The sequence below is a fragment of the Priestia sp. TRM10 genome (genome assembly GCF_057808375.1).
In genome coordinates this window covers 1-57671 of record NZ_JBJZOT010000012.1, presented here as the reverse complement: position 1 = coordinate 57671, position 57671 = coordinate 1, and the positions used below count along the sequence as shown (strand labels likewise).

Annotated in this window: 54 protein-coding genes, 6 pseudogenes and 1 other annotated feature (1 of these 61 running past the window's edge); of the genes and pseudogenes, 29 read left to right on the top strand and 31 right to left on the bottom strand. The window is 36.1% G+C overall.

Annotated features, from left to right (window positions below):
• Positions 1 to 584, top strand: the end of a protein-coding gene (locus ACK3CR_RS10935) for an MFS transporter (RefSeq protein WP_488975386.1). 694 nt of this gene lie to the left of the window's left edge; 584 of the gene's 1278 nt are visible here — the last part of the coding sequence; its start codon lies beyond the left edge, outside the window; its stop codon occupies positions 582 to 584.
• A gap of 606 nt (positions 585 to 1190) precedes the next feature.
• On the opposite strand, the gene ACK3CR_RS10930 is transcribed toward ACK3CR_RS10935, so the two are convergent.
• From ACK3CR_RS10930 to ACK3CR_RS10920, 3 genes are read right to left on the bottom strand one after another with little or no spacing between them, the layout of a single operon-like run.
• A complete protein-coding gene (locus ACK3CR_RS10930; protein ID WP_488975385.1) occupies positions 1191 to 1625 on the bottom strand; it encodes an ArsI/CadI family heavy metal resistance metalloenzyme in 435 nt (144 codons plus the stop codon).
• 49 nt (positions 1626 to 1674) lie between these two features.
• A complete protein-coding gene (locus ACK3CR_RS10925) occupies positions 1675 to 2004 on the bottom strand; it encodes an ArsR/SmtB family transcription factor (protein WP_488975384.1) in 330 nt (109 codons plus the stop codon).
• A 30-nt stretch (positions 2005 to 2034) separates the two neighbouring features.
• Positions 2035 to 2232 carry a hypothetical protein gene (locus ACK3CR_RS10920; protein WP_488975383.1) on the bottom strand — a complete coding sequence of 66 codons (198 nt, stop codon included), beginning with the start codon at positions 2230 to 2232 and terminating at the stop codon, positions 2035 to 2037.
• A gap of 177 nt (positions 2233 to 2409) precedes the next feature.
• On the opposite strand from ACK3CR_RS10920, the gene ACK3CR_RS10915 reads away from it, so the two are divergent.
• From ACK3CR_RS10915 to arsC, 3 genes are read left to right on the top strand one after another with little or no spacing between them, the layout of a single operon-like run.
• Positions 2410 to 2760 carry an ArsR/SmtB family transcription factor gene (locus tag ACK3CR_RS10915; RefSeq protein ID WP_488975382.1) on the top strand — a complete coding sequence of 117 codons (351 nt, stop codon included), beginning with the start codon at positions 2410 to 2412 and terminating at the stop codon, positions 2758 to 2760.
• Between the two features lie 12 nt (positions 2761 to 2772).
• A complete protein-coding gene (locus tag ACK3CR_RS10910) occupies positions 2773 to 4071 on the top strand; it encodes an arsenic transporter (RefSeq protein WP_488975381.1) in 1299 nt (432 codons plus the stop codon).
• Between the two features lie 22 nt (positions 4072 to 4093).
• Positions 4094 to 4516: an arsenate reductase (thioredoxin) gene (arsC, locus tag ACK3CR_RS10905; RefSeq protein WP_488975380.1), complete on the top strand. Its 423-nt coding sequence runs from the start codon at positions 4094 to 4096 to the stop codon at positions 4514 to 4516.
• An 845-nt stretch (positions 4517 to 5361) separates the two neighbouring features.
• On the opposite strand, the gene ACK3CR_RS10900 is transcribed toward arsC, so the two are convergent.
• Positions 5362 to 6108, bottom strand: a complete 747-nt coding sequence (locus ACK3CR_RS10900) for an SDR family NAD(P)-dependent oxidoreductase (protein ID WP_488975379.1) — start codon at positions 6106 to 6108, stop codon at positions 5362 to 5364.
• A gap of 168 nt (positions 6109 to 6276) precedes the next feature.
• Here ACK3CR_RS10900 and ACK3CR_RS10895 point away from each other — a divergent pair, with 168 nt between their 5' ends.
• The 8 genes from ACK3CR_RS10895 to ACK3CR_RS10860 all read left to right on the top strand — a co-directional run bounded on the left by ACK3CR_RS10895 (position 6277) and on the right by ACK3CR_RS10860 (position 13359).
• The gene (locus ACK3CR_RS10895) at positions 6277 to 6636 is read left to right on the top strand and encodes a winged helix-turn-helix transcriptional regulator (RefSeq protein ID WP_050614601.1); all 360 of its coding nucleotides are present in this window, start codon (positions 6277 to 6279) and stop codon (positions 6634 to 6636) included.
• A 399-nt stretch (positions 6637 to 7035) separates the two neighbouring features.
• Positions 7036 to 7860, top strand: a complete 825-nt coding sequence (locus ACK3CR_RS10890; RefSeq protein WP_488975378.1) for an STAS domain-containing protein — start codon at positions 7036 to 7038, stop codon at positions 7858 to 7860.
• A 1056-nt stretch (positions 7861 to 8916) separates the two neighbouring features.
• Positions 8917 to 9081: a sporulation histidine kinase inhibitor Sda gene (sda, locus tag ACK3CR_RS10885; RefSeq protein WP_410914548.1), complete on the top strand. Its 165-nt coding sequence runs from the start codon at positions 8917 to 8919 to the stop codon at positions 9079 to 9081.
• 310 nt (positions 9082 to 9391) lie between these two features.
• Positions 9392 to 10417 carry a DUF3231 family protein gene (locus ACK3CR_RS10880; RefSeq protein ID WP_488975377.1) on the top strand — a complete coding sequence of 342 codons (1026 nt, stop codon included), beginning with the start codon at positions 9392 to 9394 and terminating at the stop codon, positions 10415 to 10417.
• Between the two features lie 146 nt (positions 10418 to 10563).
• Positions 10564 to 11025, top strand: a complete 462-nt coding sequence (locus tag ACK3CR_RS10875) for a hypothetical protein (protein ID WP_488975376.1) — start codon at positions 10564 to 10566, stop codon at positions 11023 to 11025.
• Positions 11026 to 11164: 139 nt separating this feature from the next.
• Positions 11165 to 12214 carry a DUF3231 family protein gene (locus ACK3CR_RS10870; RefSeq protein WP_488975375.1) on the top strand — a complete coding sequence of 350 codons (1050 nt, stop codon included), beginning with the start codon at positions 11165 to 11167 and terminating at the stop codon, positions 12212 to 12214.
• A gap of 75 nt (positions 12215 to 12289) precedes the next feature.
• Entirely contained in the window at positions 12290 to 12760 is a 471-nt protein-coding gene (locus ACK3CR_RS10865) for a hypothetical protein (RefSeq protein ID WP_488975373.1), read from the top strand.
• A 143-nt stretch (positions 12761 to 12903) separates the two neighbouring features.
• Positions 12904 to 13359: a hypothetical protein gene (locus ACK3CR_RS10860; protein WP_488975446.1), complete on the top strand. Its 456-nt coding sequence runs from the start codon at positions 12904 to 12906 to the stop codon at positions 13357 to 13359.
• 156 nt (positions 13360 to 13515) lie between these two features.
• Here ACK3CR_RS10860 and ACK3CR_RS10855 read toward each other — a convergent pair.
• From ACK3CR_RS10855 to ACK3CR_RS10830, 6 genes and pseudogenes are all read right to left on the bottom strand, one after another.
• Positions 13516 to 13761 (bottom strand): annotated as a pseudogene (locus ACK3CR_RS10855) (IS3 family transposase); the annotation flags it as partial.
• A gap of 526 nt (positions 13762 to 14287) precedes the next feature.
• Positions 14288 to 15385, bottom strand: coding sequence for a GerAB/ArcD/ProY family transporter (locus ACK3CR_RS10850; RefSeq protein WP_488975372.1), 1098 nt, complete (start codon positions 15383 to 15385; stop codon positions 14288 to 14290).
• Positions 15386 to 15412: 27 nt separating this feature from the next.
• Positions 15413 to 15538 carry a hypothetical protein gene (locus ACK3CR_RS10845; RefSeq protein WP_488975371.1) on the bottom strand — a complete coding sequence of 42 codons (126 nt, stop codon included), beginning with the start codon at positions 15536 to 15538 and terminating at the stop codon, positions 15413 to 15415.
• 27 nt (positions 15539 to 15565) lie between these two features.
• Positions 15566 to 16663 (bottom strand): GerAB/ArcD/ProY family transporter, encoded by a 1098-nt coding sequence (locus ACK3CR_RS10840; protein ID WP_488975445.1) that lies wholly within the window; start codon positions 16661 to 16663, stop codon positions 15566 to 15568.
• A gap of 26 nt (positions 16664 to 16689) precedes the next feature.
• Complete coding sequence (locus ACK3CR_RS10835) at positions 16690 to 17919, bottom strand: Ger(x)C family spore germination protein (protein WP_488975370.1); 1230 nt, start codon at positions 17917 to 17919, stop codon at positions 16690 to 16692.
• Positions 17909 to 19531 (bottom strand): spore germination protein, encoded by a 1623-nt coding sequence (locus ACK3CR_RS10830; RefSeq protein ID WP_488975369.1) that lies wholly within the window; start codon positions 19529 to 19531, stop codon positions 17909 to 17911. Before ACK3CR_RS10830 ends, ACK3CR_RS10835 begins: the two co-directional genes overlap by 11 nt.
• Before the next feature lie 128 nt (positions 19532 to 19659).
• Here ACK3CR_RS10830 and ACK3CR_RS10825 point away from each other — a divergent pair, with 128 nt between their 5' ends.
• Together ACK3CR_RS10825 and ACK3CR_RS10820 are read left to right on the top strand one after the other, a co-directional pair.
• Positions 19660 to 19890, top strand: a complete 231-nt coding sequence (locus ACK3CR_RS10825; RefSeq protein ID WP_488975367.1) for a YczF family membrane protein — start codon at positions 19660 to 19662, stop codon at positions 19888 to 19890.
• A gap of 182 nt (positions 19891 to 20072) precedes the next feature.
• Complete coding sequence (locus ACK3CR_RS10820) at positions 20073 to 20867, top strand: DUF4046 domain-containing protein (RefSeq protein WP_488975366.1); 795 nt, start codon at positions 20073 to 20075, stop codon at positions 20865 to 20867.
• 30 nt (positions 20868 to 20897) lie between these two features.
• Here ACK3CR_RS10820 and ACK3CR_RS10815 read toward each other — a convergent pair.
• A pseudogene (locus ACK3CR_RS10815) lies at positions 20898 to 21131 on the bottom strand (IS6 family transposase); the annotation flags it as partial.
• 173 nt (positions 21132 to 21304) lie between these two features.
• On the opposite strand from ACK3CR_RS10815, the gene ACK3CR_RS10810 reads away from it, so the two are divergent.
• Together ACK3CR_RS10810 and ACK3CR_RS10805 are read left to right on the top strand one after the other, a co-directional pair.
• A complete protein-coding gene (locus tag ACK3CR_RS10810; protein WP_488975365.1) occupies positions 21305 to 21739 on the top strand; it encodes a GreA/GreB family elongation factor in 435 nt (144 codons plus the stop codon).
• Between the two features lie 92 nt (positions 21740 to 21831).
• Complete coding sequence (locus tag ACK3CR_RS10805) at positions 21832 to 22362, top strand: SMI1/KNR4 family protein (RefSeq protein ID WP_488975364.1); 531 nt, start codon at positions 21832 to 21834, stop codon at positions 22360 to 22362.
• A gap of 764 nt (positions 22363 to 23126) precedes the next feature.
• Here the strand turns inward: ACK3CR_RS10805 and ACK3CR_RS10800 are convergent.
• Both ACK3CR_RS10800 and ACK3CR_RS10795 read right to left on the bottom strand, forming a co-directional pair.
• Positions 23127 to 23771 carry a LysE family transporter gene (locus ACK3CR_RS10800; RefSeq protein ID WP_488975362.1) on the bottom strand — a complete coding sequence of 215 codons (645 nt, stop codon included), beginning with the start codon at positions 23769 to 23771 and terminating at the stop codon, positions 23127 to 23129.
• Positions 23764 to 25086, bottom strand: a complete 1323-nt coding sequence (locus ACK3CR_RS10795) for an APC family permease (RefSeq protein WP_488975361.1) — start codon at positions 25084 to 25086, stop codon at positions 23764 to 23766. The genes ACK3CR_RS10800 and ACK3CR_RS10795 overlap by 8 nt, the downstream gene beginning before the upstream one ends.
• Before the next feature lie 150 nt (positions 25087 to 25236).
• Here ACK3CR_RS10795 and ACK3CR_RS10790 point away from each other — a divergent pair, with 150 nt between their 5' ends.
• A complete protein-coding gene (locus ACK3CR_RS10790; RefSeq protein WP_488975360.1) occupies positions 25237 to 25698 on the top strand; it encodes an Lrp/AsnC family transcriptional regulator in 462 nt (153 codons plus the stop codon).
• A 137-nt stretch (positions 25699 to 25835) separates the two neighbouring features.
• Here the strand turns inward: ACK3CR_RS10790 and ACK3CR_RS10785 are convergent, their stop codons facing one another.
• From ACK3CR_RS10785 to ACK3CR_RS10755, 7 genes are all read right to left on the bottom strand, one after another.
• Positions 25836 to 26030, bottom strand: a complete 195-nt coding sequence (locus tag ACK3CR_RS10785; RefSeq protein WP_085119259.1) for a DUF6980 family protein — start codon at positions 26028 to 26030, stop codon at positions 25836 to 25838.
• 462 nt (positions 26031 to 26492) lie between these two features.
• Entirely contained in the window at positions 26493 to 26930 is a 438-nt protein-coding gene (locus ACK3CR_RS10780; protein WP_328125088.1) for an EVE domain-containing protein, read from the bottom strand.
• A 5-nt stretch (positions 26931 to 26935) separates the two neighbouring features.
• On the bottom strand, positions 26936 to 27328 hold the full coding sequence (locus tag ACK3CR_RS10775; RefSeq protein WP_328125087.1) for a rhodanese-like domain-containing protein: 393 nt from the start codon (positions 27326 to 27328) through the stop codon (positions 26936 to 26938).
• Positions 27329 to 27348: 20 nt separating this feature from the next.
• The gene (locus ACK3CR_RS10770) at positions 27349 to 27768 is read right to left on the bottom strand and encodes a MarR family winged helix-turn-helix transcriptional regulator (RefSeq protein ID WP_328125086.1); all 420 of its coding nucleotides are present in this window, start codon (positions 27766 to 27768) and stop codon (positions 27349 to 27351) included.
• 231 nt (positions 27769 to 27999) lie between these two features.
• Positions 28000 to 28818, bottom strand: coding sequence for a prenyltransferase/squalene oxidase repeat-containing protein (locus tag ACK3CR_RS10765; protein ID WP_488975359.1), 819 nt, complete (start codon positions 28816 to 28818; stop codon positions 28000 to 28002).
• Positions 28819 to 29041: 223 nt separating this feature from the next.
• The gene (locus ACK3CR_RS10760; RefSeq protein WP_488975358.1) at positions 29042 to 30298 is read right to left on the bottom strand and encodes an MFS transporter; all 1257 of its coding nucleotides are present in this window, start codon (positions 30296 to 30298) and stop codon (positions 29042 to 29044) included.
• An 85-nt stretch (positions 30299 to 30383) separates the two neighbouring features.
• Positions 30384 to 30637: a binding site (T-box leader), on the bottom strand.
• 166 nt (positions 30638 to 30803) lie between these two features.
• The gene (locus ACK3CR_RS10755; protein ID WP_040060095.1) at positions 30804 to 31061 is read right to left on the bottom strand and encodes a SunI/YnzG family protein; all 258 of its coding nucleotides are present in this window, start codon (positions 31059 to 31061) and stop codon (positions 30804 to 30806) included.
• Positions 31062 to 31534: 473 nt separating this feature from the next.
• Between ACK3CR_RS10755 and ACK3CR_RS10750 the strand changes: the two genes are divergently transcribed.
• Entirely contained in the window at positions 31535 to 31750 is a 216-nt protein-coding gene (locus ACK3CR_RS10750) for a hypothetical protein (protein ID WP_328125083.1), read from the top strand.
• A gap of 244 nt (positions 31751 to 31994) precedes the next feature.
• On the opposite strand, the gene ACK3CR_RS10745 is transcribed toward ACK3CR_RS10750, so the two are convergent.
• From ACK3CR_RS10745 to ACK3CR_RS10735, 3 genes are all read right to left on the bottom strand, one after another.
• Complete coding sequence (locus ACK3CR_RS10745; protein WP_488975357.1) at positions 31995 to 33356, bottom strand: MFS transporter; 1362 nt, start codon at positions 33354 to 33356, stop codon at positions 31995 to 31997.
• Positions 33357 to 33493: 137 nt separating this feature from the next.
• Positions 33494 to 34198 (bottom strand): RraA family protein, encoded by a 705-nt coding sequence (locus ACK3CR_RS10740; protein ID WP_488975356.1) that lies wholly within the window; start codon positions 34196 to 34198, stop codon positions 33494 to 33496.
• A gap of 73 nt (positions 34199 to 34271) precedes the next feature.
• Complete coding sequence (locus ACK3CR_RS10735) at positions 34272 to 35249, bottom strand: 2-hydroxyacid dehydrogenase (protein WP_488975355.1); 978 nt, start codon at positions 35247 to 35249, stop codon at positions 34272 to 34274.
• Positions 35250 to 35376: 127 nt separating this feature from the next.
• On the opposite strand from ACK3CR_RS10735, the gene ACK3CR_RS10730 reads away from it, so the two are divergent.
• Entirely contained in the window at positions 35377 to 36258 is an 882-nt protein-coding gene (locus ACK3CR_RS10730) for a LysR family transcriptional regulator (protein WP_488975354.1), read from the top strand.
• Positions 36259 to 37789: 1531 nt separating this feature from the next.
• Here ACK3CR_RS10730 and ltrA read toward each other — a convergent pair.
• From ltrA to ACK3CR_RS10700, 6 genes and pseudogenes are all read right to left on the bottom strand, one after another.
• Positions 37790 to 39280, bottom strand: a pseudogene (gene ltrA, locus ACK3CR_RS10725) (group II intron reverse transcriptase/maturase); the annotation flags it as partial.
• 317 nt (positions 39281 to 39597) lie between these two features.
• Positions 39598 to 40017, bottom strand: a complete 420-nt coding sequence (locus tag ACK3CR_RS10720; RefSeq protein WP_488975353.1) for a GNAT family N-acetyltransferase — start codon at positions 40015 to 40017, stop codon at positions 39598 to 39600.
• Between the two features lie 254 nt (positions 40018 to 40271).
• Positions 40272 to 40877, bottom strand: coding sequence for a class D sortase (locus tag ACK3CR_RS10715; RefSeq protein WP_488975352.1), 606 nt, complete (start codon positions 40875 to 40877; stop codon positions 40272 to 40274).
• A gap of 48 nt (positions 40878 to 40925) precedes the next feature.
• Positions 40926 to 41444 carry an LPXTG cell wall anchor domain-containing protein gene (locus ACK3CR_RS10710; protein ID WP_488975351.1) on the bottom strand — a complete coding sequence of 173 codons (519 nt, stop codon included), beginning with the start codon at positions 41442 to 41444 and terminating at the stop codon, positions 40926 to 40928.
• A 218-nt stretch (positions 41445 to 41662) separates the two neighbouring features.
• Positions 41663 to 42651, bottom strand: a pseudogene (locus tag ACK3CR_RS10705) (zinc-binding dehydrogenase).
• Positions 42652 to 43716: 1065 nt separating this feature from the next.
• The gene (locus ACK3CR_RS10700; protein WP_488975350.1) at positions 43717 to 44601 is read right to left on the bottom strand and encodes a helix-turn-helix transcriptional regulator; all 885 of its coding nucleotides are present in this window, start codon (positions 44599 to 44601) and stop codon (positions 43717 to 43719) included.
• Positions 44602 to 44802: 201 nt separating this feature from the next.
• Here ACK3CR_RS10700 and ACK3CR_RS10695 point away from each other — a divergent pair, with 201 nt between their 5' ends.
• The 7 genes and pseudogenes from ACK3CR_RS10695 to ACK3CR_RS10665 all read left to right on the top strand — a co-directional run bounded on the left by ACK3CR_RS10695 (position 44803) and on the right by ACK3CR_RS10665 (position 54181).
• Positions 44803 to 46761 carry a glycoside hydrolase family 127 protein gene (locus ACK3CR_RS10695; protein WP_488975349.1) on the top strand — a complete coding sequence of 653 codons (1959 nt, stop codon included), beginning with the start codon at positions 44803 to 44805 and terminating at the stop codon, positions 46759 to 46761.
• 52 nt (positions 46762 to 46813) lie between these two features.
• Positions 46814 to 47628 (top strand): annotated as a pseudogene (locus ACK3CR_RS10690) (FGGY-family carbohydrate kinase); the annotation flags it as partial.
• Between the two features lie 390 nt (positions 47629 to 48018).
• The gene (locus ACK3CR_RS10685; RefSeq protein ID WP_488975348.1) at positions 48019 to 49407 is read left to right on the top strand and encodes an MFS transporter; all 1389 of its coding nucleotides are present in this window, start codon (positions 48019 to 48021) and stop codon (positions 49405 to 49407) included.
• Positions 49408 to 49746: 339 nt separating this feature from the next.
• Positions 49747 to 49884 (top strand): annotated as a pseudogene (locus ACK3CR_RS10680) (hypothetical protein); the annotation flags it as partial.
• Positions 49832 to 50065 (top strand): hypothetical protein, encoded by a 234-nt coding sequence (locus ACK3CR_RS10675; RefSeq protein ID WP_488975347.1) that lies wholly within the window; start codon positions 49832 to 49834, stop codon positions 50063 to 50065. The pseudogene ACK3CR_RS10680 and the gene ACK3CR_RS10675, both read left to right, overlap by 53 nt.
• 440 nt (positions 50066 to 50505) lie before the next feature.
• The gene (locus ACK3CR_RS10670) at positions 50506 to 50727 is read left to right on the top strand and encodes a hypothetical protein (protein WP_488975346.1); all 222 of its coding nucleotides are present in this window, start codon (positions 50506 to 50508) and stop codon (positions 50725 to 50727) included.
• Positions 50728 to 51112: 385 nt separating this feature from the next.
• On the top strand, positions 51113 to 54181 hold the full coding sequence (locus ACK3CR_RS10665; protein ID WP_488975345.1) for a DUF5695 domain-containing protein: 3069 nt from the start codon (positions 51113 to 51115) through the stop codon (positions 54179 to 54181).
• 418 nt (positions 54182 to 54599) lie between these two features.
• Here ACK3CR_RS10665 and ACK3CR_RS10660 read toward each other — a convergent pair whose 3' ends face one another.
• Together ACK3CR_RS10660 and ACK3CR_RS10655 are read right to left on the bottom strand one after the other, a co-directional pair.
• Positions 54600 to 54797 carry an IDEAL domain-containing protein gene (locus ACK3CR_RS10660; RefSeq protein ID WP_488975344.1) on the bottom strand — a complete coding sequence of 66 codons (198 nt, stop codon included), beginning with the start codon at positions 54795 to 54797 and terminating at the stop codon, positions 54600 to 54602.
• Positions 54798 to 55048: 251 nt separating this feature from the next.
• A complete protein-coding gene (locus ACK3CR_RS10655; RefSeq protein WP_410912489.1) occupies positions 55049 to 55261 on the bottom strand; it encodes a helix-turn-helix transcriptional regulator in 213 nt (70 codons plus the stop codon).
• 163 nt (positions 55262 to 55424) lie between these two features.
• Between ACK3CR_RS10655 and ACK3CR_RS10650 the strand changes: the two genes are divergently transcribed.
• The 3 genes from ACK3CR_RS10650 to ACK3CR_RS10640 all read left to right on the top strand — a co-directional run bounded on the left by ACK3CR_RS10650 (position 55425) and on the right by ACK3CR_RS10640 (position 57441).
• Positions 55425 to 55601, top strand: a complete 177-nt coding sequence (locus ACK3CR_RS10650) for a hypothetical protein (RefSeq protein WP_488975343.1) — start codon at positions 55425 to 55427, stop codon at positions 55599 to 55601.
• A gap of 171 nt (positions 55602 to 55772) precedes the next feature.
• Complete coding sequence (locus tag ACK3CR_RS10645; RefSeq protein ID WP_488975342.1) at positions 55773 to 56888, top strand: FtsK/SpoIIIE domain-containing protein; 1116 nt, start codon at positions 55773 to 55775, stop codon at positions 56886 to 56888.
• A 10-nt stretch (positions 56889 to 56898) separates the two neighbouring features.
• A complete protein-coding gene (locus tag ACK3CR_RS10640) occupies positions 56899 to 57441 on the top strand; it encodes a replication-relaxation family protein (protein ID WP_488975341.1) in 543 nt (180 codons plus the stop codon).
• Positions 57442 to 57671: the final 230 nt, after the last annotated feature.

Sequence of the window (57671 nt, the reverse complement as noted above, 5' to 3'; positions counted from 1 at the left end):
CATTACAGCAAGCTATGAAAACCAAAACGTTTTGGCTATTATTAGTATGTATCGGTATTCCTGCTATGGTGAATACAGGAATCACTTTTCACCTCTTATCTATATTTGGAGAACAAAAACTTTCTCCTTCTGTGGCTGCTATGGTTCTTAGCTTAATGGCGATAGTGGGGTTTCCTGTATCTTTTGTTTCAGGGTTTATTTTGGAAAAAGTAAAAACCAATATTTTATTAGCTGTAATTTTCATTATAGAAATCATCTTTTTATTTCTTCTTTTAGTAACTAAGAACGTTCCATTAGCTATACTTTTCGGGATTATATGGGGAATAGCAAATGGTTTAGAGAGAATTACATTAAATATCATCTGGTCTAACTACTTTGGGAGGAAATATATAGGTAGTATTAATGGAATTGCTATGGCCGTTATGGTTATAGGGTCATCTTTAGGCCCATTACCTTTAGGGATAGGTTTTGATGTATTTCATAGCTATACCCTCATTCTTTTATTTTTAGCTATTTTTCCGGTTATCGGTGTCATGTGCGCTTTACTTGCGAAGAAACCCTTAAAACAAACGTATTCTGAATAAGCACTAAAACTCATATAAAGAAAAAGCGTAAATTTGTTGTTACTTAACAGATTTGCGCTTTTATTCCTTCTGATAACTTACGTTATGGTGATTAATTAATATTGAATTTCCTATGATAAAAAGAAATTCTTTGCCTAGCATTAACAAAGGGTTTTTACATATGGGGGAATACCTGAGCAGTATGGGCAGTTTTGTAGATTGATATACACACGTATGTTTATATATCTTACCTCTTGTTAAATGTACGACAAGGGTGGTTGTGGTAGGGGTGGGGATATTTTCCATTTGAAAATACAGTATAAAAACGAGATAGAAAGAAATCATTTTAGGTGAAAGGAAAGTAAATTATCGACAAGGGGATTTGTGGAAAATGTAGGGAATACTCCTACAAGCCTATAGTAGTTATTGTAATGAAAGTACACAGATATAGGCTCAAATTTTGCGATTATTTTCTGTTTTGCCTATCATACGTCACTAAATACAAAAATCAAGTCATATAATATAGGTTATGTTAACTAAAAAATTACATATTATAAAGCAAAACAGAGCTCCCAAACCAAGGAAGCTCTATTTTTTAAGATGTTATCCTCTTTTAATAAAAATATATTAACAACATGAGGTGTTAGAAGGCTCAGCTTTATTAGATTCTGCGGAATCTTCAACTTTGTGTACTTCACTGTCTGATTTAGTATAAAAGAACTCCCATTCGTTACCGTCAGGATCTGTTACCCAAAATTTATCTTGAACAGCATAACAACACGTTGTATCCATTTCTTCTCGCGCAAAGAAGCCTTCTTTCTCCAATCGTGTTTTATGCGCTGTAATTTCTTCCTGTGTTTCTACTTGAAAACCAAAATGATTGACTTGATTCCCTTCAACTTTGTTACGCACATTTAAGGTGAAATTTAATCCTGGTTCATCCAATAAGAATTTGGCGTAGTCATCTTTCACCTTCACAGGCCCTACTCCAAAAACTTTTTGATAAAACTCAATAGACGATTCTAAATGAGTAACATTAATCCCTACATGAACATATTTCATTTTTATTCCTCCTATTTAATCAACTTTTTTTGATGTATTGATTAAAAAATTAAGAACATGAACAACCGTCGGTATTTTCTTTTCGAAATAGGCAGCAAAGTTCTTCGGACAACACGTGATTGACCTCTTTATGATTTAAGTCATAATAACTCCATGTTCCTTTGGTTTCTTTTGTAATCAGATTAGCGTCTAATAAAATCTTCAAATGATAAGAGAGTTTCGATTGCGCCATCTCGAAGTGATCGGTTAAATCACATACACAGGTCTGCCCTCTTTGACAAAGCTCATACATAATCTCTAATCTCTTTTGGTCAGCAAGAGCTTTAAATTTCTTCTCATATTGCTCAAATGTTGGATTCATATCCTTTACTGTTTCCATTAGCATCCCTCTTTATCAACTTTTTTTGATTTAATGATTAAAACTTTGATACGCTTTTTCAAAGTTCCCATATGTAATCGGCCCTCTAGATATAGGGTTTTGATTAAAGAAACGATGAAAGATAAAATGCTTGGCTTCTTCTTTCTCTATCCGTTGTGTATTCATAATAAGTTGAAAATAAGATTGAAAGTACGCTACCGATAAGTTTCCAGAGTTATTGACGATCATCTTATAGCCCTCACCTTCTCTTAATCAAATTTTCTTGATGAATCTATAATACCTGAAAAATTAACCAAAAGCAAACATTAAATTAAGAAAATTTGATGAAATAAAAAAGAAGATTTTAGCTTGAATACATAAGCTTATAATTATATAATGATTTTGTTATAAGAAAGGGGTGTAGTGATGATCGTAAAAACCACTATTGATATGGAGAATGCTGCTCAAATCCTCAAGTTATTATCAGACAAGAGAAGATTGTCTATGATGAGGTTATTGCAGCATCATGAATGTTGTGTATGTGAATTAGTCGAAATTTATGGAGCGAGTCAGCCAGCCATTAGTCAGCATTTACGAAAACTCCGAGATTCTGGGGTTGTAAAGGAAAGAAGAAAAGGTCAATGGATCTTTTACTCGATTAACAAGGAAAGTGAATATTATGAATTTGTTTCTGTGATACTTGATAGATTGCCTAGTCAAGATCAAAAGTTAACGGATTTAGAAAATCAAGGGTTGCGCATTAATTGTTGTGAATAGGAGGTATAAACATTGCTATCTATTGTCCTTGCATCGTTGATTTTCCTCTTCACCTTAATTTTAGTCATTTGGCAACCTAAAAATTTATCCATTGGATGGTCAGCCTGTGGAGGAGCTGTTTTAGCTTTACTTGTAGGTGTAGTTGATTTTCAAGATGTTATAGATGTAACAGGAATCGTATGGAATGCTACTTTAACGTTTATTGCTGTTATTATTATTTCTTTAATTTTAGATGAAATAGGTTTCTTTGAATGGGCGGCCTTACATATGGCGAGAGCTGCTCGTGGAAATGGTGTTCGAATGTTTGTTTATGTTTCTCTTCTTGGAGCCGTCGTGGCTGCATTATTTGCGAATGATGGAGCCGCATTGATTCTAACACCCATTGTATTAGCTATGGTACGAGCATTAAAATTTGAAGATCATATGGTCTTTCCTTTTATTATGGCAAGTGGTTTTATTGCGGATACTACGTCATTACCCCTTGTTGTTAGTAACTTAGTCAATATAGTATCAGCTGACTTCTTCGGAATTAGTTTCTCTGAGTTTGCTTCACGCATGATCGTACCGGATTTATTTGCTCTGTTCGCTAGCATCATGGTGTTGTATCTCTACTTCCGTCGAAATATACCCAAGACATACAATGTAGCTGATTTACAAAAACCACGTGATGCCATTAAGGATGAGAAGATGTTCCGATTATCTGGAATTGTGCTTATGGTTTTAGTACTAGGCTACTTTATTGGAGAATTCTTTAATATACCGGTTTCTATTATTGCTGGTATTATTGCCATCTTATTCTTACTAATGGCTAGAAAGAGCTCAGCTGTACAAACGAAAAAGGTATTACAAGGAGCTCCGTGGGCCATTGTTTTCTTCTCTATTGGTATGTATGTAGTGGTCTATGGACTACGAAATGTTGGTTTAACAGAAGTATTAGCGAATGTCATTCAAGCAACGGCTGATCATGGATTGTTTGCAGCTACCATGGGTATGGGATTCATTGCAGCTATCCTATCATCCATTATGAATAACATGCCAACGGTCATGATTGATGCCTTAGCTATTGATGCTACTTCTGCAACAGGGACCATTAAAGAAGCCTTAATTTATGCGAATGTAATCGGTTCGGATTTAGGACCAAAAATTACGCCAATTGGTTCTCTAGCAACCCTTTTATGGCTTCATGTTCTTTCAACTAAAGGAGTCAAGATTTCTTGGGGAACCTACTTTAAAACCGGTATTATCTTAACCATTCCAACATTGTTTATTACACTCGTTGGTTTATATATTTGGTTACTTATTATTTCATAACACATCAAAGGAGATTTGACACATGTCTAAAAAAACACTTTATTTCTTATGTACAGGAAACTCCTGCCGTAGTCAAATGGCAGAAGGTTGGGCAAAAAAATATTTAGATTCTAATGAATGGAATGTATATAGCGCTGGCATTGAAGCGCATGGTCTTAATCCCAATGCGGTTAAAGCGATGAAAGAAGCTGATATCGATATTTCAGATCAAACCTCTGATATCATTGATCCTGAAATCCTAAACAATGCAGATTTAGTGGTGACTCTATGCGGAGATGCAGCTGATAAATGTCCGATGACACCTCCTCACGTAAAACGTGAACATTGGGGGTTCGATGATCCAGCAAAAGCAGAAGGAACAGATGAAGAGAAATGGGCCTTCTTCCAGCGTGTACGTGATGAAATTGCAGAACGTATTCAACGTTTCTCAGAAACAGGTAAATAATTAATAAAAAAGCAGCCTATTAATACCTAGGCTGCTTTTTTTATTATTCATAAATATGAAAACAACAGTCCGTAAAAGTACACTTTTACGGACGTCCTCTTTGCGAACTATCTGTTTATATTCACCTTTTATGGATTATAAAGTTAATTAATGGATGTTATCATTATAAGCCTTCGTATCAGGAAAAAAGACCCAAACCACTTTGTTAAATAGGTTTGTGCTTTTTTCTACTGTTAACATGTTTTATATAAAGTAGAATTAAATGCTTCCTACATATAAATATTTTGAAAGGAGTCATTTAATGAATCTTCCTCCTGGAGTAACAGGCTTCTATAGTTCAATAACTGATAAACCGCAGGAAATATTTAGTATACTAAATGTATTTTTTAGAAACCTAAGTATTAAATGTTTCTATATGAACTATGATAAGACGAATGATCTATTCCAAAAAATAGTGTACAAATGCATGCTTTAAACTAAGTCATCTTAATATTTCTCAATTTTAAATGAGAATTAGGCTTTTTATATGGGAATTTCCTTAACGTTAAGCTAAATAGAGCATAAAAAAATCGATTCCTTTACAACGTTTAGGAACCGATTTTTTAATTTGGTGTATTAAACTAAAGCCCCCGTTACTTTAAGTACATTTATCCACAAAGTAATCTTTTTTACAGGTCGTTTAGTGGTAGCCCCAGGAAAATGCGAATTTACAACGTTAATCAAATTCAAACATAAAAAAGTCGAATTCCCTGTCCTTTAAGGAAAACGACTTGTTTATACGACTTCTTCAAGTAAATCCCCATTAACCTTTTTTGGGGACTATTTGTAATCTCTGCGCAGTGAAATTATACCTGTGCTAGCCCGCCATCTACGAACAATTCAACACCCGTCAAGTAACTGCTTTCGTCTGAAGCAAGGAAAGATACAGCGTTTGCTACTTCTTCAGGTGTCCCAACTTTTCCAGCTGGAACAGTATTTCTGCTATTTTCCATTACTCCTTCAAGTGCATCACCAAAAAGCTCATCGTATGCAGGTGTAAGAATACTTCCTGGACTAACCACATTTACACGGATTTCAGTACCTTTTAGGTCAAGAATCCAATTGCGAACTAGTGCTCTTAATGCTGCTTTAGATGCTCCATATACACTAAACGCTGGGTTGCCAATTGATCCAGCAGTAGAGCCCGTTACAATAATAGAACCTACTTTGTCCGGGAATAGTGATAACGCTTTTTGAACAGTAAAGATGGTGCCTTTAACGTTAATGTCGAACGTTCTATCAACCTGCTCTTCAGTAATTTCACCTAATGGAAGGAAGTTGCCGGTGCCTGCATTAGCAAAAAGAATGTCCAACTTACCTTTTTCCTGCTTTATAATGTCATATAGTTTGTCTAAGTCTTCAAGCTTAGAAATATCACCTTGAACACCGGTTACGTTCTTGCCAATTTGGTTAACAGCTTTATCAAGTTCGTTTTGTCTACGTCCTGTGATATAAACATATGCACCTTCGTTTACAAATTTTTGTGCTGTAGCAAGACCAATCCCACTTGTTCCACCCGTTACAAGCGCTATTTTACCTTCAAATTTACCCATACTTAACACTCCTTTAGAATTAATTTTATTTTATGTCTAGTACCTTTAAGTACTTGAAGAACAACTTACAAGATATAGTATCCTTCAGTAAGCACATTATCGGAAGTACCCACTTTTTTGTGATATAGTAACTAAAAAGTAATAAATGTGGAATGGAGAGCTTTAGACATGAAAAAATTTAGCTGTGGGTTTGAAGTGACAAAGGAAGTTATTGGAGGAAAATGGAAAGGCCTTGTATTATACTTTTTAATGAATGGACCAAAGAGAACGAGTGAATTAAAGCGCATTATCCCAAATATAACTCAGAAAATGCTGATTCAAACACTTAGAGAGCTTGAAGCCAGTGGACTTGTGAGCAGAAAGATGTATAATCAAGTACCGCCGAAGGTTGAATATTCATCCACTGAACTTGGAGAATCTCTTAAACCTATATTGCAGGAGCTCTGTCAATGGGGAGGCCATTATGCGGAGCAAGAGTATGCAGAAGGTGAATATGAAATTGTACAACCAGAACAAGTTTCATATTAAAGATAATATAATTTCATAGAGATCTAAAGGTATTAGTCATCTTAATCAATACCTTCAGAATAAGGTTTAGGAATACTTGAACGCACTATCAAGATATAATATACATAATGTAATACAGCATTACCTAAAAGAAATTTCAATCATTTAAATTAAGGGATGATTTGGAATAGTATTCAATTGAAAATCCTGTTGTCAGAACCTTTTATTAGTATAGGAGCATATTAAAATTGGTAGTATTTTTTATACTTAAGTTACGTTGCCGAATTACAGAATTACCGTAAGGTTATTCCAACTCCCTCCACATAGTTGTCATATAATCTACCTTAATTATATTATAAAAATAAGGTCCTACATTATAGTTCATAAGTTGGATGATTTATTTTGAAAGGAGTATGTTAAATGAGGAATGGTAGTCATGATATTCAAGATATGATTCACTATGTTAAGGATAAGAGAGAAGTTTTTCAACAGAAGTTGTTATCAGAAGCCGTAAATGTAGCAGAGGTTATTCACGATATTCTAAGACAAGGTAATATTGATCTCTTAAAGAATGCTGAAAAATTAGTCGTTTATATCTTAGAAAACAACCACCAAGATATTGTTGCATTCGCAAAACAGGAAGGGGTTGCCTGGGCGCAGCATTCCCTTACTTTAGCATTTAAGCTTGAATGGGTTCAGGCGATAAGAAGAACATTATGGAAAACCATTTATGAATACCAATCTGAATTCAACTTACCTAGCATTAGGAAAGATTTTTTTGAGTTAGAGGAACAAATTAATAACAACATTGATCAGTTTCTAAACACCTTTTTCCTAAGATATTCTGACTTTAAAGACGAATTAATCTATAGGCAAAGAAAAAATGTGGAACATCTATCTGTACCAATTATCCCTATTAGTCCTACTGTTGCCATTCTCCCTTTAATAGGAATCATTGATTCGCATCGTATGGACATCATTGAAGAAAAAGTACTGAATGATATTGCAAGAACTCGTATTCATACGTTAATCATGGATTTATCAGGTATTACCGATATGGATGAGGTCGTTATCGATCATTTTCATAAAGTACTGGAGGGTATTACTATGATGGGATGTGAAACGGTTATAACCGGATTGAGACCGGAACTGGTAAGAGAGATGATTCACCTTGGCATTAATTTCAATCAAAAGGCTGTAACCAAAGGAACACTACAGCAATCTTTAAAGGACTATTTACTGTAACATTTAATCACTTACTTTGGAGTTACAATGTCGATAAAAAGTTATGCTATTAAAAAATGAAATACAATGCTTTATCTCAAATAAATTTGGATGTCAGATACAGTCTGAAAATAGAAAAACCTACTGCTTAAAGGTGAACTGCACACCGATTGTTAGATTGTATCTAACAATCGGTGTGCAGTTCACCATGTACAGTAGGTTTTTCTGTTACAAAATGAGATGTCTTAGGGGTGCTACATCATATCTTGAGTAGTTTGCTCAAGATATAAAATTTTATAAATAAAATGCTGTTTTTAGGATAAGAATGTTTGTGAAATAAAACGCTATGAACTTTGTTTAATCGGAATGTTAATCGTTCCTTGGTTTTCGCTTTCACTCCTAGGAAAACAAACATTTAAAAAGTTTTTCCTATCTTCTTTAGGTATTAATCTTTTAGCATTAGGAGAAAGCTTTATAGCTCATAAAAAAGTTATTTGGGTTTTATAGAAGGCTTCATCCTAAGCTTTTAGGGGACATACCACTTATATTTGGACATTTTATAGTGAGAAGTCTATGGATTTTCAAATTCATCTATGGTCATTTTTTTAGCTATATGGTCACTAATATAACGGTGGATTCCTTTTTTGTATACATAGTGATGGATTGGTTTAAAAAGATAGGTTATGGCTCCCTTATTCGATTAAGGACATACCAATTTCATTACATTATATACTAATGGGTACTGGGCAGTCTTTGTTATGGGGATGATTATTATTTATAGAAGGTTTCCGGTCATTTCATACAAGCTACTAGTAAAAAAAGTAAAATGAAGATGCTAACCATAAGAAGACTTTTCTTCATATCCCATCCCTCCTTTAAGACTTATCATCCCTCATAATTTCAAAAAAATTAAAAAGCGTGTAAATCTAAATATAAACAAAAATAAAAAGCGCAAACTTGTTGTTATTGAACCATGAGTTTATTGGATAAAAAGTGTTGTATATTAACTGAATAGGCGTTTAATGATAAAACTAACGAACTGCATACCGTTAATATCTATAAAGGTGATGGAAAATAATGATGTCCCCGTGGTTTTTTACGCCAAATAATGTGTTGATAAGATTGTACCATCAGGTGGTTGAGCAAGATCTCAATGATGAACTTAGACAAATCATTTATGACGAAATCAAAAGAAGAAACTTAAGATTGAATAAACCGACTTATCTTAAAAGAATTAAGTAAGAATAAATATTACTTCATATTAAATAAACCAGTGTTCGTTACTTTTATTTTCTTATGCCTCCTTTTATGCCGATTTAAAAAAGAGAGGTTTAGAGGTATCCTTCTCTTCAAAATGCCTCAATTGCGGTGTTTTATGAAATTTCCTTTTATTATGTACTCTGTGTTCAGAATATCTATCATTTCTATCCATAAATTAAAATATGACAGAAGCCAAAGGAAAATTCTTTCCCTGGCTTCTGTCATATTATCCAGTTTTTAAACAAAGAATATATTCATCCCATAAAAAATATTCTTTGGAGGTTCATCCACTATGACTGAATATCAAGCAAAATTAACTTCATCTGAAATAGCTTCGATATGGACTAGCTATATGAATGATAGTATGTCCAAATGTGTTTTAGGTTATTTTTTAAAACATGTACAAGATGAAGAAATTAAGTCGATTATCCAATTTTCTTATGATCTTTCATCTACTCATTTAGAAAAATTAACAACGATTTTTCAAAAGGAGCAAATTCCACTTCCAACAGGATTTACTTATGATGACGATGTTAATTTGAATGCCCCTGCTCTTTATACAGATCCTTTTATGCTGATATATATCAATCATATGGCTAAAATCGGGTTACTCGGATATGGGGGATTTATTTCCATGAGTGCTAGAGAGGATATGAGGGCTTATTACAGAGAAGGTTTAAACGAAACATCAGAACTATACGAGCGTAGCTCAAAAGTGGCTCTTTCAAAAGGATTATTTGTTAGAGCGCCTTATATTCCTTATCCAACTCAAACCGATTATGTAGACGCTAGAGAATATCTAAGTGGATTTTCTATTTTTAGTAAACAGAGACCTTTAAATGCTGTGGAAATATCACATTTATTCATGAATATCCAAACCAACATTATGGGCACAAAGTTAGCCATTAGTTTTGCTCAAACCTCACCAAGAGAAAGAATTCAAAAATGGATGTTAAGAGGTCGGGATATTTCCAAAAAGCATGTGGATATCTTTACAAAAATTCTTCTTGAAAATGATATACAACCACCTGTTTCATCAGATGTTGCCATTACCAATTCAACAACACCGCCATTTTCGGATAAATTAACGATGTTTCATATGGCTTTTATGAGTGCCGCAGGATCAGGAAATTATGCCACGGCAGCAGCTGCGAGTCAAAGAAACGATCTGATTTTAAATTATGAACGATTAGCGCTTGAAATTGCTCTATATGCTAAAGATGGAGCCGAGCTCATGATTGATCATGCCTGGATGGAGCAACCCCCTCCAACAATAGATAAAGAACAACTAACCAATAAAAAAGATACGATGAAATAATTCAGCTACAAAAACCTTTAATTGAAAACTCTTTTCTATCCTGCTAATAAACACCCTGGAAACTAAGAGTAAGCTTGAATAACTTTGTATTCGATTGAAACAATAAAATTGAATGATGATGGAAAAGGATTGGAGGGTTTGGCTTTATGACAGCAAAAATTATTTTATTTATTTTTTTAATCCTCCCTTGGTTTACTTTGTTCTTTGCTAGCTCAACGACAATAAAAAGGTTTATGCCTGTCACCATTTTTACTTGTTTCTTAATGACAATTATCTTTCAAATCGCCTATATATATAACTGGTGGGTTATCGAAGCGTATATTGTCCCATGGGGATATATGACTGACGTAAGCTTTGCCTATGGGATTTTCGCAGTTGGAACCTTTTGGATCTTTAGATTAACATCCCATAATTTTTTATGGTATACCGTTGTCAATTTGATTATGGATATTGTGATGAGTTTTATCATGTTGCCCTTATTAAGTTTATTAGGTGTTGCGAAATATAAGAATATTACGTTTTGGCAATATGCATTAGTCATTTATGGACTTTCCTTTGTGATTTACTTTTATCACATATGGCAGAAGAAGATTTTTTCAACAGATTAATCCTCTATATCAATAGGAGAAGAAAATGACCGTTTCAGCAGTCTTTTCATTGCCGTTATAAATTAAAGTTCAGATTTGTTAGAATTAATTTTTTTCCAAGGGTTATCATAAGCAAAAATGCGGGAAAAGGAGATTGGTTATGACCACCGATAAAGATTTAAATCCAATGAATGTGTTAAAACCACTCAATATAAATCCAAAAATATCAGACGAGACTCAATCTTTAACGTCTTTTGAAATGGGTAAACTTTGGGCTACCTATATGGGAAACAGTATGTCCATTCAAATTTTAAGTTATTTTCTTCAACATTGCGAGGATGAAGATATTAGGTTTCTATTGGAAAATGGTTTAGCCTTATCAAAGGATTTCACACAGAGGATAGAGGGAGTTTTTAAAAATGAAAGTTTTCCTATCCCTATTGGATTTACTAAAGATGATGTAAATCTTGGAGCTCCCCGTTTATACGCAGATGAATTTTACGTTCACTATTTAAAATATGCTGCTAAGGCAGGTATGAGTCTTTACGCAGTAGCCGTTCCATTGGTCATGCGGGAAGATATAAGGGAGTTTTTTATTTATTGTAATCAATGTACGACCATCTTTTTAGGACAAATTAATAGTGTTTTAATGAACAAAAAATTCATTGCGCAACCTCCTATCATTCCCACACCAGATGGAATTGATAAAATTGATAAACAAAGTTACTTAAAGGGTTTTATGGGAGATATCCGACCATTACAGGCATTAGAAATCATACATCTTTGGGATAATATTGAGAATAACGTAACAAGTATGACATTACTATCGGGATTTCATCAGATCGTTCAAGATCAAAAGATAAAGGCTTTGTTTAAACGGGGTTTAGACATGACTGATAAATCGCTAAAGCAGTATAAGGAAAAACTTCATATTGAGCACATTCAATCACCGGCGTACCTAAACCATTTGGTTACAACCTCTACATATCCACCTTTTTCCGACAAAATTATGCTGTTCCATAAAGTAGATATGTTTGCCATGAAGATAAGGTCATTCGGAAACTCACTGGCGGTAACAGCAAGAAGAGATATTGATTTCTTATATATAAGAACTCTTATGAACATTGGCCTATTTGTTGACGACGGTATCAATATCTTAATTGATAAAGGTTGGTTGGAATCACCGCCAAAAGCGTATGACAGGATTTAAGATATAATTGGAACAGCTTGAACAACTTCCAATTGAAAGCTAGTCGAAAATAATTTTAAAAAGGAATAGAGCGATGTGGCGAACAATAAAGAAGCATTGTTATGGAGTATTGCACTCCCAGGATTCGGTCAATTTCTAAATGGTAAACTTATAAAAGGTATTGTGTTTGTGTTTTTAGAATTTCTAATTAATGTTAAAGGTCATTTTAACATCATAATTATTTTAAGTTTTCAGGGAGACATAAAAGAAGCGATTGAACAAGCTGATTATCAATGGTTACTGTTTTATCCATGTTTATACTTCTTTGCCATGTGGGATGCTTGTAAAGATGCAGGTGGCGGGAAAGGAAAATATTCTTTTTTACCTTTTGTATTTTGTGCTTATTTTGTGACTGTTGGATGTATATACTCTTCACATTTTAGGCTCTTTGGGCTCCTGATTGGGCCCGTTTGGCTCCCAATACTTCTTGTCGTTCCTGGTATAGTTACCGGAGTATTATTAGGTAAATTTATTACAAGTCTCCATAAAAGGTCTAATGTGCCATAAGACTGAAAAGTAAGCCATATTACTTCCTGATAGTGAGAAGATATAAATACAATATAAGAAGAGGTTTATATTCAATTCTTTCGCTGTGAGCCGAAGATATGAGATGTCTGAAGAGACGTTACTTTTTGAAAAGGATTTTTACTATGATAGGTCTTCTATTAGCTATTACTCTTTTTAATACGGTAGCCTTTACAACCAATACACGATTAACACGAAATCAAATCGTACATCTTTGGATGTTTACTATAGCCCTTCAAGGACTTGTTGACCTATATGTAGCTGGAAAATATGATGGGTATTGGTACTTTTCTCAAGCGATTGATTTGAAGTCCATTCTTGCATTGACTATATTGATTCCACCTGTAAATATGATGTTTCTAAATGGATACCCGTTTGGTTCCTCTCTTTGTAAACGAATGATATATGTAGGTTGCTGGTCTATAGGTATACTGCTTTATGAAGCCATCGCTTTGTTATCTGAACCATGGGGATATTTTCATCATGGGTGGTGGAGATTACGGTATTCCTTGTTCGTCTATCCCTTTTTACTTATTATGGTGGTGTGCTATTACAAATGGATTCGTAAAATTGAAAAGTGATACAAAAAAGAGCCAGTTCATTATAACTGAATGGATATGCTCTTTTTCACTTCCTGAAAGCAACATTATATGAACTAAAAATAACTATCTTATACAGAGTAAAAACAGAAAAACTACTGCTTGGAGTGAAGTGAACCCACAAAGTTAGAGGTTTATTTAAGCAGCTGATGAGGATTGAATTCTGCATTCTACAGGAATCAATCCTTTTAGTTTGGTTTTAGTTCTTTTGTGAATGTAATAGAAAATATAAGACTCTAATTCTTGTTTAAAATGCTCTATACTATTAAACTCTTGAAGATAAAACAACTCTGATTTTAATAAACCGAAGAAGTTTTCTATCCCCGCGTTATCTAAATATTTACGCTTACGAGACATACTTTGGATAATATTATGTTCCTTCAATCAATGCTGAGATCATATCATTTGATAATGCCAACCTTAATCTGAATACAGAATAGTATTTTTTAGATAGTTATTCGTGTTTAAAAGCAAAACAAAAATTGATTTTTGAGAGTGAAAAATCATTCTGATATTGAATTATTATTTCTATTAGTAGCTTCTCTCCCTAATCATAACTAAATTTCAAAGAAGAAAGTTCGGTAGTTATTTTAGCAATCAAATATTCCTGTGAACTACTGTTTATTTATTTTCTTCAATTTAAAGTATGCATACGTGCTTAAAGTAATGGTAACCAGTACTAAACAGGTAAGTGGGAAAAGGACAGTGTTAACGAAATGATCATAAAACCAAGTATACATAAAAATCACCTCATCGTTTGTATAAAGAGAATGGTATTTTTTTAATTGTATCCCGGACACCTAATTATTGGAAAGTTTATTTATTATAAACCTTTCTACATTTTGTTTATTATCATTAGTTTAAATCCTAAATTCACCAATAATAATTTCGTTTTCGACAAAAAGAGTCATTATTCTCTCTTCTTCCTATTTTTCAAGAAAGCAACAAGAAGAAGAAGGAGAGGAAGGAGCACGAAGAGAGGAATATGTAGAACAAAAATTGCTATCTTCAGTCCCTCACGGATATGTTCTTGGTAATTGCTCGCAATCGTGATGGATAAGAAAAGAATAGCTATGCCTAAAGGATACGATAGTCGTGAAGGCGATTCAATTTTAAATAAACTGGCCGTGCCTATGACAGCTGCATAAACCAACACGCTAATCTTAAAAAAAATACCAATTACCAAGGCAATCATAAAAAATACATCAAGACGTTCCAAGAAATCAGCAACCTGGATGCTTTGTACAGTGCTAAGAAGAGGGAATTGTGAACGTGCTGTCAAATCCACCCCAAGCACACTAACATTAATGATCATCGTAATCACCAAATTGATACCACTTAATCCTGTTGCACATAACATGGTTACTTTTGCCTTCTTAGGATTATTTAAATAAGGCAGAATCATTGTAAACACAATAGCTTCTGCAAACGGGAAATATAAAGTTTGAGTAAATGCAATTTTCAAGACCGGTAACATCCCTTCTTCTAGTACCGGTTGTAAGTTAGTAAAATCAATTAAACCAGAACTCACAATGAGAATAAATCCAGCGACCGCAAGGATGTACATCAATATAAAGAGGAGCTCTGCAGAACGCGCTATAACTTCAATTCCTCTTCGAACCATATAAATAATGATAAGCATTAATAAAGCGTTTGCGATAAATAAAGGCGTATCAGGATAGGCGAAAGTTAGTAACATCTCGCCAAAATCACGTAAAATTCTTGATGCATCATACATAAAGTAAAGGATGTAGACAAAGGCAAGTACTGTTCCTATCACTTTCCCTAGAAGTTTTTGCATGTACTCTATAGGCAAGAGGTCGGGATAATACCAATGAAGTTTATAATAGACTAAAAATAGAACTAAACTGCCTACCATTCCACATAGAATCGCAAGCCAAGCATCCTGTTTTGCATCCATGGCAAGGGGTACTAGTAAAGAACTACCGAGTTCAAATAGTACCATTAAAATAAAGAGCTGACTGGCACTAATTTTGGCTTTTTCCATTCACCTTGCCCCTCCTTTTTCTCACTTTTAATTCTCTTTTATGCTCAAAAGCAACGATTTATATTGTGAGCCAGCTGCTTCTCCTTTTCTGTGAGGTATACATTTAATTTTGGAGAGTACGCATCGCTCTATTTCGATTTTAACTCCACTCATATTGTACCCTCCCTCTTATAAACCTTATTATTCTCTTTGCTTCTTCCTGGTTTTAAAAAAAGCAATAAGAAGAAGGAGAGGAGGAATAATACTGAAGAGAGGAATATGAATAAACGGTGCTATTTTTAGCCCTTCATAGAGATGTTCTTGAAAATTACTCGCAATTATAGTAGACAGAAATAGAATGACTATGCCTAAAGGATACGACAGCCGTGAAGGTGATTTAATCTTAAATAAGTTAGCTGTACCTATGACAACTGCATAAAATAACACACTAATCTTAAAGAAAATACCGATTACCATGGAAAGCATAAAAAACACATCAAGACGTTCTAAAAAGTCAGCGACTTGGATACTTTGTACAGTACTAAGAAGAGGGAATTGTGAACGCGCAGTCAGATCCACCCCAAGCACACTTACATTAATAAGCATCGTAATCACCAAGTTGATCCCACTTAATCCGGTTGCACATAACATCGTCACCTTTGCCTTCTTAGGCTCATTCAAATATGGTAAAATCATCGTAAACACAATAGCTTCAGTAAATGGAAAATATAAGGTTTCAGATAATGTAACTTTTAAGGTTGGTATTAGCCCTTCTTCTAGTACAGGTTGCAAGTTGGTAAAATCGATTAAACCCGAGACCACAATCAAAATAAATCCAGAGATCGCTAGGATATACATCAAGATAAAAAGTAGTTCCCCTGATCGAGCTATGACCTCTATTCCTTTTCTGATGGTATAAATAATGACAAGTATTAATAACCCATTCCCAATAAATAAAGGAGTTTCAGGGTAGGCAAAGGTTAACAGCATTTCACCAAAATCGCGTAGAATCCTTGAAGCATCATACATAAAGTAAAGAATGTAGATAAAGGCAAGTACTGTTCCCATCACCTTACCTAAGATTTTTTGCATGTATTCTGTAGGCAGAAGATCAGGATAATACCAATAAAGTTTATAATAGACTAAAAATAGAGCTAAACTGCCTATCATTCCAAGTAAAATCGCCAGCCAGGCATCCTGCTTCGCCCTCATAGCGAGGGGCACTAACATAGCAGTACCCAATTCAAATAAGACCATTAAGATAAAGAGCTGTTTGGCACTAATTTTGGCTTTCTCCATTCCATTCAATTGGTACCTCCTTTGCTTTACTTTTGATTTTCTTTTAAACCTGAAAGAAACGACTTGTTTCGTAAGCCAGCACGACGGATATAGGCCTCCACGGTAATATCTACATCTAATTTCGGAAAATACACATCGCTCCATTCTGATTTTATTTCCTTCCATTCGTTTGGTCTAGAACGGTGGACGGTCGCGCCGAATCCAAGGATATCTGTTTTGTTTTTCTGTGCATGTTTAATAGATTCCTTTAGCTCATCTTCAATTACTTTTCGCAAGGATTTTTCAATTTTTGTAATGACCTTTGGATTGGTGATATCAATAGGTATCTCCATTTCACTGATGTCTCCTTCAACACGCGCATGAATCGAAATGTGAGGGTGACCATTCTTCACTTGGGCAGACACATCTGTTTTTTGACGAATGGTTTGATAGGTTATGGCTTCTTTTTTCCCTTCCCAATCAACGTTAATGGCAGTTTCTTGTATTTTATCTAAAATCCATACCGTTCCTCTTGCTGTTTTTCCATACAGCCAATCCACTAACTTTCCTTGTTTCAAAACAGCAATTCCGGAAGCTCGAAGTGTTGCTTCAGGCACACTGTCTTGAATGTTTTCTAACTTCCCTGCTTGCTTAGAATTCCCCGTCATACGAAATCCAGCTACAACGGTTTCTTCTTTGGAAGATTGAAGTCCTTTCATTACATCTTGAAGTGAAACTTTTACATTTTCTCCCCATTGTCTTTCTGTGAACTCTAAAGTTTTCAGCACTTTATTTGCTGGAATCTTATCAACAGGAGTTAATGTTTTAATCAAATCTGCGGCATTTGAATGGTTAGCAATAACGAGAGTGGAGGTCGTCCGAAATTCAGGATCTCGATCAAACGCATCCATTAATACCTCAATCCCCTCTTCTCTCGCAAGACTTTCCCCAACGATGACTAAGTTTGTATGTGCATAATACAATCGCCGAGAAATTCTGCTTGAAGCCCGTCTGCTTGCTTCGACTAAATTTTTCCCCGAGATAGAATAGACAGTCACAGGGGAATTTTGTGCATCGCCTCCACCGCCTTGCATCCCTCCAGCCACGTTCCCAGGATTGATAACTTGAAGTGTTAAGTTGTATCGTCCATCTTCCACTTTATCTACTCCCACAGCTGCCACAATAGCAAGGTCTGTTAACTCCTTTTTACTCCAACAACTTGTTAATAAGACGGTCATCATTATCATTAATAAAAGAAAAGCCCCTTTACGTTTCATTGTTGTCACCTTCTTCAATATCCCGATTCACCATACCGCGTGATGAAGGAGGATGCGGGTGTTGGTTCTCCCCTTCACGTTTCGTATTTGTACTTATTAATCGAGGTCTTTTTCTAAGAGTCCACCATGGTAATCGTACAATCGTATCTTCATTGTTTGATGGGATAAAGGGGGCCAATGGCGCCATATAGGGAATACCAAATGAGCGTAAACTGCATAAGTGAACGACCAACATAAGAAGGGCTAGAATAATGCCATAGAAACCAAATACCGCTGCACATATCATAAACAAAAAACGGAGTAAACGAACTGAAATGGCCATGGCAAAAGAAGGTATAGCAAAATTAGCAATTGCTGTTAGGGATACAATGATAACCATGGCTGGTGATACAATGCTAGCTTGAACGGCAGCTTGCCCGATAACAAGGGCGCCGACAATCGATACCGCTGAACCAATAGCTTTGGGTAACCGAACCCCTGCTTCTCGCAAGATTTCAAAGGTGACCTCCATGAGAAGCGCTTCTACGAAGGCTGGAAAAGGGACCGCTTCCCTTTGTGCTGCAATCGCTACGATAAGCTGTGTTGGGACCATCTCCTGATGAAACGTTGTCACAGCAACATAAGCAGCTGGTGCGATAAGCGAAATAAGAAACATAACAACACGTAAAAAGCGAATCGATGTTGCAATATCGAAACGAACATAATAGTCCTCGGCTGATTGGAAAAATTGGATAAAGACAGCTGGAGCAATCAGTACGAAGGGCGTTCCATCAACGAAAATCGCAATTCGTCCCTCTAGGAGATTCCCTGCCACGATATCTGGTCTTTCGGTATCGTACATAGTGGGAAATGTAGTTAATGTTTGATCTTCAATAAATTGCTGAATATACCCTGATTCTAAAACACTATCAATATCAATCTTATGTAATCGCTGGCGTATTTCTTTAATGATTTGATCATTCGCAATGCCATGCATGTACATCATAGTTACATCGGTTTGGGTAACACGACCAATCTTCATTGATTCAACCCATAAATCCGGGTTTTTAATAATTCGACGGATCATGGCTATGTTGGTTCCAATAGACTCCGTAAAGGCTTCCTTTGGACCGCGTACTACCATCTGAGTATTTGATTCTGTAATGGCCCGCCTCTCTCCACCTTTTGTATCTACACTCAGTGCCTGGTCTGTTCCATCGACTAGAATAAGGGTATCGCCTGACAATAAGGATAAAAACAGGTCATTCCAAGTATCAATGGATAATACCTTTCCAATTGTGATCATATCTTCAGAAATCAAATCGAATACGTTCTGCTGATTCACTGTTTCTTTATGTTCGTCCTTCATTATGGATTCGAGCAAGAACTCCTGAATAGATTGGTTGTCTACAATTCCTTCTACATAGACAATGGCTATCTTAATATCAAAATTCTCCCCTATTTTTAATTGACGAATCACGACGTCTGAACTGTTTCCTGTTTTCTGTTTAATCGTATCAAGATTAGCCGATAAGGAACGGTATATATTTTTTACTGAATTATTATCAGGTTGATTTTCAGTATTCTGTTGACGGTTTTTTTTTGATTTCTGGTCTTTAAAAAACGAAGGCATAAATCAAGGCACCTTTCCTTTAGTTTCTATTACCTTAACCATACAAGGAATTTTTATGTAAATTTCCACAAAAAATTTGTATCATATGAGAGAAACGGGAAGACCCTATTAAGTGGAGTGTGATAAGTATGAAAATCATAGGTGTTTCTCTTTTAATGACGGGATGTTTAATGGGGTTATCTATAGGCATTGATATTCTTCAAGGAGCAGATATTTTTCAAGCGTTGTATAAGGCTGTTAACCCTTTTCGTGTAATGGAAGTCGTAGAATTATTTGTTCTTTTTTTTCTTCTCCTTCTATTCTTTGCCGACTCTGCTTACATTTTTATAAAAAAAAGAAAGGGAAAAGAGGGAGAATAAGTATGTATAAATTGTAATCTTCAAAATGAAAAACGGGAACAAAGTTAGTTTGGTCTGGGTCAAATCTAATCATTCTACTTTCCTTTCAAGAGGAAAATAATATGTAATTTCTATGTATATAATAGTTGCATTGTTATCTATAATAGATTTGTAATGAATTTTACCAGAGGGGAGGAAAACCAATGAGCCGAGAATGGGTAGTTGAAATTTATCAAGATGTTTTAAATGGAAAAGTAAAGCGCTTTCCCAATAAATTTTTCTCAGGAGAAGAAGGCAAAAAATATGTGAGATATATGACATGTTATCTGCTTGAAGAGCGACTATTGATTCCAATTCATGAAATTCCTGTAAGAGTACAGGCAAATATACTATGGTCCCATCGTCTAAAACCACCTGCTATGATTTATGGTTGGAATTATTATGATGTAATTGAAAATGCTTATCCGGGACGCTTTAAACCGTGGGAGTTTCAGCAAGTCCCTCATAAATATTGGCACGGAAAAGAAGGGAAAAATCGAGCAATTAAGGCGGTTAAGCATGTAATTGAAAATGAACTGAATATTCCTATAGAAGAAATCCCTTTACACGTGAATCTTCATTTTTTTAAAAAGTATCATTTATATGGCGTCTTCGATATTTTTGAACAATCTCCTTTTCAAGTTATTCAAGCTGTTTATCCAGGTGTATTTAAACCGTGGCAATTTGCGAATGTCCCACTCAACTGTTGGAAAGATCGCATATCTATTCAAGAAACAATGGACTATTTTCTGTTCCAACAGCTCCGTTTTTCCTCCTATGAAGAAGCATTGATAAAAATAAGGAAACAACACTTTTTTGATTTCCAACTAACGGGTTTATTACAAAGAGTTTTTGACTCTAGGATGCAAAAGGTCAGAGAATGGATAAAAATAAGCATGCAGAGAGAAAAGAAATCAATAGAGGAAAAAGATAGTTCTGGTTCAAAAATAATGCAATAGAAATATGGTAATGTCCTATTAATTTTGAGATTAAGCAGCTATTCTGAATAACTTATGAGTGAATTCAACCTGATTTTGAATAGACTTCACCTGTGGATGAACTTGCCCTTTTTTCTTCATATGTATGGCTTCAATGCCATTTCATATAAAGGTAGCTGTTTCATACGACATGAATCCCAACATGAAACGTTAATCCTGTTCTAAAATGTTGTTCAGATATTTCACTTGCCTTATTTGGATAACTTCTGACATCTTTTTTCTTTCTGCAACCCTTCAATCACTACAGGTTAGCAGAAGTATAGTAACTTCTACCACCATATGCTATGATGTGATGAAGATTACCTAGGTAATCTTCATTTTTTGTTTAGGAGGTTTTTTTATGAAATTTGAAATGAAAATTTGCAAAGGTTTAAGTCATGCTAAGGGGGTTATCTACTATGAACCATAACGTTTGTCATCCCCTAAGAGAAAATTTTGTGAAACAGTTAGTTTATCTAGAAGAAAATTATGCAAGTTTTGTAGACTCCTATTTCGCATCTGATATAAATGAATACACTCAATTTTTTAATCGGTATGCGTCTAGTGTACAGGATCTTTTAGAGATTTTTGATCAGGAATCCGACCTCCCTCCTTCGATACCTCAGGTTTTTATTGGAAGTCAGGTTACCCTTTTATACGAAGAAGAGCAGGAAACAGAACAATTTACAATTTGTTTTCCTAATCAAGTTAATCCAGATGAGGGTTATATTTCGTTTTTATCCCCTGTTGGTAGTCAGTTACTCCTACGATCTTTAAGGGAAAAGGTTGTCCTACTGACCCCAGGAGGACCTACTAAGGTTAGTATTGAAGAAATCACTTTTAAAAATTATTAGGTATTAAAAACAAGGTCCTTACTTAAGATCTAAGTAGGGTTCTAATTTTATATAAAAGTGAAAAGGGAACAAAACATAGAGGAGGATTACAGGTGAAGGCAAGTTATTATACGGGAAGGGATTTCTGGAAGAAGAATAGTGCCTGGTCCTATGAACCTTTAAAGGAAAGGGTTATTCAAGAGGCGGAAAACCAATTAAAAGTGCAACTTCCCTCTTCCTATATAAGCTTATTAAAAGAACAGAATGGAGGAGAAGTTCACTATTCCTATTTCAACAACTCAATTAATATGTACTTCATGGAAGGTATTGATATAGATAGTGAGGGACGAAGATTAGGGATTTTATCCTCAAAGTATTGGATTGAGCTACTAGGGTTACCTCCACATATAGTTTTATTATGGGGAGATTTTCATCACTATATCGCTTTAAATTATAAAAATGGTTCTACAAATCCATCCGTTGTTTATCTATGGGAAAGACATATGGAGAATATGCGGTGGGGAACTCTGCAGCTTGCTCCTGATTTTGATAAATTTTTATCTAAACTACACCGAGGAGGAAGAGAAAGGAACCCCTTTAACACTACATGTTCGTTCGAGGATAAAGGTATAAAATACTCATAACTGGGGGAATAGATATAACTACATTTCACTCCAATTGTTTATTATAATCTATTTTTTAAACGATAATATCCTCAAGTAGGATAATAAAATAAGAAATTCGCCATTAATATGGATGGAGGAAGAAAGTGAAAGAGCTAGTTGGATTATGCAGTAAATGTAACAAGAAAATTCATTGTTCGAATGGATTTTTAAATGGAATTATCCAAAAGAATGGGAAATTGATATGTTTCTCATGTAAAAGACTATTTTCTCTAAAGTAATAGAGAGCAAAAAGTATTAAAATAGGATATCTCATCTTAAACATTAGGTACCATTATAAGGGGAAAATTGAAACAAGGCTCAAGTCTAAAAATAGATTTGGGCTTGTTTTAATAAAGTATTAAATATAACTGTAAGTAAAACATCTACTGTAAAAAGGGAAAAGTGATTTCGAAGAGAGCTGCTTTATTTGGATCAGAATTTAAATTTATTTCATTTTTTACATCCATCCTGCTATAAGGGAAAATGCTGATAAACCGTTGTCTGGGAAGCAAATTTACTTAGTACGCTTCATAGTAGTAGTATCTTTAAAGTGTTTTGTGCTAGGAAGTATTTTACCCTAGTTATTTATGCATTCTTAGTTAACATAAAATAAGTTCCCGGAAGTAAAAAAAGCACAAACCTGTTCAGTAACAACGGATTTGTGCTTTTTATTTTCCTCTATATATACTTTTACGGGCTGGTTACCAGATACAAGTGCATTTCTATTTTCTATTATTAAAGATTTAGCTTAGAAGTGAAAGTATACTCTTTATAGCTTGGTATCCAAATGTAAGACCGAAACCTATTAAGACCACACCGGCTATAATGGAGACCCACTTTAACATATTTAGGTTTAATCGTTTACGTCCGAAGTGAACAATCGTAGCCATGAATAAGTCCCAACATGTAATGCCTACGAATATGGCCGTACTATACAATATAGCTTCTTGTTTTCCTAATTTATTGATAACGCTTGTTAACATAGATCCATAAATCCCAACCCCAAAAACGATATTTAACGGGTTCGATATAGCAATTAAGAAGCCTGATAAAAATGATTGGCTCAAAGATTCTTTGCTTTGAGTATTTATATCTTCAGAAATATTCATTGAAGCATTTCTAATACTATCGTATCCTAGATAGCTTAACGTAATAAACCCCAAAAGCCACATAGTGAGTTTGACACCTTCGTACTCAAAAATACTTGTTATTCCAAGATAAATGAGTAGCATCATACATACGTCAGCAATCATGGCACCCATTCCTACAAGCCATGCATTCCAAAATCCATTTTTTATTCCCTTATTGATTTGAGCTACATTAATAGGACCTACTGGTGCAGATAGGGAAATGCCTAAAAGAAAGTAACTAAAAAGACCACTAGTCATGTATTTCACCCCTATAATTGGATGATGCATTACGATTTTTTTCTTTCCTCTTTCTCCATGTTATATATGAAAGACAAATCATCACTACACTGATAGGTATAACAACAGAAGTTCCTATAAAGGGGTAAGCAGCTAAGCATAAGATGCACGATAAGAAAGCTAATACCTTTCCTAGTTTATGCTTAATCAATTTTACCCCTGCAGCTGTACCAATAACATATGTAGCAATAGCTAATGAATTGGGCACTAATACTAATTGATCTAACCTAATATTTAAAATGAAACTAATCACTACACCGGCTACGGAGAATAGACCAACTAGAAGTACAGATCTGTGAGGTACAGCATTTTTACTATCATATTTATCTAGCCATTTTGGTGCTAATTTATCATGAGCTAAGGAATAGCCTAGACGGCTAATACCAGCAATAAATGCATTCGTCGTACCTAAACATATAGTAAGAGCCACTATTCCAGTTATCCATGAACCGTTCAAACCGACAACTTTCCTCACTACTTCGGCTAAGGAGGCATTATTTAATGCTTGTTCAGTTGATGTCCCCTCTAGTGTATAGGATTGCGTTCCCACTACAGCTAAGGCAATTCCGATATACAAAATACCAACTATACATATAGCTCCCCATGTTGAGAACATAATGTTTCTCTTTCTAGGTTGCTTAAATTCTGGAGCTAAACTTGATATCGCTTCCCATCCAAAAAAAGACCAAAATATTAACATAGCAGACTGTCCCACTGACATGATGTTGTCTTGATTAATACGTAAAGATAACTGATGGTATTGAATGTGTGGTAGAGATAACAAAATGGTGGAAAGTAAGATGAGAAATGTGAGGGCAGCGATAACGAGTTGAACTTTACCACTCGTCTTTAACCCAAAATAGTTCCCAACAGTAGCGATTATGAGTAATAAAACAGCTATTATGTAGGCAAAGAAATCTGGTAAATCGAACGCAAAGGTTATGTACATTCCTCCTGTTAGTGACACAATTATTTGTCCAAAGCTTCCAACTATGAAGAATAACCATCCTGATAAAGCTCCTGTATAATATCCAAATGCTTTATTAGCAAATGTAGCGATTCCTCCTGAACTGGGATACTCAATAGAGGGATAGGCAAACGTACAGGCAAGTGGAATACTTAATAACACCATCCCTATCCATGCTATCAATGAATGGCTTCCAGCTATTCCGGCTGTTATGCCAGGTAATATTAAGATTCCTGAACCTAATACAGCCCCCACATATAGGGCTACTCCTTGAGGAGCTGAAATACTTTGTTTTGATGACTTATCCAACCCACTTCCTCCTTAATCTATAAGTTTACTAGCATTATAGAAAACAATAAGGTATATTTATATGCAGAAATATACAAATAATGGATTTTAGTTTTTAGTTTTGTATAAAAATCATCTGAATCATAAACAAAAGTGAAAAAGGGTGGAAAAATGGACTATATTGATTATAAAATCCTTAAACTTCTCCAAGAAGACAGTAGAATGACCATTATCCAATTGTCTAAAGAGCTACATCTTAGTCGTCCTAGCGTAAATGAACGATTAAGACGACTTCAAGAAAGTGGAGTAATCGAGAGATTTACTACACGTATATCCCCAGAAGCCATCGGAAAAGGTGTACAGGCCATTATTCAGATTGGAAGTTTAAAATGTAAGTGTCGGGATTTTGAAGATAAAATAAGAAACGAGAAAGATATTTTAGAGTGTCACCGGGTTACAGGAACAAATAGTTATTTTATGAAAACGGCAGTGGCGTCTATGCATCAATTAGAGAATCTAGTAGATAAACTCATTCCTTATGGTCAAGTAACAACATCTATTATATTTTCATCTTCCGTATCCCATCGTCCCTTGCTACCGGATATTGAGGAAGAACAGCTAGTTAGTGAATAATAAATACCAAATAGATTTTAGTTCACATAACACCCCTTACAGGAAGTAAAAGAGAGCAAGTTCGGTTAATGATAACGAACTTGCTCTCTTCTACTTAGGTATATCACAACATACTAGAGTTATTATGTATAGTAATTTTATAATTTCTTACCACACCATGGACAAAAAGACATTTCAATAGTGGATGAACCACCATCATGAACAATTAATCCATAGTCATTATGCTTGTCATCAAATAAAATGAGATGATCAGGACACTCAAATGGCGTTTTATGAATGTCACACTTAAAGTTTGCATGATATTCCATATTGTCACAACAATGTTTGTTCATGTCTTCTCCCCTAGATTATATATATTAAATGATTATATTATTAATATGGTAGAAACTCGCTTAATTTTAAGGTGGATATATAAATTCAATTGAAATAATGAGCACTAGAGGGCTTCAATTTTACATTCAGTGGAGGATTACCTGTAAATGAAAAGATAAATGCAAAATATAGCCTCGTCTTTTTTTTTTATAACAACAACTACTATAGGGGTGTGGGAGTAACCTCCACATTTGCCATAAATCCCCTTGTTGCTAGTTTATTTCTTTTTCCCTTAAAAGAACATCTTTTTATTCTCTTTTCAAGCTTTCTTTCGAAATGGAAAACGCCCCCACACCTACCACAACCGCCCTTGTCTTACCTTTAACAAGGGTTCAACTATATAACCGTATATGTACATGAAGCTATAAAATTGTCCGTATTACTAATGCATTCCCAAAAAGTTAAAAGAAGATTAGAACAGTCTAATCTCCTTTCATCTCTGTCATTTCTTCTTTGATGACTTTAAAATCATCTTCACTTATTTCTAAATGGCCAAATCGAAACGAATAACCCCAATACTTCTTATTTTTAATGAAAGAGAGCTCTGGAATTAAAGGATGAATAGATGTATCTGTACACTCCATAAAATCTATCTTTCTTCGGAAGGGTATAAAATCATTTCCCATATCAAATTGAAAGATATGATCGTCAACAACTCGTCCTAAAGCCGTAAATTTTTGATACGGAGTACTTTCATTAAGCTGTACCTTTGGAGAATAATAAATGATCCAATCGCCCGTCTTCATCTTTTTTAAAGGAGCTTCCTTACCATGACAAAGTTGAGCAAAACCACCTTGAACGCCCTTCATTACATGGTCGCGAGAAGCCACTCCAACCCAATACCTTATATTTTTTTCCACGTAAATCAACACCCACAATGATTGGATAAGGGATTATCCGGAGTGGAAGTTGAAACTGGAAAGTTCATTTCCTTCCATGCTGCAATTCCACCTGTTAACTCTTTCACGTCATATCCTTGTTCCAATAAAGATTTGGCAACTTTAGCTGCTGTATTGCACCAAACATCCCAACAATACACAATAATCTCTTTGTCTTTAGGAATTTCACCTAAACGGTTGGCTAATTCTTGTTCGGGTATGATATGGGAATCCTTAATGGTTACATTTCTTACATGAGCAGGACCATTCCTAACATCAATTAAAAAATATCGTTCCGGATTCATTTCCTTTGCTTTTATGTAATCCATGGGGCTTATAGTCGCTTGAAGACGTGCATTAAAATAATCCAGTGCGTTCATTTGGTATAACCTCCTATTTTCTATAGTGACTTCCAAATTCTAATCAAAAAATCTTTCAGCAATTGTCTTTCTTGCTGATTTAAAGGCGTTAAAACTTCTGATTCTACATCGGTTAGAAATTCCCAACGTGAATTCAGTACTTCCTTTCCTTTTTCCGTAATTAAAAGACTATAAGATCTTCGGTCATTAGGGTTCTTGGTTCTCTCCACAAATCCTAACGTTTCCAAATGATCAATATGACTGACCATCGTCGTTCGATCAATTTGTAGGTTGTCAGATATGTCTTTTTGAGAAGAGTATGGGTTTTCTTCAATAAATAAAAGAACGCCATATTGTCTTGAATTGATGTTAAAAGGAACCAGTCCTTCAGCAAACTTATTTTCCATTTGTTGAAGAGACTTTCCAAGTAAAAAACCATAAGATTGATTCCACTTATTCATCTAAGTCCTCACCTCCTTACATTAATCAGTTAAATATATAATCAGTATAACTGACTAATTTTTAAAAAACAAGTAAATACTTATAGTGATTTACTATCATAGCAACAGTGGACCATATCAAAGATAGTTACCGTAGTGTTGATTATCCAAAATTCAATAATAAGCTCCTTATAAATTTAAAAGACAGCACCAGTGAATAGATACTGTCTTTTGAGCGTTAGACTTGTTCTTTTATTCTCTATAGTTTCGTAATAGAGAAATGGCTTCAATGGTATATTGAGTATCACAATTTGGATAGATGCTTCGCCAAATCCCGTCTTCATTTCTTCTTGAAATTAATTCAGAGAGATAAGTTTCTACAGTGGGGTGTTTAGGAGACATTCGAGCATTTGACCATAACATTAAAGGCCAAGTTACATCCATAATATCAAACCAATCTTTATGCTTATTTTGTTCCAGAAAGTGATGAGATTGTTCTATATATTTTTCACTAGCTTCATACTCTTCTTGTAGAAATTTAACAGCAGCCATGGCATGAGTTGTATGTATATATCCAGGGAATCGTCCAGACTCTATTTCTTTTGATTCAACCCATTCAATTCCTTTTATAACCCTCCTATCGTTGGTGTAACCAAGTGCACTCAGAGAAGCCAGATTATTAGCTGTTTCCCATACCTCCACTTTTAAGTCTCCTGGTTTATTCCACTCAGGTGGATTATCTTTATACTGTTTCGGGTTTTCGCCCCAACGGCCATCATTTTGTTGAGTATTCCATAAAAAATCTACGGTCATATTCATTTCATCGAGATGTTGTAACTTGAAGAATATCAATCTCATAAGAGTGACACTCGTGCTTCCCATATTAGAAACTGTGTTATTAAATTCCTTACTGTTCCAACCCCCACCAGGATTCTGTTTGGATGCCCAATGAGGTGGAAGTTCTTCCTTTATATTTAAAAGTTGCTTTGCATGCCATTTCTCTAGATCCGTTCCATTTTCTAAAACATAATTTAATCCCTTATCTAACGGTGTATGCACCTTAGAGTTCACACCCTCTTTCCCTCCATTTCTAAAAAGAATTCTACAAAATGTAAGGAAAACCTTTGAAATTAGGTGGACCATTTATAGTCGATTTCAGGAGCTATCTAGAGGTGTATATCGTATGTATTCATAGTCAACATAAAATAAATTATAAGAAATAAAAGGATCTTTAAGCAAAGACCCTTTTTGTTTTGTATCTGTTAAAACTTTAAACCTAACAAAACTCATTTTATTAAAGTGAATCTTTAAGTTCAGGTGAATGAGTATAGAGTTTGTCCTTAGATGGTTGAACATTGCAAATAAATAGGGCAATGGATACTAGTAACATAATACACGCACCTGAAACTACAACGAATCGTATCGAAATCAACTCAGCTGAGATACCAAAAATGACAGTAAAGATAATGATCAGAAAAGCTTCTATGAATCCATACAAACTTACGATTCTCCCCATAACATCAACAGGTATATTGTTTTGGTAAAAGGTATAGAAGCCTGTATTAGCAAAGGCTGTAGCAAAGGATAAAGTAAAAAAACCTACAGCTGCTATAAGAAACGTATGAGAAGCTGATAAAAGAACATACCCACCTGCTGTTATAATAGATCCCATTCCAATCATCCAAGATGTCGGTATCTTTTCGACTATTATGGCATTCAGTAAAGAACCAACTAACACACCTGCTCCAGCGATACTTACTAAAACTCCATATTCACCTTCGGTTAAAGACAGCACCTTAGTAGCGAAAGCTGCTTCTAACGAATCTGTAGCTGTCATCATTACAATCATCATGCTGAATAAGAGATAGACTGCCATGATGTATACGTACTGACGACTGAATCTAATCACGAGTTTCCAATCATCTTTTAATAACTTGAAAGATATCCTCGTTGTCTCTGTACTTTTTTCTACTTTTACAGTAGATTCAACATTTGGCATTCTCATTGTGATGAGGGCAGATAATAATAAAGCTCCTGCATTGATATAGATAGCCATATTAGGCGAACCTAACGTAAACATCATTCCTGCTATAGCTGGACCAGTCACGAAAGCTCCAGAGTCAAGTAAACTACGAAGTGAATTAAAGCGCTTCCTTTGTCTCATAGGTATCAATTTTGTGATATACGTGATCGAAGTGGAGTGGTACATCGAACTAGCTATGGTAATGATAAAGACCATTCCATAAGTCAATCCCAAAGAGGAGAAGAAAGGAAGCAATACAATGAATATGCTTTGAGCAATATCTAATGTAATCATGAGATACTTCTTATTTAAACGATCGATAAGACTACCAGACCAAATATTCGTAAAAAGGGTAGATAAAGCTCTTATGATATACAAACCAGATACAGCAAGGGCTGATTCGGTCAGGTTAAGAACAATAAGATTTAAAGCTATAAAGTAAATCCAACTTCCCACACTCGAAATACCAATACTAAACAATAAGATAGACGGATAGCGCCAAGTTTCTAATGATTTTTGAAGTCTCAATTCAAATCCCTCCTAAAATAGCATCAGATTTTGCAACAAAATTCCAAAACCAAATAAAAAAATCCCACCCCCAAGACATGTAAGTCTTGGGGGCGAGATTTTAAATCGCGGTGCCACCCCAGTTTATTAATATGTCGCCATATTAATCTTGTCAGGTACAATTCAATTATCTATACCCTAGCTCTGTAACGGGAGCACCCGTCACACTATCCCCTCTATAATAGGTTCCAATGTGCTGCTCAGAGGCTTGCTTCAATAAAAAAATTCTAACCCTTTTTCAGCTACCAGGGTTCTCTGTGTAGAATTTAGTTTATTTACTCTTCTCTTCATCGCGTTTGATTTTGTATACATTAACATAATTGTATATATATTGTAAATAGTTATATTATATGTAGTATCTAACTTTAATTAACATAGTACATTTTACTGGCATTAAAAACACAGATGTTACAGAACATCTGTGTTTTTATAGTAGGATACGTTAATAAAAGTTAAGAACATTTATTTAGGAATTAATCTCTTTTAATATCGTAAATTTATTGGTAGTAAACAGTAAATAATTATGTTGCTTAGTCCTAATTATAATTCGATCAGTTGTTCCATAGGGGGTTCCTATACGTATGCTATCCGGTGATTGACCTCCATAGGTTTCATCCTCAATAACTTCAATAATATCTTCTAAAGGAATTTTAACTTCAGATAGCTGCCATTTAATAATTAATTCATCCTCTGTTTTTATAACCTTAATACCTGCTGTAAACATATTATCCCCACCTTTATAACATTGTTTCATCATCATCCGATAATCTTGCCAAAAACGGAAAAAGGACGATGAAAAGTATTGCAACAATTCCACTTAAATATCCTAGCCCAATTAAGGGCTCCTTTCCTTTAAGTGAGATAAATTGTCTTGTTTTACAGTTAGGACATTCTCTCCCCTTTTTAGAAAGACTAAGTAACCATATATTTTTTGCTTTCCATTTATAGTTACAATGGTTACAACAAGCCATATGTATATTTCCCCCTTTTCTCTTTTCTTCTCTTTATACGTTTCTTTATCATTTTCGTTTCAACATTCATATCCTTACTGTTACAATTATTGTTAATGAATATATGCAATACACAATCTTAGTTTAGATAAAACCCCTTGTTATTTCCTCCTGCTTCCCTTATTTAATAAATATATAAATACATTGGTAAATGTAGTAAAATAAAAGAGAAAGAAGGTGAGTTTTAATGAAGTTAAAAAAACTAACTATAGGACAAAGACTGTCTATTATTCTTCCTTTTACAGTAGTTATAGCAAGCTCCCTTATCTTCTCTGAAAGCTATTTTAATAACAAAGAAATTAATGAATTCTCAGAGGGATGTTTTAATATAGGTGGTCAACCCGTTGTAGAGATGAGTACCTTGAACTTAGGCTATTATTTTTCTTGTGAAAAATCAGAATAAAAAGGAATTGTTTTTTTATAAGATTATATAAAATGCGTGTATATACAATATTCATTTTTAGTTTACATAACACGCATTCTAGGAAGTAATAAAAGCTCAAACTCATTGAATTACAACGAGTTTGAGCTTTTTCTTTTTAGAAAATTGCTTTCATATTCAACTTTATATCTTTATCTCTGTCTGGGGGAATTTCTATGTTTAAATTAGAATCCAATTATCCTCTTTTATTTTATATCTAACTTAATCAAAAGGTGACTTTTTCATAACCTTCCTTTTCAACCATTGATTCAATTTTTTCCCTTGGTTCAATAATAGTGAAGAGAAGGATGAAAGTTATTAAAGAGCTAGCTGATAAGAATGTAAATACCATATCCCAATTAAATTTATCTAAAATTAAACCTACTACGAATGGAGCAAAAGCCCCACCTAACGAACCACCAGTATTAACGATGGAAGCTGCAAGTGGTAATTTTTCCTTGGATGTAATCCCCATAGGGTACGCTAAAAATGTTGAGTATCCTAAATTTAACAAAATCCCAGTTATAATGAGAAGAATACTTAGAAACATAGGATTATTTGGGGCATACAATAATGCATACATACTGAAAATGGTTGATGCTGCAGTCACTATCATAAGAGGTTTTCGGCGTTTATCAAAGATATTATCTGAAAGCCATCCACCAATTAAGTTTCCTAATATAGCACCTATCCACGGGGCTGAAGCCACGAATCCCATCTCCATAATTGAATACTTCTTAACGTCTACCAAGTAAGTAGGTATCCATGTCATAATCGCGTAAACAATCCCAACCATGAAAAAGTACCCGAGCGTACACCCCCATATATTCCATGAAAGAAAAATCTTTTTACTCGTGTCAAGGGAGTTCACTTTCTTGGCACGAATAAGTTTATCTACCGACTTCATGGAGTATTTTTTCTTATTTTTTTTGACTTTCACATCGATATTTGAGTGTTCTTCAGACTTAATATACTTTACTTCCTCTTTTGAACAGTACGGACTTTCTTCCGGGTTATCTTTTACTAACCAGAGCCAAAATAGAGCAAAGATAATCCCTGGAATAGCAAATATATAGAAAACTTCACGCCAGCCAAAAGCGTAGATAATATATGCACACAACGGAGGAACAATTGCTGGAGCAAACTTCATGGCGGACATATAAATTCCGGTCGCAGTTCCCTTTTCCTTTCCAGGGAACCATCGATTAATAGTCGAAATAATCCCAACTGGAAGTGGTCCTTCTGCAATCCCTAGTAATACTCGTCCAATTTTAAGTTGGAGAGCCGAGCTAGCCGTTCCTATAAAGAATGTGGCAACCGAAGTAACGATCATAGAGAAAGTGAATATCTTACGTGTTCCAAACTTACTATAGATAAATCCAGATGGAATCTGGATAATAGCATATCCAATGTAAAAGAGACTAGCCATTGCCCCAATATCTGTATTACTTAACTCAAATTCCTTCTGAAAATAGGGAATAACAACACTGATGTTGGCCCTATCTGCCCCGGCAATCATATAAGTTATAAAAATTATTAATATGACTACCCAGCGAAAACGTGTCTTTTTCTGTGGCGACTCTTTCATTATATCCTTCCCCCCATCCCATTTTTAAGATATATTCTTGGTGTACCTCAGTGATTTGGGTTATTGCTTCCAATTATTAATCTTTAATTTTCTTTTACTTTTCTGAAATCCCTTAGTCACAGGTAAAATAAACTTGTTTACTTTTCGCGATAAGAGTATTCTTCAATAACTTCGCATCCTTTTCTCTTTAACGTTTCATCTACCCATGTACGATCCCAATTTCCATTATAAATGGATTCAATAACCATTTTCTCTTTCGTTTGGATGTCTTGAGCTTTTCTAAGAACATCTTCAGCATCTCCCTTTGGAATGACTACAATGCCATCATCATCCGCGACTATTATATCCCCGGGACTTACGGCAACATTTCCACAGCTAATAACTGTGTTAATTTCACCAGGCCCCTCTTTATAAGGACCACGAGGGGTTCCCCCTTTAGCGAAAACAGGAAATTTCATTTCCGCAATGCTATATAGATCGCGGATTGGTCCATCAACAATGTAACCGATAATCCCCTTCGTTTTCGCATAATGGCACATGAGCTCGCCTAAAATTGCATTCCCCATGTCCCCACAAGCATCGACAACAATGATATCCCCCGGCTGCGCCATATCCATTGCTTTATGAACCATTAAATTATCGGAAGGATGAGTACGAACAGTTAAAGCGCTTCCAACAATATGAATGCCTGGCTTATTTACACTTTTAATAGAATGATCCATAGCATACATACGTCCCATTACATCCCCAATATTAGGGGTCGCAACCCCCTTAAATCCTTCTATAATCTCTTGATCTACTCGATTATTATATTGAATAATTCTAAATCCTACGTTCGACAATATTATCCCCTCACTTTATGAAATAAGAAACAAACGAAATTTCTATTATTTTTTATATTTGATTTACTAGAAGTTAAACAGATTCTGAAACTACTTGTACTAAATTATCGGCTATATCCCCTTCTTCTATTTTTCTTATGTTTTCAAAGGATAAACGCAGTACAGTTTCTAATACATCCCTGGTTCCTCCTGCGATATGAGGAGTAGCAAGTACATTATCAAGTTGTAATAATGGATTATCTGAATTGATCGGCTCAGCTGCCCATGTATCGAGTGCTGCACCTAGTAAGCGATTACATTTCAGTGATTCCGCAAGTGATTGTTCATCGATGATATTGCCTCTTGCTACATTAACTAAAATGGCTGTAGACTTCATTAAGCTCAATTCTTTATCACTAATTAAATTTCTTGTCTGTGGTATTAAAGGGATATGGAGACTTATAATATCTGATTGAGATAATAAACTATCAAACGTAACATAAGTTATCCCTAACTCTTTTTCCTCTTCCATTGACAATCTATTTACATCATAATAAACAACATTTGTTCCAAAAGCTGTTGACAGTTGGGCCACTTTTTTACCTATGTTTCCTATACCAATGACTCCATGAGTTTTACCATTCATTTCAAACATTGCTGTTCGATATTCCCACATTTTCCATTCTCCATTTTTAGTTAATCGATCTAGGAAATGAAGTTTTCTATACAGACCTATAATCATTCCGATAGTCAACTCGACCACACTATTTGAATTTGCTCCTGGTGTACTAGCTACTTGAATTCCAAATTCAGCAGCAGCTTTCAAGTCAATGTTATCAACCCCACTCCCAGTCTTTTGAATTAACTTTACATTAGGAGCTTTTTCTAATAACTCTCTCGTAATAGGATAAGATGCTGTAATGAGATAGTTTGCCTCACGTAACGCTTGTTCTTTTTTTTCATCATTTAAATCTACCCAGTAGTTAACCTCCGTATCTACACTTTTATATGTATTGATGATTTCACGTGTTGCAGTAAACACTTTTTCAAAATAAATAACTTTACAACCCAATATTCTTTCCTCCCTTTCTATTAGACAGAGTAATTAATTAACTTTATATTAAATATAGAAGATGACTTTGTAAAACTAATTAATTAGCTATTTAATACCATAAATATTGCTATTTGGAGGCGAACTAATGGATTTTCATTCTAATTCAATTGAAACATTTCTTGCAGTTGTTCGCTCAAAGACTATTAGTGCTGCAGCAGAGGAATTACATGTAGCACAAACTACCGTTAGTCAGCGAATAAAGGTACTTGAAAAAGAATTTGGGATTCAATTAATTGAACGTGGAAAGGGTATAAAACAAATCATTTTAACTCCTTTAGGTGAGGAATTTTATAAATTAGCAGAGGAATGGAGTCGTTTAGAACAAGAAGCGCACCTACTAAAAACTCAAGGGCCAAGATTATCCCTAAACCTTGGTGCCGTTGATAGTATCAATACATTTATGCTACCTAGAGTCTTTAGAAATTTAACGAACCACCAGCCTTTAGTAAAACTTCAGATTCATACATTACATTCTTATCATCTATATTCAGAAATTGAAAAAAGACATATCGACGTAGCTTACTCTCTTAGAGAAAGGGTTCACCCAAATGTAAAAGTGGAAAAGTGCTTTACATCACCCATGGTTGTTATTCGACCTTCAGATGAGAGTGGTTATAGTTCAGAAAAGCTTCATCCTAAAGAATTAAATCCTGATTACGAATTTTTCATGCCTTGGGGGCTTGAATATCAATCTTGGCATGATTACTGGTGGGATCCTTTATCCATTTCACGAATAAAATTAGACAGTACTCATTTACTTCTATATCTTCTAAAAGATTCAATGCAATGGGCGATTGTTCCAAAGTACATAGCTAATGAAGCCATTAAAAGTGGAAACTATAAAATTTATGAGCTTACACATTCTCCTCCAGATTATACAGTTTATAAACTTACTCATATGAAACAAACATTGCTTAAACAAAAGGCTCTAGAAGCTTGGGATTCCCTCTTTCAGAAATATTTTTAATCGTCGGAACAAAGCCTGTGAATTATTGAGTTCATGGGCTTTTTATCTATCTTTTATAATTTTGTTGTATTATAAAACATTATGTATAAGGGATTCATTTCAAGTTCAGTCGGGTAAGTTAGGGGCATCACTGCCCCCTCCTCCCCTAAGAACCGTGCAAGTCCCTTTCAAGACACATCGGCTCAAGCCTCCCATCGCAGGTCCATTTGCTGTCGTATCCTCATCACATACCATAGAGGCAAGCAAAACGTACGCCGACGCTCCAAATGGAGGTATACATAACAGTACGTTTCTTTCGTCAGAAGATAGCCACAACCTTATGTGCCTACGAGAGACCAACGAGAAGTCAGCCCCCTTTCGGGCCTACCATGGGTTTGTCCGTAAGGACGATAGTATCCATTCAGTTATACAGTTTCCTGCTTTCCTGTTCTCTTTCGAGATAATGGCATTCGCTTTCTCTCGTATCCTTTACCCTCTGCCACATCGTTTGACTTTGCAGTCATCCTACTGCTTATGCAGATGACATAGAGCTTACCAAGTTCCGCATCTTATAGATACGACGAGGTTAGGTGGGTTCTTTACTCCGGGCAAGATGCGGGACGCATCACAGCAGCATTATGAATCTGCTTTTCCTCTTGCCAATACCCAAGCAAACCTGTGCACTATCTTGAGCTAACATTTACGAAGCTTACAAACCTTCACTTCCGTTCACCATACTCATCTTCCCCTAGCAGTGTTCCGAGTCGTGCACTGACTCTCTGTTTCCGCATTTCCGCATGCAACCCACGAACCCGTTACCAGGCCCGCAGTTTTGGACGGGGATAGTTTTTGCGTCTAAACCAGTGGCGTGAGCCACACTATATAAAAGCGACTTCTTGTCGCACCATAACCTATATTATAAGAACCTATAGAAACTGAAAGAGAGAAGAACTTTTAGCTATCAGCTTAAAGTTCTTCTCTCTTTATTAAGTATTAAGACAAAAGCAAGCTATGCTTCAGATATTCCATTTGCCAAGGCTAATAAAAAGATAAAAGTGGATAATAAAACAAATAATATTCCATTAGATATAATACTGAACCAAACTACACTAGAATTTTTGGTTTTTATACCTAAAACTAAAGCCAAAATAAAACCAATATCTATAACAAGATATAGAAGAATACTAATGGTCAAATTTGCATTTGGAAATAATCTAGAAATAAAAAAGATAAGAATAGAAGCTATTATTAAGAGAATGGTTAAAATAATGGGCTCACTTTCTTTTCGAGTACTAATGATTTCTCTCCTCCTAACTAAATAAGAAATGTGCTTAATGTATAATATCGCAACATCTCCTGCTCCTCAATTGTTAGACGAGTTAGAAACAAAATTAGTTTTCTCCGTTTCAAATGTCTTTTTATACTATATAGAGGAGATAGAAAACAATTTAAGTCGGGTAGGCAGGCACTCTCACGAGCACCCGCCCCCCTAAGAACCGTACGTGACAGATTTCCCGTCATACGGCTCAAGCCTTCTTTTTATCCGAACAACTTATTTAATACATGGTACATGTACTAATTCTGCAAATTTACCTGTAGAAACCTCGAGGTTTCGCACTGTAACTTTTTCTCCATTTTGTAGAGTCTGCTTACACAATGCACAACGATATCCTTGTTTTCTTGCGAGTTTCATCCTATCTAATTTATTTTCACTATTAAAGACCTTACGGTCTCGCTTTTCCCAATACTCTCTTAGACTAGGATCATCCGGGCTGTTTTTATAGGCTACCATGACATGTCGTTCTATCTTAATCCAGGACATCCTTAACAATTGGATATTAGTAAGTGGACAGGTCAGAATCCACTTATCATTCCCTCCGTGGTTGGGTTTCTTAAAATAACGTTTGGTAATCCACTTCCACGACTTCTTTTGATGTAGCCGTTTAAGATGTTTTGTTATTTTGAGGAATAAGTAATTATCCATGTATCCAAACGCCTTTTTTGAAACGACGTGCTTCCAATATTGTCCGTAACCACTAATAATTGGGTTTAGAACACGTATCAGTTCTTTTATTGGTCGTCCTCTCATCACTACGAACGTATCTTTTATCTTACTTTTTGCTTTTTTAATGCTGTCTCTGCTAGGTTTGATTAGTAGCTTATTGCCTTGTTCCGTCTTGTATTGACGAAGCGAGAAGCCAAGAAAATCAAACCCATTCTCAATATGTGTAACTCTAGTTTTCTCTTTGCTAAGTGTAATTCCTCGCTTTTGTAAGTAAGGAGTGAGTTTCCCATACATACTTTCAGCGTTTTCCTTCGTTTCCGTTACGATGACGAAGTCATCGGCATAGAGAACACGTCCTATCTTACATTTTGGGTGGATTGCGTATCCTCCATTTGGTTTATATGTCTTTTTATAGACAATACCAATTTCTTCTTCCATACCGCATAAGGCGATATTAGCTAGAAGGGGAGACACGATACCCCCTTGAGGGGTTCCTTCTGTTGTCGTACGAAGCATATCCTGCTCTATGTATCCCATTTTAAGCCATCTTTTGATGAGAGTGTTTCCTGGAAACATAGATGTTTGTTCTACTATCCAATTGTGATTAAGATGGTCAAAACATCCTAAGAAATCTCCCTCAAATACCCACTTTTTCTTACTATTCGTGTTAAGCTTATTAAAAAGATTACTTATAGCATCGTGTGTGCTTCGTTTAGGACGAAAACCATAAGAAGTTGGTTCAAACTTGACCTCCCATTGTGGTTCGAGTGCGTTTTTTACTACGTTTTGATACACTCGATCTCGTATCGTGGGGATACCGAGAGGTCTCAGTTTTCCATTTTTCTTCGGGATAAACGTTCGTTTTGCTGGCTTTGGACGATGTCGAAAGACATTACCTTTAACTAGTTGTTTGTATAGTTTGATACGTTCGCTTGGTTTTGAGGCCGTAAAGCCATCTACACCAGGTGTTCGCTTGCCGTTATTTTGCTGTGTTACTCTGCGAATAGAAAGCAGTAGATTTGCTTTACTCCGGGCAAGATGCGGGACGCATCAGAGTAGCATTATGATTCTACTTTTCCTCTTACCAAGACCCAGGCTAGTCTATGCATTATCCTGAGCTAATCATTACGAAGCTTATGAACCTTCACTCTCGTTTACCATACCTATCTTCTCCTAGCAGTATTCTGGACCATGCATTTGTCCTCTGTTTCCGCATTTCCTCATGCAACCGACAGACTCGTTACCAAGCATGCCGTTTCGGACGGAGATCATCTTTGCGTCTAGATGAGTAGCGTTAGCTACACTGTAAGAAAGCGACTTCTTGTCGCACCATAATGTTGATTATCGGAAATCAATTATTCCAAGTATTCTTCAGTTAAAGCAGCATTTAAATATCGAGCCATACCAGTTTTCATCTTACTGAAGCCTACTTTACGATAAAATGCTTCATTTCCTGTTGTAGCAACCAGATGAACACACGAAATATCCTTGAGTTGGGCAAGTAGGTCACCTATAATTTGTTGTCCAATTCCTTTATTTTGATATATGTCTTCAATCACAACATCATAAATAGCAGCATTAAATATTCCATCTGATAGGGCTCTTCCAAATCCTACGATTTTATTTTCATCATAAGCAATCGTTATGACATTACTTAGATGGAATATCCTTTTAATCTTCTCTTCCTCGTGTTTCTTCCACCCTACAGAATGATAAATTTCCCTCATCCTTGACCAATCAACATTCTCTATCGTATTTGCAATCGAAATATTCATAGGTTCTCCTCCCTTTGTTTTTATATAGCATGTTTAGTACTATTTCTGCTTACAAAAATGAAATTCCTATATTACATATTCCCTACATTTTTAGTTTACATAAAACATGTTCGAGGAAGTAAAAAGAGCGCAAACCCGTTCAGTAACAACGAGTTTACGCTTTTTCTTTTCTCTTGATGCCATCCAATATTACCGGAACCCATATTAATACAAGTATTTGCTCTCTCCTTAATCCCAGTAGAGTCAAATGGCTATTATATTCTCTCAGCTTGTATAATATATCTCTCTGGCGCACTGCCCACGTAATGAAACGGATAACAAGTTGTAAGAGTTAAAGTTGGTTTATCTTTCTCCACGATTACACTTCGATCATCCTTATCAACAATCCATGTTTTCTTAACTTCATACGTGTATATCTGGCCATTATATTTAACGATTAAATCATTACCTTCATTAACTTTATCCAAGCCTGTAAAGACTGTATCTCTATGACCACTTAATACGGTATGACCGTTTCCATCAGGTGTAGTTGTTAAGTCACTTATAAACATTCCTACACCTTTCTGCAAACTATCCTCATCTGTTCCCCAATATACTGTATATTTCTGACCAAGAGTTGGAATAACAAGAGTTGCTACTTCCTCCCCTTTATTATGACTTACTTCCGAAGATGGAACCTGCTTAGTTTTTGCTTCTTGCTTGTCTATAGTTGTTGAATAGTCTACATATTGTTTAACCTCTTCCTCTGTTAAATCCTGTGCTGAGGATTTTCCTTCGTACCAATTCCAAAAAGAATTTAAGCCTAATACTAGCGCGCTTAGAATCAATATATATCCTAAAATACGCCTCAATGCTACCACCTCTATAAAGAAAAGACAGGTATAAGCCTGCCTTTTAGTTTATATCTATTATTTCTTTCTACGTTTCATCATTAATACTCCGCCAGCAGCAGCCATAAGACCTGCTAGTCCCATCATAGCTACGTCATTTGTAGCTGTTTTAGGAAGTACTTCTCCTTGTTCCTTTGTTTCAGTTGGTTGCTGAACGGGTTGTTCAGGTGTAGTTTGTATATTATCTTCTGCTTTTTCTTCGGTTGTAGCTGGAGTTGAAGAAGTTGTTTCCTCTGGTTTAGTTGTTTCTTGAGCAGTTTCTTCTTTCTTAGCTGCTTCCTTCTTCGCTACAAAATTATCCCAATCCCCTTTGCTTGTCTCACATGGTAAACCATCATTATCACGATCTAAGTCATGAGGATCGCTTGTAGCACTATAACCGTTATTGTACCAGAAATCCATAACAGCTTGTTTGTCTCCGCCAAAATCACCACAGTTTTTGTCGTTTGCTGGTGCTGCTTGTGCAGTAACATTACTTACCCCAAATACCACACCACAGGCCATAATACCTACACACAACTTTTTCATGTTAATCATAGTAATTTCCTCCCCTTCAATATGTTACAACAATAAACATATTATAACATTTATAGGAAACTATCAACAAAATTTTGAGAATAAAATAAATATAAAGACCTAATACAAAAGAATTACTGATTCGTTGTTTGATAGACATTAGTCAATTCACATAATGTTGATTATCAGAAATAAAGAAGCTCACTTATAAAAAGTGAGCTCTAAAAGGAATAGTAAGCTTATTCAATCAACAACGCGATATTCCCGAATTGTTCTCCCTCATTCATTCTATTGAAGGCAAGAATAGCTTCGGATAAAGAGTAGGTTTTATCTATAATGGGTTTTAAAGAATGTTTTGTTATAAATTCAATCATTTGCTCAAACTCTTCTCGACTACCCATAGATGTACCTAGAATATTAAATTGTGGGTAAAATAAAGTTCGTAAAGGGATTTCTACCTTGTCTCCAGAGCTTGCCCCGAAATTTACGATACAACCATTAGGGCTGAGAACATCAAAATAATGAGGGAACGTAGCAGGACCTATACTATCTAATACCACATCAACTTTTTCACCTTCTAGACTTTCATTCCAATCCGTATTATTATCAAATGCACAGTCTGCTCCATAATTTCTAGCCTGTTGTCTTTTTTCTTCCCTTCTTGATGTCACACTGACTTTAGCACCTATTGCTTTGGCAAATAACATAGCGTAAGTAGCTACACCACTTCCTATTCCAGGTATGAGAAGATGCTGATCTTTTTCAAATTTCCTTTTGTAAAGAGTGCTCTATAAGCTGTTAATGCGGATAGAGGTAACACCCCTGCTTCTTCCCAAGAAAGATAGGAAGGTTTCTTAACTACATTTTTAGATGAAATAATAACATATTCCGAAAAAGTGCCATCTGATGGTCCTCCCAATATTTTGGGAACAGTAGGAACCTCATCAGCGAACTCCCAATCAAGACTCGGATTAATAATAACCTCGGTATGTATAGTGAAATTTGAAACTCCTTCGCCCATCTCTTCTATAATACCTGCCCCGTCAGAACCTGGGATAAGAATGGGATCCTCTGGTGTCCTATTGTTAATAACAAACAAATCCCGACGATTCAGTCCCACTGCCTTTAGTTTTACTTTTACCTCACCATAACCTGGCTTTTTTTCAGGAACCTCTTGATACTTTAAACCGGCTATCCCTTTTTCTTTACTATGTACAATTGCTTTCATAAAACCCTCTCCTTACCACTTTATACTACCAAAAATATCCAATCACTAAAAATATTCTGCTTGGAGAGTAATCATCATCAGGTATACGATATACAAATTTAGTTTACATAAAACATGCTCCAGGTAGAAAAAAAGCACAAACCTGTTTAATAAAAATAATTTGTAATTTTTATCCATTATGAACGGTCATAATTTTCATATCTATTAATCACCTTCTTACTCTGTAAACAGTGAACATAACCAGATGGTTCGCAAAGTAAATGTCCGTAAAAGTATACTTTTACGGACGATAACTAAACAAAAAGACCATTATCCAAATGATAACGGTCTTTTCATCTTATAGCCATTCATAATGATTAAGAAGGACTTTTAAATTTCACTTTGCTCTCATTATTCTTAAAATCATAATCTAATCCCTTCTTGGTCTATTCATAATACATTTTAATTTGAATCTGGTCATTTTTTTCACTTTATACCATGAAGTTCTTTTCCATTACTTGATCACTTATTAGATATGTTTACCGTTTCTACTCGCTCTGTTTGATTATATTCGTTCATAAAGTAAACTCTTATTTTATCAGGACTAGCTATAAGTGTATTTCCGATTTGTATAAGTTCTAATTTATTTAGGTGATGAAGGGATGATGATTCTAAAAACGTGATTTTCCTAAAGCCACTTCAATAGATGTAATAGGCACAGAAGGAAGTAGGTAATATGATGGTTATTAACTTTTGCAGTCAGTGGATAAATGGCCACAAATCAGAAAATAATTGCAAAATAAGTCCCTATATTTCTTTAATTTTATGGCAACAACTACTATAGGATTGTGAAAGTACTATCCATATTCCACATAAATAACCTTTTTGCTGATTTACTTTTTTTCGCCTAAAAGAACATCCTTTTATTTTGTTTTCAAGCTTTCTTTCTAAATGTTTGCTTTCAAACCATTGATAAAAAAATAAAACATCTGATTATTGGAGCAAAAAATGAATCATGGGCTAGATTTGTATTGATAAGTTGAGAAAAATAATTATCTAGATACATAATTTTTATGACTCTTTATATTAGACAGGGGTTTCAGGGTGTTTCCAATATTGTTTGCGATAGTTAGCCGGAGATATACCATATTTGTTTTTAAAGCATTGGGAGAAGTAGCTTAAACGTGAAAAGCCGGTTTCTTCCGAAATAAGGTGTAAGGGCCAATCAGTTTTTAAAAGTAAAAGTCGCCCTTGTTCTATGCGATAAATATTTAAGTATTCTAGAGGCGTACAACCAAATACCTGTTTCATGCATCGTGCCAAGTAATTTTCATGAACATGAAAATGAGCTGCCAAGCTTTTATTGTTAATAGGTTCTTTATAATTTTGTTTTAAATAGATCTCAATTTGTTCCGCCAAATGCACAGTACCACTTTGATTGTTTTGATTATATTCGAGACTTTGCAGAACCTGCATGAAAATTTGCTGGGTTTCTAAAAAAGCCAACGAACGGACCTTAACTGTTGATTCTAGTAGTAAATCTAATTGATCATATAGCTCATTTGGGTTAATAAGCTTTTGATATTTGGGTAGATGAATCGTGTTATTTTCGGAGTAATAGTGCAGGGTTGGAACTGGCTGATCCGGGTCCACGGATTTTTGCTCCTTTTGGACAAGCCACTTGTTTTTTGTCTGAAAGTGAAACCAGTAAAATACAGCCCCTTCTGCACAGGGTTCAATCGGAAAATGATGTTTATTAGGCTCTAGGATTAAAACTTCCCTAGGTAACAATTTCCATTTTTCATCCTCTTCCCCTAAATACATACTCCCTTCCTTCATGATAATAACATCAAAATACCCTAAATTATAACGTTGGGGGTGACGCTGGTCTTTTTTATAGGTAGTAAGATTCCCTTCAATAAAGTAAGGGAATGGGGGTACAAGAAATGATAAATATGTAGTTTTGGTCATATCAATCCCCAGCCTTAAGTGTGAAATTTTATAAATTTACGTTCAAAATCGATATTTTTTAGCTAATATCTTGATGCTAAAATAGATATTGTAAGCGCTGTGAAAACTTATACAAAAATAATGGTAGCGCTTTTATAGAAATAATAAAGTAGAATTGAAAAAATGTAAATATAATATTTTTAGAAAGGGACGATTTATTTAATGAAGTTCGAATTAACGGAAAGTATTACAACCCCAGCCAAACAAGTAGTAGAAGATCAGTTTTGGAAAAATTATAAAGGTATTGTGGCAAACGAAGTTATTCCTTACCAGTGGAAAGCATTAAACGATGAACTTCCAGACACAGAACCAAGTCATGCCATCGAAAACTTCCGCATTGCAGCCGGTGAGTCTAATGGCGATTATTATGGAACTGTTTTCCAAGATAGTGATGTTGCTAAATGGTTAGAAACCGTAGCATATAGTTTACGCGATTTTCCAAATATTGAATTGGAGAAAAAAGCAGATGAAGTAATTGCTTTATTAGAAAGGGCTCAGCAAGAAGATGGATATTTAAATACGTATTATACGTTAAAAGAGCCAAACAACCGTTGGACCAATTTGCGGGATAATCATGAATTGTATTGTGCTGGTCATTTTATCGAAGCAGCTGTAGCCTACTATAAATCAACAGGGAAAAAAGAACTTCTGCACATCATGGAAAGGTACGTTGATTTAATTGATTCAGTATTTGGGGCGGAGGAAGGCAAAATTAAAGGTTATCCCGGTCACGAGGAAATTGAATTGGCATTAGTTAAGCTTTATGACGTCACAAATAATCAAAAATATTTAAATCTAGCTCAATATTTTATTGAACAACGCGGCCAGCAACCAATTTATTTTTCGGAGGAAATGGAGAAAAGGAAAACAATTGATACGGCCCCAACTTGGAATGATGATAATAATATTAACTTTGGCTTAGGGGATGAGTATCAACAAGCTCATAAGCCGGTGAGACAACAAAAAGAAGCCGTGGGTCATGCAGTTAGAGCCATGTATCTATATATTGCAATGGCTGATTTAGCAGCGAAAACTAAGGATAATTCGTTAAAAGAAACGTGCGAAATTCTTTGGGATGATGTAACCAAACATAAAATGTATATTACGGCGGGGATTGGGTCCGCAGTCAATGGAGAAGCAATTACATGCAATCATGATCTGCCAAACGATAGTATGTATTGTGAAACTTGTGCATCAGTTGGTCTTGCGTTCTGGGCAAATCGGATGCTTCGCTTGGATACAAACCGAAAATATACTGATGTACTTGAACGCGCGATTTATAATGGTACACTGAGTGGCATGGATTTAGATGGTAAGCGATTTTTCTATGTGAATCCTTTAGAAGTAAATCCATTCCAGAAAGTTAGAAAAGACCAAGATCATGTGAAAACAGAACGTCAAAAATGGTTTTTCTGTGCATGCTGTCCGCCGAATTTAGCACGTATGATTGCTTCTATTGAGGACAATGTTTATACGCAAACAGAAGATACTCTATATACTCATTTATACGTTGCTGGTAAAGTTCAGACCGTTTTGTCCGGTAGAAATGTTGAGTTGGCTCAAACTCATAACTATCCTTGGGAAGGCGACATTGCTATAACGGTCAAGGTAGAGAAACCGGTACAGTTCAAACTAGGATTAAGAATACCTGGTTGGTGTAAAACGGTTTTAGCTAAAGTAAATGGACAAACTGTGTCTGTTAAAGAATTAGAAAAAGGTTATTTGCTTTTAGACCGAGTATGGCAATCTGGTGATAGTGTCACGCTTGAAATGGACATGTCGATTATGAGAATGCGCAGCAATCCACTTGTGTCGATGAATCAAGGGCAAACAGCGTTACAGCGCGGTCCGATTGTTTATTGTATTGAAGAAGTGGATAACGGGGCTAACCTTGCAGGGATTCGCCTTCCAAAGCAAAGCGAGATAATCAGCCGGTATGAACCAGATTTCTTAAATGGGGTAGTTACACTAACAGCTGAAGGGTATCGAGTGATCTCCTCAGATGAGCTTTATAGTGACAAACAGGTACAAATGATTCCCCAAGAATTAACCGCTATTCCTTATTACGCTTGGTGTAATCGAGCGAAAGGGGAAATGCGAGTCTGGATTCATGAAATGTAAGTTTTTTAAAAAAACAGACTCGGAAGATGGTGAAAAAAGATAAGAATACAAAGGGATGGTTGCTACGAATAGTATGAGAAAACGTACCGGAAACGTCTCAGTAGGAACCTCAGTTTTTGCCATGATTGTATTAGAGAGAGAACTTTCAAAAGTGTATCCAGAAATCGATTTAGTAACTACACCAAACGGTAGTCCAGTGGGAATGGTTCATGGGAATAGCTGTTCAAGTGATATCAATGCTTGGCTGAGATTGTTCCGTGAATTTTCTGAGGCAATGAGAAAAAAGGTTGAAACGAATCAACTATTCGAAGTGATGTTGAATAAAGCTTTGGAGGCGGACTCAGATGGTGGCGGTTTGCTTAGTTATGGCTATTTCTCGGGAGAAAATATAACAGGTTTAGAAAAAGGCCGACCATTATTTGTTCGTTCACCAGAGGGTCATTTCAATTTAGCAAACTTCATGTGGACTCATCTTTTTACCGCATTCAGTGGCTTGAAATTAGGAATGGGTATTTTGACAAGGAAAGAAAATGTCGCCATTGATGGTATTTTAGCTCAGGATGGTTTATTTAAAACTCCTGTAGTTGGACAAAAAATTGTTGCAGCTGCAATCAATGTTCGGGTTTCAGTGATGGAAACCGCTGGAGAAGGTTGGGCCTGGGGATTGCCATTCTTGCTTCTTAGATGATGAATAAAAATCAAAATGAAAGTTTAGAAGACTTCCTCGATAAAAAAGTCTTTAAAGACGTTGATGGGAAAGAAATTTATCCTGATGGACTTGACGTTAAAGGATTTGAAGAATTTATCGGGCGATATGAAAAAGGTTTAGTGATTGAGCAGACTGCTATAGCTAATTTGGTTCTATGAGTGGAAAAATCGAAAACAGTGGATCAAATGAGGTTATTCCTTTTGATGCCAATTGAATGTATGAATCAAACACAAATGCATGAGTAAATGCAGGTAAGTAAGATTGTTTTACAACATGGTAAACGCGCGCTTACTTTCTCTAAATTTCTGCTACTTAACAAATAAAATTCGAAAGCGCTATCAATACTTAGTTGTGAAGGATATATACTTTATTAGTGGTCAGTCATAAATGATGAAACTGACATTAAGATTGCTGAGGATACTTAAAAGAACGGAGATAACCGTAATAGGCATGCAATTGTTAATTAAAAACTTCTGCTGGCCAAATGATATTGTTTGGTTTCCATTTAACCTTATGAGATAAATTTTTCAAAGAAAAGGAGAAAGAGTATGGAAGCAAATGTACGGTCAGAAACTACGGTCGGAAAAGATACGACCGACAAATTATCATTAACCGAAAAAATCAGTTATTCATTTACTGATTTAGCCGGTAACATGCTATATGTTACTATTACTACCTATATCATGTATTTTTATACTGACGTCTTTGGACTCTCGGTTGCTGCTGCAGGATTAGTTTTATTAGTTGCACGGTTCTTCGATGCTCTCAGTGCTCCTATTTGGGGAAGCATTATAGATCATACGCACTCAAAATGGGGGCAAAGTCGACCATACTTTCTTTGGTTAGCAATACCGTTTGGCGTTGCGTCAGTTTTGGCCTTCTTAACACCCTCATTATCGGCGACTGGTAAGGTATGGTACGCTGGTGTAACATACGTTTTAGCTGCTGGTATAATTTATACGGGGATTCAAACACCCATTAATTCAATTTTACCTAGCTTGACCAGGGACTCCAATGAAAGAATCGCTGCCAATACATTTCGGATGATTGGTGGGTCCATAGGAGCGTTTATTGCGGGCAGTGCCGTTTTACCGTTGGTGGCTTTACTGGGAAAGGGGAACAATAAAGCCGGCTTTCCTTTAGCCATAATGGTCCTAGCTATTGTATCAACTATTTTACTATTTATTGCCTTTAAAAATTTAAAGGAAAAACAAGTAAGTTCTTCAAAACCGATCCCATTAAAGGAAAGTGTTCGTGCAACTTATAAAAACTGGCCATGGATCTTTTTGGTTATCTCGTTCATTCTCTTTTGGGTTGCACAGGCTGATCGTATTAGTATTGCTGTATATTATGCTAAATATAATCTTGGAAATGCTAATTTGGCTGGACTCTTTAATGGCCTGGGAATATTAGGACTACTGGGGACAATATCAATTCCATTTCTTGTACGGATAACTAGTAAACATATGACAATGATCATTGGTTTGCTTATCGGTATTGTCGGACAATCCTTAATGGGGTTTGTTGGCAATAACATTCCTCTTATTATGATAAGTTGGGTCATTGCAGTCTTTGGCCTTGCAATTGCTTGCGCCATGCCATTTGCTATGTTAGCAGACACTGTTGACTATGGAGAGTGGAAAAATGGTGTGCGGGCCCCAGGGTTTCTCACTGCAATCGGAGGAGCCTTCTGTATTCAATTAGGTTCAGGTTTAGGTAGTTATATCCCATCTAAGGTCATGGAGGCAGCTGGCTTCGTATCAAATCAAGCTCAAACCGCAACTTCACTAGCTTCAATTGAATTTTCATTTATTTGGCTGCCGGTAATTATGTGCATCATTGCCATGATTCCGATGATTTTCTATGGGCGCTTTGAAAAGCGAGAATTCGAAATTAAAAAAGATTTGGAGGAGAGACATCATTCGGCACCAAGATAAGGGCAGGAGAAATCGTCCATTCTAATTCTATTTGTCGTTGGAAGACGGACATGTACGGATGGATTATTCAAGCGAAGGTGCACAAGAATACTATGACATGAGATTCACAATATCCATGGAACGAATCCATTTTATTCACATTTACCACTGAAAATCCTGTTGCTGGAAATATTGCAGTAAGAATCCCTGCATGGTAAAAAACTTATTCTATATAAAATCAATAATAAAGAAAATAATAATCCATTAGAAAACGGATAATTGCTAATTAATCGTACTTGGGAGAATGACGATAAAGTTAATATAGAGTTGGATATGCCACCTTGACGAGTATATGCTGACACGAGAGTTACAGAAGAAGTAGGTAAGATAGCAATTACAAGAGGTCCACTAGTTTATGTAGTTGAAGAGGTTGATAAAAAAAGATTTGGGAGCACTTTGGGTAATAGAAGCACCCTTGCAAGCTGTAAATTCCGATGATCTTTTACCAAATGCAGTTTACCTTAAGGGGAAAGCAAAACATCTTATCTCTTCAGAAGATCAGTTATATTCTTATAAAAAGCCAACATCCAAACTGATTGAACTAACGTTGATTCCGTATTTTATGTGGGGTAAACGTGGATATGGAGAAATTAGAGTGTGGTTGAGCACATCAGTATAAGATGGATTACGGTCAATAGAAAAAATGGAATCAGAGCCAGCGATTTTTTAACTGCGATCAGAAGTGCATTCTGCATTAAAGCAAGAAGTGGAGTCCGCGCTTTTCTACCAGCTTCGTTTATGTTGCGGGTCAAGCACAAACTTTTCCACATTGCTCGGTATTCAAATTAGCTTTATCTGAATGCCGGTGGTTGATTTCTTAATTTGTGTTATCCCAATGGTTATCTATAAAAAGTTTGAAAAAAATGAAAGTGTAATTCAAAAGGATTTAGAGTTGCGTAGTGCAAAAAGTGCTGAATTTAGTGGTGTGGTAAGCACGTGAGTTTTATAGGAATCTGACTAATGTATCATACAAACAAAGTTTACAGAAAATTCTTTAAATTAAGATGAAAAACAATGACATAATCAAGTTAGAATCATTACCTAGCCTAACAAGGAAAGGTGAAATCTAAGATAAGTGTAAAATTCATAGCAAAAAAAGCCAATATAGCCTCATTATTGAATGTAATAAATAACAGAGGACATGCAGAGGTAGAAACGCGTAAAAAGCTAATGAATATTATTGGAGAATTTAATTATCAACTAAACGAAATTCCCAAAAACCTTAAATTAAATAAGACAAATTCAATTGATATTATTGCGGATGATATTTCGGTTTTATAAGTCAATATAAGGAACCTGAAAAGCCATTATATAGATAATTAGTGAAGAGACAAGATGTATTAAACCAAGAAATCAAACCTGTAGCTTTAATTATGAGGAACCATTAATGGCTGCAGGTGTTTGCTCACACAATAAAGGCAAGGATTTAAAGTACTCGATGATGTATCAGGTTGCAACATTAGATAGCAGGACATGTAGTAATCATCTTGAGAATTTACGATTACAAGATTTTCATTTTTTCTAAGGAAATGAAACTAAATATTTAGGTATTTTCTATAAAAATTTCTTTATTAGAATACGTCAAAAGGGGGTGATTGTAAAGTAACTACCACCTCTGACTCTGTAAAAAAATGGATATTTAGATGAAAGTTAAGGAGGAAACCTTTTGAACAAACTATTGAAACAAACATTTGCAACAGCAGTAGTTGCTTTTGTCTCATTCAGTAGTACTTCTACTAATTTTGCAACGTCTAATATGGGAATATCGGGAGCGAATGAGGGCAATATCACCTACGCTTCTAATAATCATGTACTTACGTCGGATTATTTCAAGGTGGATATTGATGAAAACACTGGCGGTGTATTCAATTTATCTAATCCTAGCGATGAATATGGCACGAATTACGTGATGAATCCCGATATTCAACCACAGTTCAACATCAATGATTCCCGTTGGGTCGGAGATATGGTATTCAACGTGAAGAAGGCGTCCGGGTCGGCTACAAATATGACGACATCGCTTTCCGACGACTCCCGGACGGTGAGCTCAACCGATGATGGCGACGTCGAGGTGTTCTACAGTGGCAAATCCAGAAACGCTGACGGGATCAAGGGATTCACATTGACTGAGACATACTCACTTTCTGGAACGGACAATGACCAGTTTAACTGGACGATCAACATCAAGAACACTTCGACGGAGTCAATTGAGTTCCAGGACATTGGGTTTCCGCTTCTCATGAACGCCTGGTGGAACGGGGGTGATCAGGCCGGCATCTACGAACAAAACGTCGGCCGCCACTCGTTTGTTGCCGAGGACGGTTCCTACATCTACTGGCAGAGGCCCAATGGTGCCGGTCCGTATTTGGTCATGATTCCTAAGGACGGTACCTCCCTCGAGTTTAAGAACAAGGCTCGGACTGGGGAGGGGCCATTCGGAGAGAAAGATCCTTCATGGGAAGGACTAGTCGAGTACTTCATTCATTCCAAAAACGTCGCGCCTACACGTGCGGACCAGAACAAGGCGAGCACATACCTACCACCAACGTCATTAACCCTTCCTGGCGGCGGAGAAAAAACGTATGGTTTCACATTCCGTTGGGCAGAGAGCTATGCCGATCTACGGGACGTCCTGTATGACGCTGGTGTTGTTGATGCTGCCTCCTTGCCGGGTATGATCATCCCGAATGACCAGAAGGCGACCCTCGCAGTACGAGCAAAGGACGGAATTAACAAGGTGGTTGGTGAAAATGATAAGAAAGTCACAGTCACAGCGAAAGGTGAGAAGAATGGTTATCATATCTACGAGCTCAAGTTTGCTACGCTGGGTGTTAACTACGTCACCGTAGATTACGGCAGGGATAAGAAGTCCGTCTTGCAGTATTATTCGACGAAGCCAATCGAGGAACTGATCGAAGCAAATACGCAATTCATCGTCGACAACCAGCAGGCTAAGAACACCGGACGCGGGTACGAGGGGGCATTCTTGCAATGGGATATGGCTCAGAAGAAACTAGTGACGCGCCAGAATTATCCGAAGGTCTCATTCCTGAACTGGATGACTGGTGGTTCTGATGATCTCGGCTTATCGCCTGCGGTATTCCTTTCTGAGAAGAATGTCGGAAAGCCTGACCAAAAACAGATTGACTCGCTCGATTATTATCTGGAGCACTTTATCTGGGGGTACATGCAGACGCAGACAGATGCATCAGGAAATCGTACGTATAGGCTCTACCATTGGTATGACGGTACAGACGGATCTGCACCCGGTACGAACGATGGTAAAGCGACATGGCGGGTCATGAACTACCCGCATGTGTGGAATACATACTATAACATGTATCAGATTGCAACGAGGTACCCTCAAATCAAGACGGATCTGAGCGCCGATGAGTATCTTTTGAGAGCATATAACACGATGAGGGCGTACTTCCAGCATCCGAATGTGGGCACGCTCGATGATGCGTCGCGTGAAATGGGTTCGATGGGTGAGATGACAATGCCAGACATTGTCGATGCACTTAATAAGGAGGGACACGCTGCAAAGGCTGACGAACTCGAGTCCTACATCAAGGCAAAGGGCGAGAAGATGCTTTCACGCAAGTACCCATTTGCCTCTGAGATGAGCATCGACACCACAGCGTTCGAGGCGGTGTATACTCTTGCCAAGAGATACGGCGACAACGCCATGGTGAATAAGGTCACACAGGCTTCGATGGCTTCTCGTGGTATGCAGCCGTTGTGGTATTTCTATGGTTCGGATAACCGGCATATGGGTGAGTCATGGTGGAACTTGGGCTACGAAACCCAGCTTGGCGCGTGGCAGCAACAGGACTTCTTGTACAACTATGAGGTCACGGATAACAATGAGTTTGACGAGATCATGCGTTCCACGTACGGCGCCTATGTTGCGGGATGGGCAAATATTAACACTGGCCAAATCAGCAGTGACCCGGCCAATTATGGGGCTGCTTCGTGGATTTATCAAAGCCAGAAAGGTGCCGGTGAAGGTTCTTGGCGCTTCATGCCTATGCTTGATGGTTGGTGGGCCTTCTCCGGTGAATCAGCTCTTGGTTTCTGGGGTGGCTTGAAAACTGCTTCGGTGAATGTAGTAGATGACGGAATTGTAGGTCTATATGCTTATGGTGGTGATGTGAGATTGGAGGGAGGCGCATATACAATCACACCGAAAGATGGTGTACGCACACGCCTTGCACTCTATAACGAGAACAAATTTGCTTTTGAACTCAACAAGGCAAAATATACCAAAGTGGTTGTATCCAACAATCTGACAGATATCCAACTCGACCTTGAGGACGTGGTGAACGGAGAATACTCCCCGGAAGTTAAACTTCGTAACCTACCTGCTGGGGAGTATGATGTTTTTGTGGACAACCAAAAGGTTCAAGAAATAACTGCCGGAGGTAGAGAAACCACGCTAACGATAGAAAAACTGTCTGGCGATGCAGTCATTGAAATCACGTCCTCAACCAATCTTGAATTGCAACGGTTAGATGAAGTATTGGATTACGGGTTAAGCCAAGGGCTGATTCATTCCGACATTTTTAAAAGTTTTAAGGGTAAGGCAACAAGCGCACAAGAGGCATCGAACGATTCTGCCCGCCAGGGAAAGCTTAATGCGCTCATGAATGAAATCAAAGCACATGCCGGCAAAAAGATTGACGAATCATTTGCCTCAAGACTGCTACTCGGCTTGGAATCCATAAATAACTGAATAAATATTTTTATAAGATTCCTATTTAAGAGATGTAACTACTACATGAAAGCTGTTACTTTTTCATTCCAAGCAAGTTGAAAACGTAATTTCTAACAGACTCCTATTGAAGTTTCTGAATTTTAACAGGTAAAGCCAATACCCAAGGATAGAATACATTTATATTTTTGAAAGCTTTTCTTTTATTAACTAAATTAATGACGGATATTTGCAACCCGGAAGATTTAAAGTTTTTGGATTAAGTAAACAGTTTAACTTATTAAAATATCGATTTATTTCTTTTTTCTATTTAAGGATTCACATTACAAATCTAAATTTTAGATAATATCTGCAGATACTGATTAATGACTAAAATCCTTATTTTTTAGATATGAAGTAATACTTTATTTCAGAGCCTTTCTTTAATGATAGGCTCTTATCAAGAAACTGATTTAAGTTCTTCCGTCAAACGTAAAAAAGTTTCTTTATCTTTACTTTTTAATGATTGGTCAATTTCCTCAAGAATCTTAATTTTTTTGAAATCCTTCATGACTTGATTCAAAAAAAATTCAGCCACTACCTCGTCATGTATATTTATTTCAATTTGGTTCATTTCATTAGACACATTATTTTCCACCAATCGTCAACCCCTTTATCTTTTCTCTTTTGTAAAAAGTATTTCCCTTTTACACTCTTTTAATACGAGATTGATAGATAAAATTTTTAATGTCATATAGCCTTAAGGCTATAGACAAAGGCTTGAGCTTTTTTAAATGATAAGCATACCTATAACAAAGACCGCCCAGTATGCATTAGTGTATAAGGCGGTCTTAAGTATATTTATGATATATAACTATTCGTTTTTTCATGACAATATTCTACCTTCATTTAAATGTCAAAGAAATCATCAACTTTTGCATCTTTATTTACTTTTCTAATGGCTGACATAATCCTCTTAACTGTGGACATATTAGGTTCTCGTTTACCTGTGCAAATTTGATTCATAGCAGTACGCGAGATATTTGAATTCTTCGCTAACCATGCTTGACTTCTTCCTTCTTTCGTTAACCATTTGTTTAGTTTTGTTTTTTTGACTCCCATCCCTTACACCTCTACATTATGGTTTTATGGCTTCATTTATGTCCATTTAGTTAAGTTTTTATACACAAAGAGTTAACTAAATTTAACCTTTTTTATAAGACAAGATAAGTTGAACAAGCCATACAACATACACTCCACTATACCAACTTACGAGGAGGTTCATATGATTACAGTCCTAGGAACAAGCCTGGTGTTATTTACGGTGATTTATGCAGAGAGAAAGGGATGGGTCGATAAAGAAAAGGTAAGAGTCATCATGCAGGTTGGAATGAATATGGGTATCTTGGGGAGCTTGCTCTATTTTTTGTATACATTGTCCTCTTTCCTTCCCTTCTTATGACCAAGGTTCCAACCAGGATAGAAGAGAAAAAGGAATAGGGTCATGACGATAAGAACAGCATTTGGAAGCTTCCCTTTTCAAGGAACTATCTATAAAAGATAAAAAGAAGGAGTGAGAAGAATGTGGGAGCTCATGGCGATTCCCCTTTTAACGGGGGCCACAGCTTTATGGTTGGGAAGGAATACATCCAGTGAGGAACATCATATCGTTCAACAGACCTTTGAGCACTACCATATCCACGTGAGAGACGGAAAAAATAACCGATATCCTCAGCTTGTTCGGGAGTGTAAAAGTACGAAACAAATCAAGCTGATTTATCGCACACATTTAGCTTTAGAAGAAAAAACATTGCGAACGTTACAACAGATTTTATCGGTCACCTTAAATCAAGAAGTGAACGTATCGTTTAAGAAATGGCTGATTATTGAGATTCTCAAACACAAAATGCCTTCCTACGTGTCTTACCAAGACGTCCCCTATCGTAAAGGATGGATGGTCCCATTAGGGAAAAACCACCAAGGATGGCATTTTCATCATTTTGATTATACGCCGCATACCACCATTTCGGGAACGACTCGTTTTGGGAAAACAGTCATGATGAAAGTGATGATGACGTACCTTATTGAACACCATCCCCGAGATGCTCAATTCATGATCATCGATTTAAAGGGTGGATTAGAGTTTGACCGGTATAAGAACCTTCAACAAGTCAAACGTATAGCCAGTGATCCCATAGAGGCCTTATACGCCTTGAAACAGGTACAGAAAGACATGAAGGAACGAATGGCCCTTTTTAAGCGTCAAGGATGGTCCAATATTGTGGACACTCCCCTCTCTCAACGTCTGTTTGTGTTGATTGATGAAGCCGCACAACTGACACCTGAAAAATTTATGGAGAAAGAAGAAAAGAAGACGTTAGCCCAGTGTCAATCGATCCTCAGTGAAATAGCACGTCTAGGAGGCGCTCTGGGCGTTCGATTGGTGTATGGAACCCAATACCCTACCTCCAATGTATTGAATGGCTCAATCAAGCAAAATGCGGATTTAAAGGTGAGTTTTCGGCTGGGAAGTGATTATGCATCTAAGGTAGCCCTTGATGCTTATGGAGCCGAAACCTTACCTTCAGATATCAAAGGACGTGCGTTGATTAAAACGCATGAAGTGAAAGAAGTGCAAGTCCCCTACCTTACTCATGATGAGATATGGAAACGAATTGGAGGGTATGAAATTGCAAAACAAACAGTTGTGTCAAACGAGACAGGAGAAGATTATGTACGCCTTGGATAAGTTGGAGTGTATGAGTCGGTCTCAATTGCAGTCCCTCTTTCAGTTGAAGAGTGTCCGCAATGCCAATCGTGTTCTCTATAATATGAGTCCATTTTTAAATAGCAAGCGTCTTCATGAAAACATCTATTATTTGTCTAAGAAAGGTCGTCAACACATTGGATCGGAGAAAAGCAAACCCCATTTAACACAGTTAGAACATAAAGTGAGGCGAAATGATATTTACTTGTATTATGGGTGTCCAAAGGATTGGAAAATAGAACGCCCAAACGAATGGAGGATCCAGGGAGAAATGTATAAGATCATTAGTGATGCTCGCTTTTCCCTTCACGGTGTCATTTGTTTTGTGGAAGTGGATCTCAAACAGAAGATGCTCGAAAACAAGAAGAAAATTAGGTTATATCGTTCCCTCTTTCAAGCCCTAGGAGAACAGCAAGCTCTACTCAGCTTCTATACGACAACACAAGTGAGAAAAGAAAGGATTCTAAGCTGGTGTCAGGAATATAAAGTCAATGCGGAAGTTTTAACGACAGAGGATTTTGAAAATTATTTTTAATAAACTTACAAATGGTATACATTTTAATATGGACAAATTGAAACCAGGGAGCCCTTATGGAGAACTATTTATCTTTTAGAATCATGTTCTAAAAGATAATATTTAAACAAAAAAATAATGACTCATTTAAGAGAAATCTATAAAAATAGGTCGAATATACATTGTGCACATTGGTAGAGTTTGCTATAATAACAGCAATTAGACAGTTCGGAATAGAAAAAAGGTTCAAG

Excerpts from the sequence above, each read along its gene's own strand:
- ACK3CR_RS10800 (WP_488975362.1), bottom strand. The coding sequence starts at position 23,771 with ATGACTAGTGGTCTTTTTAGTTACTTTCTTTTAGGCATTTCCCTATCT.
- ACK3CR_RS10915 (WP_488975382.1), top strand. The coding sequence starts at position 2,410 with ATGATCGTAAAAACCACTATTGATATGGAGAATGCTGCTCAAATCCTC.
- ACK3CR_RS10785 (WP_085119259.1), bottom strand. The coding sequence starts at position 26,030 with ATGAACAAACATTGTTGTGACAATATGGAATATCATGCAAACTTTAAG.
- ACK3CR_RS10870 (WP_488975375.1), top strand. The coding sequence starts at position 11,165 with ATGACCACCGATAAAGATTTAAATCCAATGAATGTGTTAAAACCACTC.
- ACK3CR_RS10790 (WP_488975360.1), top strand. The coding sequence starts at position 25,237 with ATGGACTATATTGATTATAAAATCCTTAAACTTCTCCAAGAAGACAGT.
- ACK3CR_RS10930 (WP_488975385.1), bottom strand. The coding sequence starts at position 1,625 with ATGAAATATGTTCATGTAGGGATTAATGTTACTCATTTAGAATCGTCT.
- ACK3CR_RS10775 (WP_328125087.1), bottom strand. The coding sequence starts at position 27,328 with ATGAACGCACTGGATTATTTTAATGCACGTCTTCAAGCGACTATAAGC.
- ACK3CR_RS10640 (WP_488975341.1), top strand. The coding sequence starts at position 56,899 with ATGAGTCGGTCTCAATTGCAGTCCCTCTTTCAGTTGAAGAGTGTCCGC.
- ACK3CR_RS10890 (WP_488975378.1), top strand. The coding sequence starts at position 7,036 with ATGAGGAATGGTAGTCATGATATTCAAGATATGATTCACTATGTTAAG.
- ACK3CR_RS10820 (WP_488975366.1), top strand. The coding sequence starts at position 20,073 with ATGAGCCGAGAATGGGTAGTTGAAATTTATCAAGATGTTTTAAATGGA.
- ACK3CR_RS10755 (WP_040060095.1), bottom strand. The coding sequence starts at position 31,061 with ATGTTTACAGCAGGTATTAAGGTTATAAAAACAGAGGATGAATTAATT.
- ACK3CR_RS10685 (WP_488975348.1), top strand. The coding sequence starts at position 48,019 with ATGGAAGCAAATGTACGGTCAGAAACTACGGTCGGAAAAGATACGACC.
- ACK3CR_RS10710 (WP_488975351.1), bottom strand. The coding sequence starts at position 41,444 with ATGATTAACATGAAAAAGTTGTGTGTAGGTATTATGGCCTGTGGTGTG.
- ACK3CR_RS10850 (WP_488975372.1), bottom strand. The coding sequence starts at position 15,385 with ATGGAAAAAGCCAAAATTAGTGCCAGTCAGCTCTTTATTTTAATGGTA.
- ACK3CR_RS10825 (WP_488975367.1), top strand. The coding sequence starts at position 19,660 with ATGAAAATCATAGGTGTTTCTCTTTTAATGACGGGATGTTTAATGGGG.
- ACK3CR_RS10845 (WP_488975371.1), bottom strand. The coding sequence starts at position 15,538 with ATGAGTGGAGTTAAAATCGAAATAGAGCGATGCGTACTCTCCAAAATT.
- ACK3CR_RS10750 (WP_328125083.1), top strand. The coding sequence starts at position 31,535 with ATGAAGTTAAAAAAACTAACTATAGGACAAAGACTGTCTATTATTCTT.
- ACK3CR_RS10695 (WP_488975349.1), top strand. The coding sequence starts at position 44,803 with ATGAAGTTCGAATTAACGGAAAGTATTACAACCCCAGCCAAACAAGTA.
- ACK3CR_RS10875 (WP_488975376.1), top strand. The coding sequence starts at position 10,564 with ATGACAGCAAAAATTATTTTATTTATTTTTTTAATCCTCCCTTGGTTT.
- ACK3CR_RS10655 (WP_410912489.1), bottom strand. The coding sequence starts at position 55,261 with ATGGGAGTCAAAAAAACAAAACTAAACAAATGGTTAACGAAAGAAGGA.
- ACK3CR_RS10895 (WP_050614601.1), top strand. The coding sequence starts at position 6,277 with ATGAAAAAATTTAGCTGTGGGTTTGAAGTGACAAAGGAAGTTATTGGA.
- ACK3CR_RS10925 (WP_488975384.1), bottom strand. The coding sequence starts at position 2,004 with ATGGAAACAGTAAAGGATATGAATCCAACATTTGAGCAATATGAGAAG.
- ACK3CR_RS10700 (WP_488975350.1), bottom strand. The coding sequence starts at position 44,601 with ATGACCAAAACTACATATTTATCATTTCTTGTACCCCCATTCCCTTAC.
- ACK3CR_RS10810 (WP_488975365.1), top strand. The coding sequence starts at position 21,305 with ATGAACCATAACGTTTGTCATCCCCTAAGAGAAAATTTTGTGAAACAG.
- sda (WP_410914548.1), top strand. The coding sequence starts at position 8,917 with ATGATGTCCCCGTGGTTTTTTACGCCAAATAATGTGTTGATAAGATTG.
- ACK3CR_RS10900 (WP_488975379.1), bottom strand. The coding sequence starts at position 6,108 with ATGGGTAAATTTGAAGGTAAAATAGCGCTTGTAACGGGTGGAACAAGT.
- ACK3CR_RS10830 (WP_488975369.1), bottom strand. The coding sequence starts at position 19,531 with ATGCCTTCGTTTTTTAAAGACCAGAAATCAAAAAAAAACCGTCAACAG.
- ACK3CR_RS10745 (WP_488975357.1), bottom strand. The coding sequence starts at position 33,356 with ATGAAAGAGTCGCCACAGAAAAAGACACGTTTTCGCTGGGTAGTCATA.
- ACK3CR_RS10840 (WP_488975445.1), bottom strand. The coding sequence starts at position 16,663 with ATGGAGAAAGCCAAAATTAGTGCCAAACAGCTCTTTATCTTAATGGTC.
- ACK3CR_RS10860 (WP_488975446.1), top strand. The coding sequence starts at position 12,904 with ATGATAGGTCTTCTATTAGCTATTACTCTTTTTAATACGGTAGCCTTT.
- ACK3CR_RS10730 (WP_488975354.1), top strand. The coding sequence starts at position 35,377 with ATGGATTTTCATTCTAATTCAATTGAAACATTTCTTGCAGTTGTTCGC.
- ACK3CR_RS10880 (WP_488975377.1), top strand. The coding sequence starts at position 9,392 with ATGACTGAATATCAAGCAAAATTAACTTCATCTGAAATAGCTTCGATA.
- ACK3CR_RS10720 (WP_488975353.1), bottom strand. The coding sequence starts at position 40,017 with ATGAATATTTCGATTGCAAATACGATAGAGAATGTTGATTGGTCAAGG.
- ACK3CR_RS10920 (WP_488975383.1), bottom strand. The coding sequence starts at position 2,232 with ATGATCGTCAATAACTCTGGAAACTTATCGGTAGCGTACTTTCAATCT.
- arsC (WP_488975380.1), top strand. The coding sequence starts at position 4,094 with ATGTCTAAAAAAACACTTTATTTCTTATGTACAGGAAACTCCTGCCGT.
- ACK3CR_RS10770 (WP_328125086.1), bottom strand. The coding sequence starts at position 27,768 with ATGAATAAGTGGAATCAATCTTATGGTTTTTTACTTGGAAAGTCTCTT.
- ACK3CR_RS10650 (WP_488975343.1), top strand. The coding sequence starts at position 55,425 with ATGATTACAGTCCTAGGAACAAGCCTGGTGTTATTTACGGTGATTTAT.
- ACK3CR_RS10835 (WP_488975370.1), bottom strand. The coding sequence starts at position 17,919 with ATGAAACGTAAAGGGGCTTTTCTTTTATTAATGATAATGATGACCGTC.